Source organism: Aeribacillus sp. JST-2, from assembly GCF_056032925.1.
The window spans coordinates 57,672-115,342 of the sequence record NZ_JBVVUU010000002.1 but is presented as its reverse complement, the minus strand read 5'-3'; the positions used below and the strand labels follow the sequence as shown (position 1 = coordinate 115,342).

51 protein-coding genes and 3 pseudogenes (2 of these 54 cut by a window edge) are annotated in these 57,671 nt (G+C 40.7%); 20 read left to right on the top strand and 34 right to left on the bottom strand.

All coding sequences use genetic code 11. From position 1 onward, the window contains the following. Positions 1 to 1,169: the 3' portion of an N-acetylmuramoyl-L-alanine amidase gene (locus AC0KTX_RS01845; protein WP_474250530.1), read on the top strand. 277 nt of this gene lie to the left of the window's left edge; 1,169 of the gene's 1,446 nt are visible here — the last part of the coding sequence; the start codon falls outside the window, past its left edge; it ends in the stop codon at positions 1,167 to 1,169. Between the two features lie 82 nt (positions 1,170 to 1,251). On the opposite strand, the gene AC0KTX_RS01840 is transcribed toward AC0KTX_RS01845, so the two are convergent. Beyond that, positions 1,252 to 1,410, bottom strand: coding sequence for a DUF1540 domain-containing protein (locus tag AC0KTX_RS01840; RefSeq protein ID WP_311067118.1), 159 nt, complete (start codon positions 1,408 to 1,410; stop codon positions 1,252 to 1,254). A gap of 353 nt (positions 1,411 to 1,763) precedes the next feature. Then, positions 1,764 to 2,345, bottom strand: coding sequence for a cell wall hydrolase (locus AC0KTX_RS01835; protein WP_474250529.1), 582 nt, complete (start codon positions 2,343 to 2,345; stop codon positions 1,764 to 1,766). Between the two features lie 171 nt (positions 2,346 to 2,516). Here AC0KTX_RS01835 and AC0KTX_RS01830 point away from each other — a divergent pair, with 171 nt between their 5' ends. Continuing rightward, the gene (locus AC0KTX_RS01830; RefSeq protein ID WP_474250528.1) at positions 2,517 to 2,822 is read left to right on the top strand and encodes a TIGR04104 family putative zinc finger protein; all 306 of its coding nucleotides are present in this window, start codon (positions 2,517 to 2,519) and stop codon (positions 2,820 to 2,822) included. Positions 2,823 to 3,063: 241 nt separating this feature from the next. On the opposite strand, the gene AC0KTX_RS01825 is transcribed toward AC0KTX_RS01830, so the two are convergent. Continuing rightward, on the bottom strand, positions 3,064 to 3,630 hold the full coding sequence (locus AC0KTX_RS01825; protein ID WP_474250527.1) for an FAD-dependent oxidoreductase: 567 nt from the start codon (positions 3,628 to 3,630) through the stop codon (positions 3,064 to 3,066). Between the two features lie 239 nt (positions 3,631 to 3,869). Here AC0KTX_RS01825 and splB point away from each other — a divergent pair, with 239 nt between their 5' ends. After that, the gene (gene splB / locus AC0KTX_RS01820; RefSeq protein ID WP_474250526.1) at positions 3,870 to 4,886 is read left to right on the top strand and encodes a spore photoproduct lyase; all 1,017 of its coding nucleotides are present in this window, start codon (positions 3,870 to 3,872) and stop codon (positions 4,884 to 4,886) included. 139 nt (positions 4,887 to 5,025) lie between these two features. Then, positions 5,026 to 5,388, top strand: a complete 363-nt coding sequence (locus AC0KTX_RS01815) for a DUF4183 domain-containing protein (RefSeq protein WP_474250525.1) — start codon at positions 5,026 to 5,028, stop codon at positions 5,386 to 5,388. A gap of 74 nt (positions 5,389 to 5,462) precedes the next feature. On the opposite strand, the gene AC0KTX_RS01810 is transcribed toward AC0KTX_RS01815, so the two are convergent. After that, the gene (locus tag AC0KTX_RS01810) at positions 5,463 to 5,846 is read right to left on the bottom strand and encodes a DUF4183 domain-containing protein (RefSeq protein WP_474250524.1); all 384 of its coding nucleotides are present in this window, start codon (positions 5,844 to 5,846) and stop codon (positions 5,463 to 5,465) included. Between the two features lie 278 nt (positions 5,847 to 6,124). Between AC0KTX_RS01810 and AC0KTX_RS01805 the strand changes: the two genes are divergently transcribed. Beyond that, a complete protein-coding gene (locus tag AC0KTX_RS01805) occupies positions 6,125 to 6,664 on the top strand; it encodes a DUF420 domain-containing protein (protein WP_474250523.1) in 540 nt (179 codons plus the stop codon). Positions 6,665 to 6,990: 326 nt separating this feature from the next. Here the strand turns inward: AC0KTX_RS01805 and AC0KTX_RS01800 are convergent, their stop codons facing one another. From AC0KTX_RS01800 to dat, 9 genes are all read right to left on the bottom strand, one after another. Continuing rightward, on the bottom strand, positions 6,991 to 7,746 hold the full coding sequence (locus tag AC0KTX_RS01800) for a sugar phosphate isomerase/epimerase family protein (protein WP_474250522.1): 756 nt from the start codon (positions 7,744 to 7,746) through the stop codon (positions 6,991 to 6,993). A 16-nt stretch (positions 7,747 to 7,762) separates the two neighbouring features. Continuing rightward, positions 7,763 to 8,806 carry a Gfo/Idh/MocA family protein gene (locus tag AC0KTX_RS01795; protein ID WP_474250613.1) on the bottom strand — a complete coding sequence of 348 codons (1,044 nt, stop codon included), beginning with the start codon at positions 8,804 to 8,806 and terminating at the stop codon, positions 7,763 to 7,765. A gap of 50 nt (positions 8,807 to 8,856) precedes the next feature. After that, entirely contained in the window at positions 8,857 to 10,671 is a 1,815-nt protein-coding gene (locus AC0KTX_RS01790) for an ABC transporter ATP-binding protein (protein WP_474250521.1), read from the bottom strand. Positions 10,672 to 10,673: 2 nt separating this feature from the next. Next, positions 10,674 to 12,434, bottom strand: a complete 1,761-nt coding sequence (locus AC0KTX_RS01785; protein WP_474250520.1) for an ABC transporter ATP-binding protein — start codon at positions 12,432 to 12,434, stop codon at positions 10,674 to 10,676. Positions 12,435 to 12,647: 213 nt separating this feature from the next. Then, positions 12,648 to 13,529, bottom strand: coding sequence for an AraC family transcriptional regulator (locus AC0KTX_RS01780; protein ID WP_474250519.1), 882 nt, complete (start codon positions 13,527 to 13,529; stop codon positions 12,648 to 12,650). 46 nt (positions 13,530 to 13,575) lie between these two features. Further along, entirely contained in the window at positions 13,576 to 14,292 is a 717-nt protein-coding gene (locus AC0KTX_RS01775; RefSeq protein WP_474250518.1) for a YesL family protein, read from the bottom strand. Between the two features lie 236 nt (positions 14,293 to 14,528). Beyond that, positions 14,529 to 15,341, bottom strand: a complete 813-nt coding sequence (locus tag AC0KTX_RS01770; RefSeq protein ID WP_474250517.1) for an alpha/beta hydrolase family protein — start codon at positions 15,339 to 15,341, stop codon at positions 14,529 to 14,531. A 539-nt stretch (positions 15,342 to 15,880) separates the two neighbouring features. Beyond that, the gene (locus tag AC0KTX_RS01765; protein WP_474250516.1) at positions 15,881 to 16,813 is read right to left on the bottom strand and encodes a dipeptidase; all 933 of its coding nucleotides are present in this window, start codon (positions 16,811 to 16,813) and stop codon (positions 15,881 to 15,883) included. Between the two features lie 144 nt (positions 16,814 to 16,957). Next, positions 16,958 to 17,797 (bottom strand): D-amino-acid transaminase, encoded by an 840-nt coding sequence (dat, locus tag AC0KTX_RS01760; protein WP_474250515.1) that lies wholly within the window; start codon positions 17,795 to 17,797, stop codon positions 16,958 to 16,960. 158 nt (positions 17,798 to 17,955) lie between these two features. On the opposite strand from dat, the gene AC0KTX_RS01755 reads away from it, so the two are divergent. After that, positions 17,956 to 18,372, top strand: a complete 417-nt coding sequence (locus AC0KTX_RS01755; protein WP_474250514.1) for a DUF4395 domain-containing protein — start codon at positions 17,956 to 17,958, stop codon at positions 18,370 to 18,372. Between the two features lie 61 nt (positions 18,373 to 18,433). Here AC0KTX_RS01755 and AC0KTX_RS01750 read toward each other — a convergent pair whose 3' ends face one another. The 4 genes from AC0KTX_RS01750 to AC0KTX_RS01735 all read right to left on the bottom strand — a co-directional run bounded on the left by AC0KTX_RS01750 (position 18,434) and on the right by AC0KTX_RS01735 (position 21,690). Continuing rightward, positions 18,434 to 18,937 (bottom strand): RNA polymerase sigma factor, encoded by a 504-nt coding sequence (locus tag AC0KTX_RS01750; RefSeq protein ID WP_474250513.1) that lies wholly within the window; start codon positions 18,935 to 18,937, stop codon positions 18,434 to 18,436. Positions 18,938 to 19,428: 491 nt separating this feature from the next. After that, the gene (locus tag AC0KTX_RS01745) at positions 19,429 to 20,772 is read right to left on the bottom strand and encodes a hypothetical protein (RefSeq protein WP_474250512.1); all 1,344 of its coding nucleotides are present in this window, start codon (positions 20,770 to 20,772) and stop codon (positions 19,429 to 19,431) included. Continuing rightward, positions 20,769 to 21,269, bottom strand: a complete 501-nt coding sequence (locus AC0KTX_RS01740; protein WP_474250511.1) for a PulJ/GspJ family protein — start codon at positions 21,267 to 21,269, stop codon at positions 20,769 to 20,771. The genes AC0KTX_RS01745 and AC0KTX_RS01740 overlap by 4 nt, the downstream gene beginning before the upstream one ends. Continuing rightward, positions 21,262 to 21,690: a PulJ/GspJ family protein gene (locus AC0KTX_RS01735; protein WP_474250510.1), complete on the bottom strand. Its 429-nt coding sequence runs from the start codon at positions 21,688 to 21,690 to the stop codon at positions 21,262 to 21,264. The genes AC0KTX_RS01740 and AC0KTX_RS01735 overlap by 8 nt, the downstream gene beginning before the upstream one ends. A 147-nt stretch (positions 21,691 to 21,837) precedes the next feature. On the opposite strand from AC0KTX_RS01735, the gene AC0KTX_RS01730 reads away from it, so the two are divergent. The 9 genes from AC0KTX_RS01730 to pilO all read left to right on the top strand — a co-directional run bounded on the left by AC0KTX_RS01730 (position 21,838) and on the right by pilO (position 30,397). Further along, positions 21,838 to 22,893, top strand: coding sequence for a hypothetical protein (locus AC0KTX_RS01730; RefSeq protein ID WP_474250509.1), 1,056 nt, complete (start codon positions 21,838 to 21,840; stop codon positions 22,891 to 22,893). Further along, entirely contained in the window at positions 22,883 to 24,538 is a 1,656-nt protein-coding gene (locus AC0KTX_RS01725) for a GspE/PulE family protein (protein ID WP_474250508.1), read from the top strand. The genes AC0KTX_RS01730 and AC0KTX_RS01725 overlap by 11 nt, the downstream gene beginning before the upstream one ends. An 11-nt stretch (positions 24,539 to 24,549) precedes the next feature. Beyond that, the gene (locus AC0KTX_RS01720; protein WP_474250507.1) at positions 24,550 to 25,605 is read left to right on the top strand and encodes a type IV pilus twitching motility protein PilT; all 1,056 of its coding nucleotides are present in this window, start codon (positions 24,550 to 24,552) and stop codon (positions 25,603 to 25,605) included. Continuing rightward, positions 25,586 to 26,794, top strand: a complete 1,209-nt coding sequence (locus AC0KTX_RS01715; RefSeq protein WP_474250506.1) for a type II secretion system F family protein — start codon at positions 25,586 to 25,588, stop codon at positions 26,792 to 26,794. The genes AC0KTX_RS01720 and AC0KTX_RS01715 overlap by 20 nt, the downstream gene beginning before the upstream one ends. Positions 26,795 to 26,817: 23 nt before the next feature. Next, complete coding sequence (locus AC0KTX_RS01710; RefSeq protein ID WP_474250505.1) at positions 26,818 to 27,273, top strand: type IV pilin protein; 456 nt, start codon at positions 26,818 to 26,820, stop codon at positions 27,271 to 27,273. 73 nt (positions 27,274 to 27,346) lie between these two features. Continuing rightward, positions 27,347 to 28,102: a prepilin peptidase gene (locus AC0KTX_RS01705; RefSeq protein WP_474250504.1), complete on the top strand. Its 756-nt coding sequence runs from the start codon at positions 27,347 to 27,349 to the stop codon at positions 28,100 to 28,102. A 14-nt stretch (positions 28,103 to 28,116) separates the two neighbouring features. Then, entirely contained in the window at positions 28,117 to 29,109 is a 993-nt protein-coding gene (pilM, locus tag AC0KTX_RS01700) for a type IV pilus biogenesis protein PilM (RefSeq protein ID WP_474250503.1), read from the top strand. Continuing rightward, entirely contained in the window at positions 29,109 to 29,687 is a 579-nt protein-coding gene (locus AC0KTX_RS01695) for a PilN domain-containing protein (RefSeq protein WP_474250502.1), read from the top strand. The genes pilM and AC0KTX_RS01695 overlap by 1 nt, the downstream gene beginning before the upstream one ends. Next, on the top strand, positions 29,687 to 30,397 hold the full coding sequence (gene pilO / locus AC0KTX_RS01690; protein WP_474250501.1) for a type 4a pilus biogenesis protein PilO: 711 nt from the start codon (positions 29,687 to 29,689) through the stop codon (positions 30,395 to 30,397). Before AC0KTX_RS01695 ends, pilO begins: the two co-directional genes overlap by 1 nt. A gap of 183 nt (positions 30,398 to 30,580) precedes the next feature. Here the strand turns inward: pilO and AC0KTX_RS01685 are convergent, their stop codons facing one another. Continuing rightward, positions 30,581 to 31,441, bottom strand: coding sequence for a helix-turn-helix domain-containing protein (locus tag AC0KTX_RS01685; RefSeq protein ID WP_474250500.1), 861 nt, complete (start codon positions 31,439 to 31,441; stop codon positions 30,581 to 30,583). A gap of 113 nt (positions 31,442 to 31,554) precedes the next feature. On the opposite strand from AC0KTX_RS01685, the gene AC0KTX_RS01680 reads away from it, so the two are divergent. Beyond that, entirely contained in the window at positions 31,555 to 32,931 is a 1,377-nt protein-coding gene (locus AC0KTX_RS01680) for an MATE family efflux transporter (RefSeq protein WP_474250499.1), read from the top strand. Between the two features lie 362 nt (positions 32,932 to 33,293). Further along, the gene (locus tag AC0KTX_RS01675; RefSeq protein ID WP_474250498.1) at positions 33,294 to 34,013 is read left to right on the top strand and encodes an HAD family hydrolase; all 720 of its coding nucleotides are present in this window, start codon (positions 33,294 to 33,296) and stop codon (positions 34,011 to 34,013) included. A gap of 364 nt (positions 34,014 to 34,377) precedes the next feature. On the opposite strand, the pseudogene AC0KTX_RS01670 reads toward AC0KTX_RS01675, so the two are convergent. The 5 genes and pseudogenes from AC0KTX_RS01670 to chvE form a co-directional block, all read right to left on the bottom strand. After that, positions 34,378 to 35,167 (bottom strand): annotated as a pseudogene (locus AC0KTX_RS01670) (SDR family oxidoreductase); the annotation flags it as partial. A 7-nt stretch (positions 35,168 to 35,174) separates the two neighbouring features. Further along, positions 35,175 to 35,432: pseudogene (locus AC0KTX_RS01665) on the bottom strand (mannonate dehydratase); the annotation flags it as partial. Between the two features lie 67 nt (positions 35,433 to 35,499). Continuing rightward, the gene (gene mmsB / locus AC0KTX_RS01660; protein ID WP_474250497.1) at positions 35,500 to 36,684 is read right to left on the bottom strand and encodes a multiple monosaccharide ABC transporter permease; all 1,185 of its coding nucleotides are present in this window, start codon (positions 36,682 to 36,684) and stop codon (positions 35,500 to 35,502) included. A gap of 6 nt (positions 36,685 to 36,690) precedes the next feature. Beyond that, positions 36,691 to 38,229, bottom strand: a complete 1,539-nt coding sequence (gene mmsA / locus AC0KTX_RS01655; protein ID WP_474250496.1) for a multiple monosaccharide ABC transporter ATP-binding protein — start codon at positions 38,227 to 38,229, stop codon at positions 36,691 to 36,693. A 24-nt stretch (positions 38,230 to 38,253) separates the two neighbouring features. Next, the gene (gene chvE / locus AC0KTX_RS01650) at positions 38,254 to 39,342 is read right to left on the bottom strand and encodes a multiple monosaccharide ABC transporter substrate-binding protein (RefSeq protein WP_474250495.1); all 1,089 of its coding nucleotides are present in this window, start codon (positions 39,340 to 39,342) and stop codon (positions 38,254 to 38,256) included. Positions 39,343 to 39,855: 513 nt separating this feature from the next. On the opposite strand from chvE, the gene AC0KTX_RS01645 reads away from it, so the two are divergent. After that, the gene (locus AC0KTX_RS01645) at positions 39,856 to 40,335 is read left to right on the top strand and encodes a DinB family protein (RefSeq protein ID WP_474250494.1); all 480 of its coding nucleotides are present in this window, start codon (positions 39,856 to 39,858) and stop codon (positions 40,333 to 40,335) included. A gap of 63 nt (positions 40,336 to 40,398) precedes the next feature. Here AC0KTX_RS01645 and AC0KTX_RS01640 read toward each other — a convergent pair whose 3' ends face one another. From AC0KTX_RS01640 to AC0KTX_RS01620, 5 genes are all read right to left on the bottom strand, one after another. Then, positions 40,399 to 42,348 (bottom strand): glycoside hydrolase family 127 protein, encoded by a 1,950-nt coding sequence (locus AC0KTX_RS01640; RefSeq protein WP_474250493.1) that lies wholly within the window; start codon positions 42,346 to 42,348, stop codon positions 40,399 to 40,401. Positions 42,349 to 42,437: 89 nt separating this feature from the next. Then, positions 42,438 to 43,952, bottom strand: coding sequence for an arabinosylfuranosidase ArfA (gene arfA / locus AC0KTX_RS01635; protein WP_474250492.1), 1,515 nt, complete (start codon positions 43,950 to 43,952; stop codon positions 42,438 to 42,440). A 67-nt stretch (positions 43,953 to 44,019) separates the two neighbouring features. Continuing rightward, entirely contained in the window at positions 44,020 to 44,868 is an 849-nt protein-coding gene (locus AC0KTX_RS01630; RefSeq protein ID WP_474250491.1) for a carbohydrate ABC transporter permease, read from the bottom strand. A gap of 1 nt (position 44,869) precedes the next feature. Beyond that, positions 44,870 to 45,820, bottom strand: a complete 951-nt coding sequence (locus tag AC0KTX_RS01625) for a carbohydrate ABC transporter permease (protein WP_474250490.1) — start codon at positions 45,818 to 45,820, stop codon at positions 44,870 to 44,872. Positions 45,821 to 45,890: 70 nt separating this feature from the next. Then, positions 45,891 to 47,207 carry an ABC transporter substrate-binding protein gene (locus AC0KTX_RS01620; protein WP_474250489.1) on the bottom strand — a complete coding sequence of 439 codons (1,317 nt, stop codon included), beginning with the start codon at positions 47,205 to 47,207 and terminating at the stop codon, positions 45,891 to 45,893. A gap of 251 nt (positions 47,208 to 47,458) precedes the next feature. On the opposite strand from AC0KTX_RS01620, the gene AC0KTX_RS01615 reads away from it, so the two are divergent. After that, on the top strand, positions 47,459 to 48,376 hold the full coding sequence (locus AC0KTX_RS01615; RefSeq protein WP_474250488.1) for an ArsR/SmtB family transcription factor: 918 nt from the start codon (positions 47,459 to 47,461) through the stop codon (positions 48,374 to 48,376). A 497-nt stretch (positions 48,377 to 48,873) separates the two neighbouring features. Here the strand turns inward: AC0KTX_RS01615 and AC0KTX_RS01610 are convergent, their stop codons facing one another. From AC0KTX_RS01610 to araD, 6 genes are all read right to left on the bottom strand, one after another. Further along, positions 48,874 to 50,073 carry a sn-glycerol-1-phosphate dehydrogenase gene (locus tag AC0KTX_RS01610; protein WP_474250487.1) on the bottom strand — a complete coding sequence of 400 codons (1,200 nt, stop codon included), beginning with the start codon at positions 50,071 to 50,073 and terminating at the stop codon, positions 48,874 to 48,876. 25 nt (positions 50,074 to 50,098) lie between these two features. Further along, positions 50,099 to 50,344 (bottom strand): hypothetical protein, encoded by a 246-nt coding sequence (locus tag AC0KTX_RS01605; protein ID WP_474250486.1) that lies wholly within the window; start codon positions 50,342 to 50,344, stop codon positions 50,099 to 50,101. Between the two features lie 539 nt (positions 50,345 to 50,883). Further along, positions 50,884 to 51,999 carry a substrate-binding domain-containing protein gene (locus tag AC0KTX_RS01600; RefSeq protein WP_474250612.1) on the bottom strand — a complete coding sequence of 372 codons (1,116 nt, stop codon included), beginning with the start codon at positions 51,997 to 51,999 and terminating at the stop codon, positions 50,884 to 50,886. A gap of 402 nt (positions 52,000 to 52,401) precedes the next feature. After that, on the bottom strand, positions 52,402 to 53,892 hold the full coding sequence (gene araA / locus AC0KTX_RS01595) for an L-arabinose isomerase (protein WP_474250485.1): 1,491 nt from the start codon (positions 53,890 to 53,892) through the stop codon (positions 52,402 to 52,404). A gap of 15 nt (positions 53,893 to 53,907) precedes the next feature. Beyond that, positions 53,908 to 55,569: a ribulokinase gene (locus tag AC0KTX_RS01590; protein ID WP_474250484.1), complete on the bottom strand. Its 1,662-nt coding sequence runs from the start codon at positions 55,567 to 55,569 to the stop codon at positions 53,908 to 53,910. Positions 55,570 to 55,584: 15 nt separating this feature from the next. Beyond that, positions 55,585 to 56,286, bottom strand: coding sequence for an L-ribulose-5-phosphate 4-epimerase (gene araD, locus AC0KTX_RS01585; protein WP_474250483.1), 702 nt, complete (start codon positions 56,284 to 56,286; stop codon positions 55,585 to 55,587). Positions 56,287 to 56,685: 399 nt separating this feature from the next. Here araD and AC0KTX_RS01580 point away from each other — a divergent pair. Further along, positions 56,686 to 57,671 (top strand): annotated as a pseudogene (locus tag AC0KTX_RS01580) (alpha-N-arabinofuranosidase); it runs 499 nt beyond the window's last position.

The following is a 57,671-nucleotide window of genomic DNA, read 5'->3' as shown; positions in this document are numbered from 1 at the left end:
ACGGAGGGGCCTCTCCAAGAACGATCCAATACCGGTCCGTCATCCATGATCAAATTATGAGCGTCATCGGTCCGAAATATAGCGTAAAGGATCGGGGCAAAAAAAGCGCCAATTTTCACGTATTAAGAGAAACAAAAATGCCTGCGGTTCTTTTGGAAACATTGTTTATTGACCATTCAAATGACATCAAACTTTTAACATCGTCTGACTTTATGAGCGACTATGCAGCAAGCTTAGCCGATGGAATCGGAAAAGCGCTTAATTTGCCCAGAAAGTCGACACGCACCACCCCAACCCCGCAGCCATCGCCAGCTGCAGGCAGCAGGATGTACAAAGTCATTGCCGGTTCCTTTAAAAACCGAGAAAATGCAGAAAAGCTCATAAATGAACTGAAAGGAAAAAATGTTGATAGTTTCCTTTCCGCTGCGATGGTGGACGGAACAAGTTATTTCCGCGTTCAAACAGGGGCATTTAAAAATTTGCAAAATGCAAAAGACCAGTTGGCAAGGCTTGTTCAATTAGGATACAAGGATGCATTTATATTAACCCCTGCAGAACAAGGAACGGCACAATCAGGGCAAAAGACAGATTCATCCCGTTCATCAACACCTCAACCGGAAACCCCTTCTCCCGATTCAAGGGATATCCCTATTTTAGGGGAAACGCTCGTATCGGGAACAATCTTGGATTTATATGTAGAAAAAACAAATCCTAGCGCACCTCAGCTGGGCGATTTGTATGAACAATTAAGCAAATCCTACGGAATTCGCGGCGACATCGCATTTGCACAAGCAATTCATGAAACAAACTATTTCCGTTTTACGGGAGTAGTCAATCGCAATCAAAACAATTTTGCCGGAATCGGAGCTACCGGTCCAAATGTTACAGGAGCAAGCTTTTCCACTCCGAGAGAAGGCGTTCTTGCCCATCTCCAACATTTATATGCATACGCCACAACGAAGCCTCTTCCAGCCGGGTTTCCCCTCGTCGATCCCAGATTTATTTATGTGGAACGAGGTTCTGCCCAGACCTGGAAAGATTTAAATGGGAAGTGGGCCGTCCCCGGCAGCCGTTACGGAGAAACGATTTTATCCATTTACCTTTCCATTTTGCAGTTTGCGACACAACAATTGAACGCTGCTCAATCAGCCGTAAGCAAACAAATATAACCTGAATTCCAAAAAGATGTTGTATAAAAATGAAAAGATTATCAAAAATACAAAGAGAGCCAACTTCCGGCTCTCTATTTTATTAAAATGCTTCCGGTTCAAACGTCTTGCAATCAGTTTCCTTTTGATTTTTTGCCGTTTTTCCTGAATGACTTACGACATAAATGGCATCAGCTGCACATTTATTCCCCTCCGCCCAATATTTGCAGTTATTTACCTCACACAAAACGTCTTGCGCCATGTTTGTCACCTCCCAGTAATATATTTTCCTTTGGAAAGTGTTTTGATACTTGTTGCGTCGTGAAATGTCCATGGCAATATTTCGAACCGCAAAGGCAATCGTTTTTGCATGTTTTGTTGGCTGTTTAATGAATTGATGATTTTCATGTCATTTTTAAGCAAAATTTCGTTTACTTTGCCGATGGACAAGCAAGGTGATCTGCTCCATTCCAAAAGGAGCCTCAGAAAAAGAAAATGCAAACATTTGTAACGCCTCAGTCCTCCATTCGCAATGCAATTTCACTCCATCCGTAACATTCATCTAGCACAATCATGATTTGGATGACAAAAGCCGCCATTTGCGGCGGCTTTCTTTTATTTGGCAAAAATATGATTACCGATTACAGTCGTTATTGACTTGGAGCGCACCCATTGATCATCGGTTTTTTCAGGGTTATAAAAATAAAGGGATCCTCTTCCCAACCCTTGAAAAGCCAAGGCCTCATGTACAGCCATTTTAGATTCCTCACTGGCAGGCTTGTAAATTTCCCCGTTTTGCACAGGTGTAAATTGTCCGGGTTGATAAATAACCTCTGTAATTGTGTCCGGATAAAGGCTGCTTTCCACTCTGTTCAACACAACCGTAGCAACAGCAACTTTTCCTTTATAAGGCTCCCCTTTCGCTTCCGCTTCTACTAATCTTGCCAGCAAATCTTTTTCCTGTTCAGTGATGGTCTCTGGAATGATTAATTTTTCACCAACATATACATCATCTGAATATTTATTGTTGACAGCTTTTAACTGTTTAACTGGAACACCGTATTTCACGCCGATTTTCCAGAGGGAATCTCTTTTTTTTACGATATAAGCTGCTTTTGCTTCATGTATCCCGCCTGTGAAAAAAATGGCAGAAAGAGCAATCAATGAGGAAAAGAAAATTTTTTTCATTTTTTTCATTTAGAAAACCTCCTTTTTTTGCTCTCTATTACCCTACCATCTTCTAAACTATAATTCATTAAAAAATCTTTACCTTTTCATCCTAAATATTCCAGATGTTTTTATGTTAAAATAACAATAGTAATCAAAAGTCAGAAAATATCTTTCTTTTTTATGGAAAGGTGAAAAAGAATGAGACTTCCTACATGTTGTTTTTGCCGGAAAACGATTCCATTCGGCAAGATCCATAAAGCTTTATTATCTTTTCGACAATCCGTCTTCTGTCCATCATGCGGCAGAAAGCTCTATTTTTCAAGAAGATCAAGGCAAAAAACAGGTTTCATCAATATGGCGGTTGTGCCGTCTCCGCTTTTGCTGCAAGCATTCGGGCTCCCTTTTCAGTACACCATCGCCTTATTTCTACTGCTTTCCTTCGCCGGTTGGCTGATGTATCCATTTGTTTGTTCTTTTGCCGAAAAAGAAGAACCCCTTTGGTAAGCGAGTTCGCTTGCTCGAATTAAATAAAAAAGGACTAAGGCACTTGTTGGCCTTGTCCTTTGCGGGGGCTCGACAAGGTACATGTCGAGTTCGGAATTGTGGCGTTAGCCCACAATATACTGAAAGTTGCAGGGCATCCGCCAGCTGCTTTCAGGATACAAAAGCAAGTGGAAGAAAGACAAGATATTTTTTCTCCACTTGCTTCATTTTAGGGACTTATCAAACAGCACCTCATTCCTTTTTATTTATCTTTCAAAATGTCATGGTCGACGTAACGCTCGCCGTTCAGCTCACTAATAACATTGATCGCAACTTTGGCGCCATCGCCGGCAGTGATGATCGTATGTACGCTGACACCTGCAGCTGTACCCGCAGCCCAAATCCCGTCAACGTTTGTCTTCCCTTGTGCATCGACATCAAATATTGTTTTAATGCGGGGTTCTGTCCCGTCTTTTGTCTTTAGCCCGACTTTGTCAGCTAAATCAGTCAGCACTCCTGTAGCTAATATGACGTGTTTCGTTTCATAGGATCCTTTATCCGTCTTCACTACAAGCCCTTCCGCTAGCTTTTCAATTGTCTCCACATTTTCTGCCACAATCTCCGCGCCGAATTTTTCCGCTTGTTTTTTCCCTATATCAATTAAATCAGGCCCGGAAATTTCCATAACCCCATAATGGTTTTCAATCCAAGCTCGTTTCGTCATGGATTTATCGTTGTCTAACACCAGTGTTTTTTTACCAGCTTTTGCCGTGAACAAAGCGGCGCTTGCACCTGCAGGACCTGCCCCGACAATGACTACATCATACATTTACAATTCCCCCTTTGGAAAACTTTTGATAAGTCCATTGTAAGCGCAAATAAAACGAATTGTAAAGATTTTCATCCGGCTGTTACTTTGAAAGAGGAACTGTTTTTGCATTGGCCGTCCTCTAAAAATTTTTTCTCTTTTATTTCCACAAGCAGTTTGTGAGGAAGACGGGAAAAAAATCTCGTAAAAATCAGTAAAACGGCAGGGATATCGGCATAATAACATCGAGGTGATTGGTCATGAAACCGTTTATTCCACAACTCGTATACATTGAACCAAGAGCGCTGGAATACCCGCTTGGAGTGGAATGGAAAGAAAAGTTTGAAAAAATGGGGATTGACATCCGCTATACAACTTCCCACAATCAAGTGCGGAATATCCCTGGAGATACACCTTTTCAAAAATACCGCAATGCGAAGTCCACTTTAGTCATCGGCGTTCGAAAAACATTGAAATTTGATACGAGCAAGCCTTCTGCCGAATATGCCATTCCGCTGGCAACCGGGTGCATGGGACATTGCCATTACTGCTATTTGCAGACAACGTTAGGAAGCAAACCCTACATTCGCGTTTACGTAAATTTAGAGGAAATTTTTCAGCAGGCTAAACAGTATATAGAAGAGAGAGTTCCAGAAATAACCAGATTTGAAGCTTCGTGTACGTCTGATATCGTCGGGATAGATCATTTAACACATTCACTCAAAAAAACGATCGAATTTATTGGAGAAACAAAGCTGGGGAGATTGCGGTTTACAACGAAATATCATTATGTAGACCATTTATTGAATGCCAAACATAACGGCAACACCCGCTTCCGATTCAGCATCAACAGCGATTGGGTCATTCGTCATCTGGAGCCGGGAACATCAAGATTGGATGAAAGAATCAGCGCTGCTTTGAAAGTCGCAAAAGCTGGATATCCTATCGGTTTTGTAGTTGCTCCACTTTATCGCCATGAAGGCTGGAAAGAAGAATATGGAGAATTATTCAAAAAACTGGGTGAAGCAATTGAAGACGATAACTTAACATTTGAATTGATTCAACATCGTTTCACGAAACCTGCCAAAAAAGTTATCGAAGCAAGGTATCCAAACACGAAACTGGAAATGGATGAGAAAAAAAGAAAATACAAGTGGGGGCGGTATGGAATTGGCAAATATGTTTATCAAACAGAAGAGGAAAGGGAACTGAAAGAGACGATGGAACAATATATTCACTATTATTTTCCTAACGCCATCATCGAATACTTTACGTAAAACTGTAAGGAATACAAACCTTTTCAAAATCGACGGTCAGAAATGGTTAATTCACCAAAAACATTTTCTTTTGCTAGCTCACCTTTTCCCGAACGAACATATGATAAAACAAACAGTTTACGGTAAAGGTGATACAAAAATGAAGGAAAATCACACAATCGATGTTCCCGTTTTATATGATTGGTTCCGTTCCACCTCCCGCCTCCACATGAACGTTCGGCTTTATAGGAAACGAAAACCTTTAAAAGCGCAAACATTTTACTATTATGCTTTAGCTGATGGAAAAAAGACCGTGTATACGGACGCCGATCAAATCAAAGAATTTACGGATGAAGGGATTATGGATCCAAAAGATGTATCCTATATCCGGCTTTTCATTAACGGCGTCTTGCAGCCGCCGAACATTTATGAAGTGAAAAAAGGAATGTTACTATTAAAATCAAGCGATGTGCCGCAAAAAGGTGTTCCTATTATTTTGGAATTTATTTCCATCTATTTATAATTGACAAAATGAGGTGATACCTGCACAGGATAAAAAAACAGGATCCAAAAGAAGGACTTTTGGATCCTGTTTTGTTAAGCTGATACAACAGTTGTCGATTGAGGTGAATAATTGACCACTTCCAGTACAATTGGCGTATCTGTTAAAATCGGATCTCCACCTGCAGGAACATTGATCGTAAGCGAACCGACCGTCGTTGCTCCCGGCGTATACGTACTTAGGCCGCCCATTTGAAGCACTCCGTTCACATAAACATTATAATAACTGTTGTTAGCTGACAATGCCGGCAATTCGGTTACAGCTGATCCATCATCTTGAAAAAAGCTGGCTGCATCAATGGTGAGCGTACTTCCCGGAGCAGTCTCTGCAGTTGTAACGTAGAAAAATCTTTGATCTTGAGGAACGACATTCGTTGTTGTGGACGCAGTGACAACCAATTTCATTAATTGCAGAGCCAATCAAACCCCTCCCTTCATTCGATCTATTTCATAGTATGTGAAAATGCGGCGGAAGCATTAGACAAATACACAATTTGTACGTGCAGCCACCCTTTTTTTATGATTAATGGAACGTTCAACGGCTTTTTTGATGAGATTGATCACACTTGCACTATCAAAATGAAATGTTTTATTATAAAATGACAGAATATTGCATTTGCTTATTCTTCAAAACTTTGTCACTTTTTCCGAACTTTCTTCATGATAAAATAAAGAGTAAATGGGTAGGAGGAGGAAAAATGGACGTCACCAACCATCAAAAAAATTACACCAAAACAGTTGTCAGTTTGTCGATTGTCATAAATGCGATCATCTTATTGTTGTTTTTCTCGCCGATTGGTTATCGGGGGGATATAGACTTTGATTTGACGATTTTCCCAAGAATGAACGCCATTTTTAACAGTTTTACGTTTGTCTTTTTGCTTTCCGCTCTTTTTGCAATAAAAAAGAAAAACATTAAGGTGCATCGCAACTTTATCTTTGCCGCTTTTACGACAACAGGTTTGTTTTTTATTTCCTATTTAACCTATCATTATTTGCAGTCTGAACCAACTCATTACGGCGGAGAAGGCTTTATGAAATTTTTTTATTTCTTTATTTTAATTTCCCACAGTTTTCTGGCGGCTGTTATCGTTCCCTTGGCATTATTTGCTTTTTTTTGGGGCATATCCAATCAAGTGGAAAAACATCGGAAAATTGTCCGCTGGGCAATGCCAATTTGGCTGTATGTCGCCTTTACAGGAGTGCTCGTTTACCTGTTAATTTCTCCTTACTATTAAAATCCGCCGTCTGCCAAAATTGAGGTTGTCTCAAAAGCCTCTAAAACGAAAAGACCACAGATTGTCCATACTTTCTGTGGTCTTTTACAGTGTGAGAGAGAATTTTCCTGAAACTCCCCGCTTGGAAGGGGAAAAGTTTCCATAACCAAATTTTTTTGTAAAGATGTTAGCAAACGTGCAAGCAGCACTTTGAAAAAAATAAAAATTTCACTGGAATCGTTCTTTAGCTTACACCCAGAGCCAATCCTTTTGCTTTGGATGTAATGTCATTTATTTAATGAAAGTGGCAGCTGATATTTTCATGAATATCAGCCGATTAATTAATTTTATCGATCCAGCAGTTGTATTAAATAATCAGCATTTATTTTTGCACTAACCATCGGATCTTGATCATAATGCTCTTGCTCGACCGTAAACCACTTCACCCCGAATTTGTCTCCAATTTCCAACATTCCCTTGATATCAAGGGTTCCGTTTCCCAGTTCTGTGCTGATCTTTTTCCCTTCTTTCACCGTCATATCTTTTACATGCAAAGAGACGATGCGATTTTGATATTTTTCCATTAAATCTTCCGGAATCAATCCAGCATATGTCACCCAAAAACAATCCAACTCCATTTTCACTAGATCAGAATCCGTATTTTCAAACAATAACTCGAATCCGGTTGTGTCATGAAAACGTTCAAATTCAAAATGATGGTTATGATATCCGAACGTAAATCCTTCTTTTTTGCATATTTCTCCAATGCGATTAAATCGTTCGGCTGCCCGTTTATAACCATCGGCACTTCTATATTCTTCCGGCAAGGCGGGGCAAATAATGAAAAAATTTCCTATTTCTTCATTATATTGAAGCGTTTGAGCCAATTGTTTATCTTCTAACATATGAAACGGTATATGGGCGCCGGCAGCAGCAATCTTTTTTTCATCCATCACTTTTTTCAATTCGGAGCTTGGCGTATCAAAAAATCCCGCAAATTGGATGCCTTCATATCCCATATCAGCAATATCGCGAACGGTTTGCAAAAAGTTTTTGCTGGCTGCTTGACGTACAGAATATAATTGGATTCCGATTTTCCCCATTCCTTGATCCTCTCCCTTATAACTTGATCGTTTCTCCAGTTTCAGCAGATTGGTACAGGGCATTTATGATCTTTTGTAAAACAACCCCCTGTTCCGGCGTGCAGATCGGCTGCTTTCCATTTATACAGCAATCGACAAAACGCTCGATCTGCCATTGGTACGGATCTTTTTTCGGCAAGTAAACAGGTGTTATATCGACCAATGTATCATGTTTTTCTTGGTAAATTTTCAGCGGGAATACGTCCGCACCGCCTTTGTCTCCCATTAAAGACACGTTCATTTCTTCGTCTTTTTCAACATTTGCCGCAAATGATGTTTCCAACAGGATAGAAGCACCGTTTTTAAAGAGGATCATCCCTCTTGCCATATCCTCAATCGAAAAGTTTTGCCAATCCCAATCTCCGAAAAGTCCGACCCCTTTTTTTGTTCCTAATTTCTGATAGGTCACTCCAAGTACTTGAGCAGGTTCAGGGTATCCCATTAAATAAAGCGCTGTATCGAGCATATGAACCCCGATATCAATCAACGGTCCGCCGCCTTGCAATTCTTTGTTAGTAAACACTCCCCATCCTGGAATTCCTCTTCTCCGGACAGCGGTTACTTTTACTGCGTAAATATTGCCTAGTTCACCGGCATGAATAAAGCGCTTTAATGCTTCCACTTCTTGTGTATGTCGATAATGAAGACCGTATGTCAATATTTTTCTATTTTTTCTGGCCGCTTCAGCCATTTCCTCCGCCTCCGCCGGATTCATTGCAGGCGGCTTTTCGCATAGAACATGAAGGCCCGCATTCAATGCACTGATCGCCACTGGTGCATGGAATTTATTCGGAACGCAGATGCTGACGGCATCCAATTCCATCTCTGCAAACATTTTCTGATAATCTGTGAAAACGTGAGGCACTTTAAAATCTTCAGCAAATTTTTGAGCGCTTTCTTTGACAATATCGCATACCGCTACAACTTCCGCTTTGTCGCTTACTTTTTGATAGCTCGGCAGATGGGCGTGGCGGGCAATCCCACCTGTACCAACAATTCCGATTCGCAATTTTTTCACTATTTTGTACCTCCTTGCATTGGATTGGTGATCGATTAATAGCCTCGTTTTTTCTACACATCCAGCATTTTGTATTGTGCTTTTACTAAATGATAATAAACACCGCCTTTTCTCATCAGTTGGTCATGATTTCCTTGTTCGAGCAGATTCCCATGGTCAAGAACAAAGATGTTGTCTGCTTCGCGGATCGTTGAAAGCCTGTGGGCGATGATGATCGACGTTCTGCCTTTCAAGAGCGTTTTCAAAGCCTCTTGAATGACAATTTCCGTTTCGGTATCAATACTGGCTGTTGCTTCGTCTAAAATTAATATTCTTGGATCCGCCAAAAGCGCTCTTGCAAACGAAATAAGCTGCCTTTGCCCTGTGGACAGCACATTTCCGCGTTCTTCGACTTCCGTATGGTACGCGTTGGCAAGCTTTTGGATAAAGTCGTGAGCTCCCACCGCCTTTGCCGCATTGATGACAGCTTCATCACTTGCAGCCGGGTTGCCGAAACGGATGTTTTCCAAAATGGTTCCGGAAAAAATGAATGTATCTTGCAACACAATGCTGATTTGCGAACGAAGGTGATGAAGCGATAAATCTTGAATTGGATAACCATCCACTTTCACACATCCACTCGTTGCATCGTAAAAACGGCTGATCAAATTGGCAATCGTTGTTTTGCCAGAGCCAGTATGCCCCACAAGCGCCACGGTTTCCCCTTCATGAATCGTAAACGAAACGCCGTGCAAAGCTTTTCGTTTTTCATCATATGAAAATTCTACGTTTTCAAAATCAATCCTTCCCCGAATGGAAATTTTTTTGGCTGAAGGAGATTCTGCAACGATCGGTTTTTCATCTAAAAATTCAAAAATACGTTCAGACGAAGCCATTCCCATAAGAAGCTGGTTATACACTTGACCGAGACGGGAAATCGGCTCCCAAAACATTCCTAAATAAAAGGAAAAGGAAACAAATTCGCCAATCGTACACTCGCCGTTTTGAATCAACATTGAACCGAACCAAATCAAAATGACCGTTCCGACAGCAGTCGTCACTTCCACAAACGGGCCGAACATCGCATTTTTTCTGACAGCTTCCTTCCACGTTTCAAAATTTTCCTTGTTTAATTGTCTAAAATATTCATTGTTTTCTTCCTCTTGCGTAAAAGATTGGGTGATGCGTATCCCTTGCAAGCTTTCATTTAAATGTGAATTTAGTTTTGATTGCTTCATGCGTACCATTTGCCAAGATCGTCTTATTTTTTTCCGCAAACTCGTCGAAATGAAAAACATGAACGGCAAAATCACCATAATCGCAATCGTCAATTTTAGATTTAATGAAGATAAAATGGCGATGATGCCGATTAATAATAAAAAATCAGTTAACAGATTGATAACACCATTTGTAAACAAATCCTGTAATGAAGTTGTATCATTCATGATGCGGACGAGGATCGACCCCGCGGATCTTTGGTCAAAAAAACGGTGCGACAATGTTTGAACATGGTTGAACAAATGTTTCCGCAAATCATAAATGACATATTGCCCCAGCTTATTCATCCAGCGTATGCGCAGCGTGTTGGACAAATATAGCAAAAAATAAAGCCCGGCAGTCAGCAAAACTAAGACGGTCAACAGCCTCGTATCCTTTTCAATAATCGCCCGGTCAAACAAATAAACGCCGATGATGATCGGCAATAGAAGCCTGACACCTGTCGAAATCATTACGGTAAAAAAAGAAAGCGGGAGCAAATTGGCGGCGTATGGCTTTAAATAACTTAAGAGCCGCCACATTTGCTGCCAGTTAAAAGGTTTATCAATGACAACATCTTGCGAATAATGGAATCGCTCCAAAATTTGCTTCCTTTTCTCTGTTTGCTCCATTGCTAACACCTCCCTGCAGCCTGTTCCAGCACTATGTCCCGATCTTTATACTGAATGTCAAAAATTCGTTTATAAGCTCCGTTTCGCTGAATCAATTCATGATGTTTGCCTCTTTCGATAATTTTTCCGTTTTCTAAAACAAGAATCTCATCGGCATGTTTAATGGAGGATATACGGTGGGCAATAATAAAAGTTGTTCTCCCCCGCATGACTTCTTTTAGCGCTTGTTGGATTTGAAATTCCGTTTCCATGTCGACAGCACTTGTCGCATCATCCAAAATTAAAATGCTCGGATTTTTGCATATAGCACGGGCAATGGCGATCCGCTGCTTTTGACCGCCGGAAAGTCCCAGCCCCCGCTCGCCGAGAATCGTATCGTATTTCTCTGGAAGTTCCATGATAAAGTCATGGGCTTGCGCCCGTTTTGCCGCATCGATGATCTCCTCCATTGCCGCATCTGGTCTGCCATATGCGATATTGGCGCGGATGGTGGAGGAAAAGAGGAAAGATTCCTGCGGAACGACGCCGACATGCGAACGCAGCACTTTTAAATCAAATTGGCGGATCGGGCGGCCGTCAATGAAAATTTCCCCTTCTGTCACATCATAAAAACGGGAAATCAGCTGCGTAATGCTTGTTTTTCCAGATCCAGTTGCTCCAATCAGCCCGATTGTTTTCCCCGGAAAAGCCGTAAAACTAATATTATTTAAAGCGGGAGTCTTTTCACTGCGATAGAAAAATGTCACATTTTTAAATTCTACGTCCCCTTTTATCGATTCCACTTCGGCAATCGTTTCTTCATTGCGGATCGTTTCCTCCGCCTCCAAGATTTCTAATAACCGTTCACCAGACGCTTTTGCCTGTGAAAACATATTGATCGTAAAACCAAGCTGCATGATTGGCCCCATCATATACCAAATTAAACTGTAAAAGGCGACAAGTTCTCCCGGCTCGAGTTTCCCATTCGTTACCATGAATCCGCCGAATGCCAACAAGGCGACAACACAGATGTTTCCAATCGCCTCCATGAGCGGAAAATATTTTGACCAGACACCGGCTGTACGAAGATGGGCTGCTTTTAACTTTTCATTTTTTTCAGTAAACCGTTCAATTTCCATACCTTCTTTTGACAACGCTTTCACAGTGTGGATTCCGGATATGTTTTCTTGCACCTTTGTATTCAATTTCGCAAAAGAAATGCGGACTCCACGAAAAGCAGGATGAACCCTTTTATCAAATTTATAAGTAACAATTGCTAAAAACGGCAGCGCTGCAATCGTCACGAATGTCAGTTGGACAGAATAATATAGCATCACACAAAAGCTGGATGTAACCATCACAATAAACCTGAGGACTTCTGTAAATCCAAACGCAACAAACATCCGAATACCTTCAACATCTGCTGTTAACCTCGACATTAAATCCCCTGTTTTCGCATTGTCGTAATAGCTAAACGGCAGCCTTTGCAGCTTTTCATATAATTGATCCCGCAAGCGGCGGACGGTTTTAATCCCGAACATATCTGCCAAATAATGCTGAGTAAACGCCGACAAGGCTTTCAAAAACATGATTGCCAAAAAACCCGCTGAAATCCACGGAACGAGATGATACTTTCCTCCTAAAACCACTTCATCAATCGTGAGCTGTAAAATCATCGGATACACTACGGTGATTCCTGTTAATAATAATAGAAACAGCAACGACAAAATAAAGTCTTTTTTATATGGCAAATAAACATCCTTCAATTTTTTAAAAACAAACATCTTTTCCCTTCTTTCCAAAGAAAGTTTTGTTCTGAATGGAAAAGTTGATTTTACATTATATAAACCCTCCACCTTTGTATATTCTTTTTAAACTTAATATAGTATTTTACTGTCCGCTTCCAGAAAGTAACATACCAGATTGAAACATATATTTGCATAATCGTAACAACAACCGGAACACAGTCAATAAAAAAGACCGGAACGGACGCCGGGTCAATATTTTGAATTTTGGTAAAATTTAATGCCGAATTGCTTCCGGAATTCATTCGGAGTAATTCCTTCTTGTATTTTAAAATATCGGCTGAAATAAGCTAATTGCGAAAAGCCGCATTGTTCAGCGATTTCTTCAATGCTTAAATCGGTTGAAGCTAGCAAAAACCTTGCCTGTTCAAAACGGATTTTATTCAAATATTCGATAGGCGTATAGCCCAACACTTTCCGCATGCAGCGGGCAATGTGGTTCGGATGGAAGGAAAGGGCTTCCCCCAGCTCTTGATAGCTGATTTTTTTACGGTAATTTTTCCTTAAATATTCTGCCGCTTTCTCGGCAATCATCACGGAAGGAAGCGAAGTATCCACTTGCATATAAATCGACATTTCTTGCAAAAGCTGTTGAAACAACAGCTGCCGTTGCCATTCCAGGAAGTAAGTCGTTTGATGATAGGAAGATAGAAGCTGCCTGCTGAGCCTTTCTACACCATCCCAGTTTCTAATTGAGCAAAACTTCGGAAGCCTGATCGTAAACGGCTGTTCTGCAAATAGCCGTTTGCTTTTAATAATTTCCGGCTTTCTTGAAGACCGTTCGGAAGCATGGAACCATTCATTAGCCGTTTTAAAGTGAATCCAATAAAAACGGGTAATCGTTTGGCAAGGGGCAATCGGATAATGGTGTTTGTCGGGGTCCAAAATAATTGATTGCCTTTTTCCTATTTTATAATTCCTGCCGTTTTCTCCGATGAATAACTCCCCATCCTTTACAATGAGTAAATCAAACACCCCCAACCCTTGACGATCCGGATGAGAATGCCCGGGTTTTAAAACAGCTTCACCGCCCGCAATAAACACCGGAAGAGGAGGCGCTAAGATTTCAAGCATATACCGGTCACCTGCTTAATCATAAATTTCTTTAGGCACTTTCCATTCAGGATTCATTCAAATTTCCATTTTTCTTTTGCCGAATGGCTTCTACTTGCAAAATCGCCCGATAATAGAAAACAAAGGAAAGATAAGCACATAAGCTTCCCATAAAAAACGGAATAAGGAATGTGGCCACCTGAAAACTAAAAACGACAATTGCCGCATTCGTTGCAAACGTCAACAACGTATTAAAAGGTCTTGCGATTGAAAGCAAGATAGCATTTTTAACTGAAGCCAAAAACGGCGTGTGGAAATGCACCGTATTGGAAAAGAAATTTAGCACTATTACAAACAGAAATACAGAAAGGAAAATAAAAAAATAAAAAAGAACCGGCTGCTTTTGGGTTGAGAAAAAAATGAGATCCACGATGCAAATCACTGACAGAACCATAAAAAGCAGCCCCCCGCACATGCTTCTGACATAATTCTCCTTATAATACTGCCAAAATGAACGAAAAAGCGGAATATCCTGCTCACCAAGAACCCATTTGCGGACGACACCAAACATCGCGGTTGTAGCAGGGAAAAAAATGAATGGCGCTAAAATGGCCATTGTCGTTAAAATCGTCATCATTTCATTCATATTTTCGACAAAAAGCAATGTCAATCCCAGATAAACAACAGGGAGATTAAACAAGAGCCAAAGTACATTGGTCACTGAAAACCGCATGACCCATTCACAAATGCGATATAACCCTCCCATGAAACCGCCTGTATTCACCCATCAATCCTCCATTTCTAAATTTATATAATAAACAATAAAAAAATGCCTTTTCATCCAAAAGCATATGAAAATCTTTTTAACATGATCGAAAGCAGGCACGCTTGAAATACAAGGAAATGAATGCCCTTTCATAAGTTAATTGATATATTACCAGAATGAAAGCGTTTGTCAAGCTGACGACGAAAAAAACACCTTCCGTTTGCGTGAAAGCTGGGAAGGTGTTTGCAGCCATTTCAAATAATCTTTCTTGCAGGCCGGGCGGCGGTTTTTCTTTGCTCTACGAACCAGTCGCCTGTAATGCGGAACAGCTCTGTTGAATGTTCGATCGATGTAAACGTATGATTGCCCCCGGCAATCAAGTTCTTTTCAACGCTTTTCGCACTTTTTTGGAAGCTTTTTTCGTAAATGTGGGCATAAGAGCAAGCAATCTCTTTATCTTCCGTTCCGTGGGCAATGAAAACATCACCTGTAAATTTTTTTGCTTCCTGCAAGGGGGCATATTCGGATAAAGATTGGAAAAATGTCTTCACCAATGTATAGCCTTCAAAATCAATAAAAGAGTCGTATTCTAAAGCTTCCACTTTCTCTTCCCCTACAATCGCAGCAATATCTTCAAAAGGCCGGCCAACGGCAGACCAAATTGCCAGTTTGCGAATTTTTTCATTCCGCACCGCTGTCAATGTTGCAACTGCTCCTCCTAAACTATGGCCGAGCAAATAAATTTCTTTCTCGTCAACGGACGGAAGATTGGCGGCAAATTTGATTACATCTTCTGTCTGTTCGATAAAACGTTCCATTCCGTAAGTGCCGTAAATGCCGCTGCTTTCCCCGCAGCCTTCATAGTCAAAGCGCAAAACGGCGAATCCGAGTGATGAAAAATATCTGGCTGCTTTGACAAACAACCGATTCACGCCAACCCTGCTGCCGATAAAACCGTGGCATATAATGACGATCGGAAATTCCGCATTTTTCTCCCTGTTTTCCGGAAGATGCAACGTCCCGGCGAGCTTCTCCGTCCCACTCGACATAATGATTGCCTGCTCCATCTGAATCCCTCCTGACGACATTCATCTTAGCCTTGATTATAATACATACAATTCCGATAAGTCAAGTGTGTTTTATCAACATAAATGGTTTTGTTGAAAATGTCAAACAGTTCGGGTTGGCTGAAAATGCCAACCCGCTGCTCATTTTATCATTGATATAATGACTACATCAGGATCAAAACAACTGCTTCTTCTGTCACCACAACGTTGAACTCGTTCAATTTGAAAACTGTTCGGTCACTGCGGGGAAAGTATTCAAGGACAAATAGCATATGACAAAAGCTTAATCGACGAAGGTGCAGTTAAAAAGAGAATTGGGTATTGTTAAAGATAAAAAAATATTAGCCTATTGGCCGTTTGTTATAATCGATTGTGAAGGTTTTTATTTCATCACAGTGGAGAAATTTGCTCAATTGTTGAAATTTTATGTATGGCGCATAGAAAAGCCGGTGATCTTTGCGTTTTTATCACTTTGCTCAATCGTCGGCTTCATGGCAGTATGCATTTTTTTCCACTTCAACAGGCATTCTTTCCGGTTTTCATCCCTTTTTCGGCAAATGCCGTAAAAAATTTTCATAGGCGAAACCGCGGACTTCCTCTTCTTTGTAATGCTTCAGCAATTCATTTATGAGATTTTGCGTTTTCGATGCATCTTCTAAACCAACCACTTTTTCCTCAATGCCGTCAAAGTCTGATCCGAACCCGATTTGCTTCAGTCCTCCCAATGAACAAAAATGATCGATATGCTTGATGACTTCAGCGATTTGCGCCCGATCATTTTCCGTGACAAATTGGGGGGCGTACACGACATGAATCATCCCGCCCTTTTGAAACAGCGCCTTCGCCTGTTCATCCGTTAAATTGCGAGGATGGTCGCAAAGGAAGCGGGAGTTGGAATGGCTGGCAATCGGATATTCGGCCAACTCCATCACATCCCAGAAAGCCCGTTCACATAAATGTGACACATCAGTAAAAACGAGATGGTCATTATTCAGTTTAACGATTTCTTTTCCGAAATCAGTCAGTCCTGCCCCTCTCGTTTCCAAAGCGCCGTCCGCTGCCAAGTTGGCGTAGTTCCATGTCAAACCGACAGAACGAACCCCTAGTTGATAAAGGATCCGCCATTTTGCAATGTCATTTCCGATCGGATCAACACCTTCCAATGTCAATAAGGCGCCGATTTCATGTTCCTTCAATGAAAAAATTTCCTTCCATTTGCGGATATGTTTCATTTCCAGATTTTTTCCGAGCACTTCATCGTAAAAATAGCCGATCTGCTCAAGAGCAGCTTGGAATTTGTTTTCCGTTTTCACTTCAGGTTCAACAAAAACAGCAAAACATTGCAGCTTCACGTTTCCTTTCATTAAGCGCTGTTTGTTCGCATCGAGCTCCTTGGAATCGGAAAACGACAATCTGCCCTTTGCTGCCGCCAGCTTCATCAAAACATCACAGTGGAGATCAATAATATACATATCTTCCCCCTACACTATGTTGAAAAGGTTTTCTATTCAAAACAATTCAATATGTTAAAACTTTTTTATTCATGACAGTGTATCAAAAAAAGCCTGCAATCATCTCTACAGGCTTTATATCTTCGATCATCATTATCTATCACTCTATAAATTTGCGATTTTTTGTTGAAATTTTGCGTACAATTTTTTGGTCACATCGCCAGGTTTTCCTGTGCCGATCGCCTTGCCCTCGACAGCAACAACAGGCAATACTTCAGAAGTAGTGCTTGTAATAAAGACCTCATCGCTTGCCAAAACATCGTCTTTTGTAAAATTTTCTTCGGCCAATGGCAATTCAAGCGATTCAATAATTGATTTAACCGCCATTCTCGTGATGCCTGGCAAAATATGTTTGGAAAGAGGGGTTGTATAAATCGTTCCATTTTTTACAATAAAAACATTGGAGCTTGTTCCTTCTGTAACATATCCGTCCCGCACCAAAATTGCTTCATAACAGCCTTGATCGTGCGCAGACTGTTTTGCCAAAATATTGGGGAGAAGGTTGAGGGTTTTAATATAGCAATTTTGCCAGCGTTCATCATCGTGAAAAATAGCGGAAACTCCGTTTTCCCTTAATTGGCTGTCTAATTTTTTGGATGGCCGCACCGTCATCGTGGTTGAAACAGGAACATCCGGAAATAAATGATTGCGGATGCTGATCCCGCGGGTAATTTGCAAATACACATCGCAGTCGGACAACTGTGATTTTTCCACCGCTTCCTTTATTAACCGTTCATATTCCTCCAAAGTTTTATCAAGTTTCAGCTTGATCGCTTCCGCACTGTTGAAAAGCCGCTCTAAATGCTCTTTAAGCATAAACGGTTTCCCGTTATATACCCGAATGACCTCATATATTCCGTCGCCAAATTGGTGTCCTCTTTCGTCAATCGGTATTACCGGTTCATGGATGTTGACAAAACGCCCATTTGCATAGCCAATACTCATCATCAGTCCCCCTATTCATATAACTATCCAACTATCATCATTTTATCATAAACAAATGAGGAAATAGCGATTTTTCTCATTTCACAATCAAAAAAGATGCAATGAATGAAGATTTCCTTTAAAATATCATTAAAACTATCAGGAAAGAGGGTTTTTTTATGCAAGGCATTCCACGTCCAATGGTCAGAACAAACCAATGGACAATTGTACTATCTGTTCTCATCACATGGATGACAAATCAGCCGTTTTTTCTCTTCATTCCGCTGATCCCCGGCCTGATTGGCCTCATCTTTGGAGTAAATCCGATAATGGCAGCCGCCAAAGCTTTTTTGCGAAAACCGCTTTCCTCCTATTATTTAGAGGACAAGAGCGACCAGCAATTTAATCAAAAAATTGCCTGCACCTGTTTGATGCTGGCATTTATCGGTTTTTACTTTCATATTCCGATCTTAGGTTACGTGTTTTCCGTTTTGGTCTTTTTAGCCGCTCTGATAGCCATATTAGGATTTTGCATCGGCTGTTTTATTCGTTTTCAATGGAAGCAATATCAGTATCGAAAAGCGCAAAAATCATAAAAGCAGCCATGCTTTCAAAGGCTGATTTTTTTAGGAGTGTCCATAAGCGGGCGCTCCAATATTACATTGCTTTTAATAACGATTCTTTTAATGCCCGTCTTGCTCGATGCAATCTTGTTTTCACCGCCCCTTTCGAAATGTTTAATTGTTCCATCAATTCATTTTCCTTCAACCCATAATTCCATTTCAACTCCAAAATTTCACGGTATTCAGGTTTCAATTTTTGAATTTCTCGGGAAATGATTTCTTTCGTTAGTTCATATTCTGCTGTTATCTCCACGCACTCCTTTTCTTGAATGAAAAGATCTTCAAGAGGACACGGCATTTTTTGTTCCTTCCGAAGAAAATCAATGGCTGTTCTTTTCGCAACAGTGCTGAGCCAAGATCCGATCTTTCCGCTATTTTCTAATTGCCCCGAACGTTGAAAGGCTTTTAAAAACGTTTCTTGCAAAACATCCTCTGCTAAATGGACATCTTTGGTCACAGAGAAAGCAATTCGATAAATTTTTTGATAAAACTGATGATAAATGGTTTCAAACTGATCAAATGCCATCATATGATCCATCTTTAATCAACCCTTTTGTCTCCTTCCTTTTATCCTTTGAATCAATATTCGCGAAAAAGCAAAAACCGTTTATGTTCCCGCCTTCCGGAAATAAGCCTTTTTAATCAACGGTTTCATTTCATTTTTACAAAAATTGTAAATTAATTCCCTAAATATCCCTTGAGATTTCGGTCCTCGATTTTGAAAATCTCAGACAAGCATATTTCCCGGAATAATCTTATGTATTAATTGTACTATTATAAATAATACAGTTAATACATCAAAAACGCAACATTGAAAATAGGAAAACCGGGCGTCAATTTTGTGACGCCCGGTTCTTGTTAGATCCTATTATGAAATTTTGAATTTCGTCCACAACTTGAAATATTTTTTGATATCCTCTGGTCAGCTTCCGCATTTGCTTGGCAAAAGATTGTTTTCATCCATCGACCGCACCGCCGTTTTAAAGGAAAGCAAATTGATCTTTTGTTCAAAACCGCAAAATCGAGCGGTTATTTATATTTTGCTTCAACCAGCTTTATTTGGGGATCAATCGGTTCTTCCGGAAGATCAATGTCAGAGCACCGGCCAATGTCAAAGCGCAAGTTGCTCGGCCATCCGTAAAAAATGGAACTTGATTTATTTTGCATATGATACGGAGCGATTCCGAACTTAGCAGGATTGATTTCCGGATCATGTTCTCCTTTATAATAAATCAACACATCGCCAGCAACATATATGTCGCTTTTCAATGTTTGAAACAAACTTGAATCTCGACGATCCACTTCTTTCAATATCAGGTTTCCCCCAACTTTAATGGTTTTTCCTTCTATCGACGATTTTCCTTTCCTAACGTCCAAAATAAGGTCTTGACCGATCTCCATTTCGTTGCTTCCCTTGCCAATGATGAGCGGTCCTTGGAAAACGGCTGTTCCTTTTACTTTTACGGAAGCGTTCCGAAAATAAACTGCGTTTTTCACGATCAAATGCCTTCCAATTTCCAACTCCCCATTCATGTCAAGACCTGTAAAAACAGCGCTGCCGCAGACGCGGACGAGCGGATTGCCATTCGAGTTGGTCAACTGTTTGCCGTAACAATTGCCGTATACTTCAAACAAACTGTTGTTGTCAATAGAGAGATTTTCCAGCTTTGCGAAGCCGTTGGCAATGAACGTTGTATGATTTTGCATCGAAAAATCCCCGTCGCTGTAAACATTATTGGCTGAAACCGTGCTGTTGGTGGACAGCCTTCCCCCCTGTTCTAAAACAAGGTGATCGTCGTAATGCGTTGTCGTATTTTTCGACCAAACAATTTCCGTCTGAAATGTATATTTTGTCGTCGGCTTTTGGGGAACCGTTTCCGCCACATCGCGCCAGTCTTCCTCTTCATCTTGATTGGATCCTTTTCCTAAGCCGGTAATTTCAATATCCGCTTCAACCACTCTTGTTTTTCTGCCATCCATTCCTTCAACCCGAAACGTCACCTTTGTTTTTGTATTGGATGGTGTAACATAAATGGTGTCTTGCAAATGAAACTTTCGGTTTGGATGATCAGGATCAATGACTACTTTCTCCATTTTCGTTTGAACAAAGCGGAACATTTCCGTCAAATGCTTTTCCAATTCTTCCTCTTTCTCAAGAGGATGATCTTTCATATATTGATTTGCCTCTTCTATCGCATAAGTCACACCCATTTCCGCAATATCAACGGCGCGATCCTCCGCTTCTCTGTCTTTCTGCTGTTTTGCAGCGGAAATGGCGCCGGCAGCAAGAAGAGGACCAAGCGTTAAAATAACGGCTGCGATTAATAACACAACGACCAGCGCGGCTCCGCTATCATTTTGTATTCTTTTCATTCCTCCTCCTCCTTGTCTGCCGCGGTCATTCTAGAAACGGTTGTGGCGACTATCACTTCATTTTCCGGATAATGTTTCGGTTTTAACGTTAACAAAACTTGAATGCTTTTATTTTCTTCCTCCTTCAAGTCAATAAAGACCGGCTTTTCTTTCGTCACTTGAACGTTATTGATCCTCACATCGATAAAATAATCGTCACGGCCGATCTCTGTTGTTTTCTCAGTTAAACCATTTTCATACGTCAACTCAAGTTTGCCTTCAGGATTGAATTGAATTACATAGGATTGGCTTTTTCGATGGACTTCCGTTAAAATGGTAGTAATATAAGCTGCTTGCTCAGACAGCTCGTTGCGGTCTTTGAGTCGTTGAAAATGGCCGGCGGTTTGCACTAATATACCATACAGCGATCCTGCCAAAACAACGAATATCGATAATGCGGCGAGTACTTCAACGATCGTCATTCCGCTTTCGCCATGTGTGAAACGAGCTTTATTCATGAGTGATTCCCCCAATATATCCGTAAGTGACCGCCAGTTCCTTCCCATTTTCGTTCATGACGCGAACGGTAATTTTCCATAAATTTGCATTTTGCTCTTTTTCGACGTCAAGCTTTAGGCGCAAGCCTTTATTTTCTTTAAATGTGCCGTCCTTTTCAACAGCGGAAACTTGCGGAGCGTTGAGATCATTAAAAGTTTCATAACTTTTGTTTTGTTTCGGCACTTGATCCGGATTGTTTTTCAATTCTGTTAAAACTATTTTTCCATAGTGGGTTGCCTTGAACGACTCTTCGTTTTGTTTTTCAAAGTGCGACGTCTGTCCGAAGAGCACATAAAAGAAAGTTAATACCAATGACAAAATGGAAATCGAAACAAGCAATTCGATCAACGTTAAGCCTTTTTCCTGGCGGATCCAAACCATGGATAAAACCCCGTTTCAAATTTTTTCGCTTTCCTATTTCTAACAAGTATTATAAAATGAAAAAGGAATATTTTCATATATGTGCAACAGGACTATTTTATTATTTTTTAAAAAATTGCCCTTTGCTACAGAAAAGGAGCGGACAGAATGAAGCAAATTTTTTTCAAATGGTTCATCGTTTTCTGCTTCGTTGTGATTGCGGGCTTTTCCAGCAGCTTTGCTCCGCAACGTTTTTTTCAGCATTTTTCTTCCAACCATCAAACGGCCGCCCAAACTGCCGAAAAAAAACTGCTAGCCCGTGAGGAGAAAAACCAATCTTATATAAGCGCCATCGTTTCATCTGTGCAAACCGATATTCCGGCAGAGTTCCAAACATTTATCACAAATTGGATCAATAAACATGATGAAATTGAAATTCACCCTAACAGCTTATTTTCGCTCCGTGACTATATGAATGATATTGATGGCGGGGATGAGCAATGGAGTTTTCTCGCTTCCCGCATCTTTCAAACGATTCTCCCGTCTAATTTTCAAATTTTAGAGCGGACAACAAGCAGATACCTGCCTTGGTATACTGAAATTGGATATGATGTGCGGGTTGAAGACGGAAAGATCAATTTTTCTTTTTTAAATCCGAATGATTCAACCTATCGTTTTCAATTTTTTCAAGAAGGTGGAAAACTTCATATACACCTTCTAGGCGTTCCTTTTCAAAATGGCTATGCCGTTCAAATCGAAAACGTCAAATATTATGAACCGCAAGTGGCAGCAGAATATACAGATGCAATGAGCAAAGGGGTTTATTATACGAAAAAACAAGGTCAAAAAGGTGTTTCAGCAGATATTTTTCGCATCACCCTTGCAGAAGACGGAAGCGCCATAAAAAAAGAGAAATTGTTTGAGGATTTTTATCCTTCGATCCCGCAACTTGAAGTGCGCGGGACAAATCAAGAAGAAGCAGATTCGGACAATCAAGAGGCAGACAAAAGTGCAGCCGGCGAAGGGGATGGCGAACAAAATCAGGAAAATTCCCCAGAATCTTCTGCAGAGGAAACAAAAACAACAGAACCGCAGGAAAATAGTGAAACACAAGAAAACGAAGAAGAGAACAATTCGCTTCAGCAAACAAACGACACTTCCAATCAACAAGCTGCCAATTCTTGTACATGCGCCAATGTGGAGGAACAAAAAAATGATCAATAAACGAATGAGATTAGGAGATTTGCTGGTTAATAGCGGCATTATCACTGAAAAACAGCTGGAAGAGGCATTACAAGAAAAAGACCCTAATCAAAAACTCGGAGATGTGCTACTGCAAAAAGGCTTGATTACGGAACATCAATTAATTGAAGTTTTAGAATTTCAACTTGGCATTCCTCACGTAAGCTTGTATAATTATCCTTTCGACCAATCTTTAATCAAACTTGTTCCGGAGGATTTTTCCAAACGGCATCTTGTCATTCCGCTTAAAAAAGAAGGAAGCAAATTGTACGTAGCAATGGCCGATCCTCTTGATTATTTCGCAATTAATGATTTGCAATTGACAACAGGCTTTTCTATTGAACCCGTCATCGCAACAAAGGATGATATTATTCAAAGCATCCCAAAGCTCTACAACTCGGATGAATTATTGACCAGTTTTCGGACATCCGAAACGGAAAGTGAAGCAGAAGAGACCGTTGACGATGAAAGTTCCCCGATCGTTTTGCTTGTCAAACAAATCATTGAAGAGGCAGTAGCATTGCGTGCGAGCGATATTCATATCGACCCGCATGGCCAAAAATTGGTTATCCGCTATCGCATCGACGGAACGATTAAAACGGCAAAAACGCTGCCAAAACAAGCCCAAGGTCCATTGATTACTAGAATAAAAGTGCTTGCCCAATTGGATATTACCGAACAGCGTATTCCACAAGATGGACGCATTCAAATCGATGTCGATTTTCACAAAGTGGATCTGAGGGTCAGCACTGTTCCAACCATTCACGGCGAAAAAGTAGTCATTCGCATTCTTGACCTGAGCAAAGCGATCAATAACTTAAATCAGCTGGGCTTCCACGATCATCATTTGCTTTTAATCAAGGAACTGATTCATAAACCGTACGGAATGATTCTTGTCACAGGCCCCACAGGCAGCGGCAAATCCTCCACCATGTATGCAGCATTAAATTCATTAAATCGTGAGGATGTCAATATCATTACTGTAGAAGACCCTGTCGAATATCAAATCGAAGGGATTAACCAAATACAAGTAAATCCGAACGTCGGGCTTACTTTTGCTGCCGGATTGAGGGCGATTTTGCGGCAGGATCCGAACATTATCATGGTCGGAGAAATTCGAGATCGGGAAACGGCGGAAATGGCTGTTCGAGCATCCATCACAGGCCATCTCGTGCTAAGCACTCTTCATACGAATGATGCGGCGGGTGCCATCGTTCGTTTAAAAGATATAGGGGTCGAACCATTTTTAATTGCCTCTTCCTTAAGGGGCGTCATTTCCCAGCGCTTGATCAGAAAAACTTGCAAAGATTGTTTGCAAGTGGAAAAAGCGACAGATCGGGAAAAAGAAATTTTTGCCAAATATGGCCTTACGATTGATACCGTCCACCGAGGGAAAGGTTGTCCGACATGCAGCATGACCGGTTATCGCGGGCGAACGGCCATTTGTGAAGTATTAACCATTGATGATGAGCTTCGAAAATGGATCTTGAAGCAAGACCAATCAGCAAGAAAATTGCAGGAAAAAGCCGTTGCCAACGGCATGGAACCCATTATCAAGAACGGGCTGCGCAAGGTGCAGGAAGGAATTACAACAACCGAAGAAATTTTGCGAGTTGTAATGGATTAGAGGGGATGAAAATGAAAAAGACGTTGGATGAAATTTTAACAGCGGCCTATTTTAAACAAGCTTCCGATGTCCACTTGACGGCGGAGCTGCCTCCTATTTTCCGCATATACGGAAAACTGAAAAATCATGAAGGCTCCCCCTTAACAGCTAAGCAAATTGAACAGTATGTCAGGGCAGTCATGGATGAAAAGATTTGGCAAGTTTTTACATCAAAAGGGGAAATCGATTTTTCTTATGAAATCGAAGGAGTCAGCCGATTCCGTGTAAACGTCTTTAAACAAAGAGGAAAAATTGCTGCCGCCTTTCGCCTCATCCCTGCAAAAATTCCGACGATTGATGAGTTGAAGCTGCCGGAAATATTAAAAAAGATCGCAACTAAACCTCAAGGGCTTGTGCTAGTGACTGGACCGACGGGAAGCGGAAAAACAACAACGCTTGCTTCCATGATCCAGTACATCAATCAGGTGGAACGGCGGCATATTATTACATTGGAAGACCCAATTGAATATATTTACGAGCATCAACAATCAATCATTGACCAGCGGGAAATCGGGAAAGATACCGAACAGTTTTCAACCGGTCTTCGCGCCGCACTCCGCCAAGATCCCGATGTCATATTGGTCGGGGAAATGAGAGATTTAGACACGATCTCAACCGCCATCCAAGCTGCGGAAACCGGCCATTTAGTGTTGGCAACTTTACATACGTTCAACGCTCCAGCAACGATTGAGCGCATTGTCGATGTATTTCCGGCAGAACAGCAAACGCAAATTCGCTATCAGCTGGCAACGGTACTGCTTGCTGTCATTTCCCAACGGCTCTTTCCGCTTAAAACAGGAAGAGGGCGTTTGGCAGCGATGGAAATCTTAATCAATAACCATGGCGTCAGCAATTTAATACGAAATCAAAAACTCCATCAAATTCCAAACATCATGCAAACTTCAAAGGAATTCGGAATGCAAACGATGCAAATGCACATAAAGGAATTATTGCAAAAACAGCTGATCGCCTATGAATCGGTATCAGGATATTTAGAGGAGAATGGGTATGGCTCAGTTTCGCTATGAAGCGCGCGATCGCTCGGGCAAAATCAAAAAAGGCCTCATCCATGCGGAAACCGTGCACGAAGTCCATCGGAAACTGCGGGAGCGCGGTTTAAGAACCATATCCCTAGAAGAAAAAAAAGAAACGTTGTGGACTAAGGAAATCAAACTGTCCAAAAAAGTAAAATTAATAGACTTAAACGTTTTTTTGCGGCAGTTTTCCACCTTAATCAAGGCTGGTGTAACAATCGTTGAAGCGATCAAAACGTTGGCTGCGCAATCAACCTGCAAAACGCTCAGAAAAACGCTGCACCAAGTGGAGAAAGACTTGCGGGAGGGCACCTCTCTCGCCTCCAGTTTGAAAAAGCATCCGAACATTTTTCCTTCCCTTCTTGTCAATATGGTGCAGGCCGGGGAAATCAGCGGAAGTTTGGATGAAGCGCTGGAAAAAATGGCGGATTATTATGACAAACAATACCGGACAAGGCAAAAAATGAAATCGGCTTTAACCTACCCCATTGTCGTTGCGGTTATATCAGTGATCGTTGTAGCTTTTTTGTTGCTGTTTGTCATTCCGACGTATGTTCAATTGTTTGCGCAAATGGGTGGAGAATTGCCGTTGATCACAAAAATCGTAGTTGGCAGCAGCAAATGGCTGACAGAGCATTTCGTCTTATTGATGATTCTGACTTCTTTGTTATTTTTTGCTGTTTATTGTATAAAAAACATAAAATCTATGAAAATATACCTAGATTATGCTATACTCAAATTGCCTTTGATAGGAAAATTATATCATAAGGCGGTGCTTGCCAGGTTTGCCAGAACGTTGAGTTCCTTGCTGGCCAACTCCGTTCCCATCTTGCAAGCAGTCGCTTTAACCGAAAACATTGTCGAAAATGAAGTCGTCGCCAAAATATTGGCACGCAGCCGCCACGCTTTGGAACAGGGTGCTTCGATGACGGAGCCGATGGCAAAGCATTGGGTGTTTCCGATTTTTGTCATTCAAATGATGGCAATCGGCGAAAAAACAGGATCTTTGGACTACATGCTGGGAAAAATTGCCGACTATTATGAATCGGAGGTGGAAACGGCATCTGACCAACTGAAATCAATTATCGAGCCGCTTTTAATTCTCATTATTGCCGTTATTGTCGGCATCATCGTACTGTCGGTGATCGTTCCAATGTTTCAGCTGTTCAACAATATCCAATAAATTAAATTTCAGGAGGGAAAAACATGTTTAAAAAACGTTTGTCTGTCATTAAAAATGAACGGGGTCTCACCTTGATCGAACTGCTCGCCGTCATTGTCATCTTGGGAATCATTGCGGCAATTGCCGTGCCGTCTATCGGAGGCATCATCCAAAAATCACGCGAAGACGGCGTGAAAGCCGATGCCATTCAATATTTAAACGCTGCAAAAATGTATTACGCCGCCCAAACGACTTCAGGAACGAACGATCTGGATTTGGATAGTGCAAATGAAATTGAATCGAAACTTGGTGAATATATTGAAAAAACAAGCAGCAATTTAACCGTTACGAGTATTACATTTGATAACGGCACTCCTCAATTAACAGGAACGGGGACTGCCGGAAACAAAACGATTACGTTTACCAATGCGACTATTAGAGACATTAATAACGATACAAGCGGCGACGACACTGTAACAATACCAAATCCTGCTGATTAAAGATCGACAAAAGCGTGGTTTTAAGCCACGCTTTTTGATAAGAATTCATGTATAATTCAAAAGGATGAGGATGATGGTTTTTCTTTCGCTATATTTTTTTGCGGCCGGCCTTTGTTTTGGATCTTTTTTTCTTGTCGTCGGCATCAGGAAAGCAAATAAGCAGTCGATTGTTTTTCCAAGATCGTCCTGCCCGCATTGTCATCATTCCCTTTCGTGGCGGGAGTTGATTCCCGTAATATCGTTTCTTGCGCAAAAAGGGAAATGCCGCCACTGCCAAAACGCCATTTCCCCGCTCTATCCGATTATGGAGCTTGCGACTGGTTGTTTGTTTTTATTCGCGTTTTTGCAGGTTGGACTAACAGCGGAGCTGTTTGTCGCCCTAACGTTCATTTCTTTGCTTATGATTGTGACAGCGAGCGATATCGCCTACATGCTCATTCCGAATTCTGTTCTTTTCTTTTTTGCTGTTCTTTTGATCATCGAAAGGGCGTTCATCCCCCTCTCTCCCTGGTATGATTCCGTTATAGGGGCTGCTTTAGGATTTGGGCTTCTTTATCTCATTGCCATTATTTCCAATGGCGGAATGGGCGGCGGCGATATTAAACTTTATGGTGTGATTGGCTACGTGCTAGGAGTCAAAGGATTTTTTCTCTCATTTATTCTCGCTTCCTTATTTGGTGCGTTGTTCGGCTTATTCGCCATGATCCTCGGGAAAATGAAGCGGAAAACGCCCATTCCGTTTGCGCCCTTTGTAACGATCGGAGCGCTGCTGGCTTATTTTTTTGAACAAACAATTACATCGTTTTATTGGCAATTGATTATTTCATAATGCAGGTGAAAGGGATGCTAAAAGCTATTTTCAAATCTTCCAAATATGTCAACGTAGAAATAAAAGATTACGTGATTCGCTTTGCCGAAGTGAAAAACAAACGCCCTTTTATCGTTCAACAATGCGGTGAGCATTATTTGCCAAAAGGGATTATCGAAAACGGACGGATTTTAAATAAAGAATTGTTCCAGACCGTTTTGCGCCGCTTTTTTCAAAAATGGAATTTAAAAGAGAAGCCTGTTCGTTTCATCGTACCGGACTCAGCCATTGTCATTCGCAAAATCAACGTACCGGCTGATGTGCCCGATGATGAAATCAACGGTTATCTCTATTTTGAACTGGATCATACCATTCATCTTCCTTTTGAACATCCTGTCATTGACCATGCCATCATCGGGAAAAAGGAAGACAGCAAGGAAATATTGCTAATTGCTTCTCCTGAAGAAATCGTCAACAGTTATGCCGATCTTTTGAAGGAACAAAAAACACGCCCTGTTGCTGCGGATATTTCTCCGCTTTGCCAATATCGTCTGTTTGATCACCTCGGGCTGACCGAGGATGAAGAAAGCATCCTGTTAATTCAAACAGATACAGAAACGGCAACCATTAGCATTTTTGAAAAACATATTCCGATTTTCATGCAGCAATTTGCGATCTCTTATCCGAATGTCGGATGGGATCCCGTCATCGACAGCGAAAGTGGAACGATTTCCTTTGACCGCTGCGACAAAGAGCAGTCCATCCTTGCCTTTCAAGATTTGTATTTAGAGGTTGAACGAATTTTAAGATTTTATCAATATTCTCTTCATAGTGGAGCGAAAGAAATTTCCAAATTTTTTTTAACCGGAGATCATCCGTTTTTTCAGGACATAGCCGATCAAATCGGATCGCAGTTTTCCATTCGGGTTTCAACGATTCCTTTGCATTTTATTCACAATCTCCATAACGAACCAGTCGAGTCTAAATATTTTGCTGTTTTAGGGCTCGGGATAAGAGAGGGAGAATAATGCAAGTCAATATTAACCTGCTGCAAAGAAAAGAACGTTCAAACCGCTTCTTTTATTTTTTGCTTGCCGCCTTTTGTTTATTCGGGCTCATATTTGCTGCGTTTCTTTTTCATACGCTGCAAAAAACAACGAAAAACATCCAAGCTGTTGAAAGACAACTGAATGCAATAGAACAAAAAAACAATGACTTAAAAAAGCAAATAAAAATTTCAGACCGCAGTTCATCCATTGATAAACTGGAAAAAATCGTACAAAGCGCTGAAAAACTGCCGACGAATACGGTCGATTTGCTGACCAAGTTGACGGCTCTATTGCCGGAAAAAGCAAGCTTTCAATCGCTTCAATATAAAGGAAATAATATTTTATTAGAAATAAACGTTGCGGATGATATCGATGCCGCTTTTTACTATAAACATTTGGCGGATGCAAAATGGACAAAAAATGTTAAGCTGGACAGCGTGACGGCAAATCGGGGAGAAGTTTCGGAATTTGATACGGTTCCGATCTCCTACACCGCAAAATATGAAATCGAAATCGATCGCAGCCAACTGAAAAATGAAAGGACGGGGGGAGATTGATGAAATTTTCTTTATCAAAACAGCAAAAAGTTATCATCGTCATCCTCGTCCTTTTGATGATTTTCAGTGGTATCAGCTTCTATTTCTGGATCTTGAAACCTGAATTTGAAAAAGAAAAGCAAATACGCCTTACTTTAAGAACCGAAGAAAAATTAAATAAACAATATTTGCAGTCTCTGCAGCAAAAAACAGCTGTCAAGACGTCGCATCAATTGCAAAGAAAACTACCGGTTCTTCCCCTGCTCGAGCAAGTGTTTTTAACATTGGAAAAAGCTGAGATTGTCTCAAACAGCGTGATTGAAAGTTATACACTTCAGGATAAGGATGATGCAAGCGGAAGCGAATCGGGAGAAACGACGGAAATCAATTTGGCGGAAACAAACAATCAAGATGCCGGACAAACTGCGTCGGACAAGGAAAAGAATAATGTGCTGCCTGATCATTTAAAGTCAGTAACAATCGATTTGACGGTCAACACAAAATCATATCAAAATCTGCTCACCTTTCTGGAAACAATCGAAAAAAATGAAAGAATCATGACGATTGATCAAATATCCATTCAGCAGCCGGAAGAGGATGAAACAGATGTCATCACATATCAAGTAACTTTGTCCGCCTACTATGCAGAAGGATTTCAAGAGCTCGAAGGAGAAGCCCCTAAAGCCGCGGTGCCGGAAGCGAGCGGATCTAACAACCCGCTCGGCCGCTAAATGGACGTTGAAACTTGAAGAGCCGTCCCCAAACTGGTTATTCATTCATTGAACGCGGTCGCGGCTGACTTTTCCAGAAACAGCAAAAACATAAAGCCCGCAAAATTCTTCAACGAGTTCAGCGGGCTTTTTACAGCTATAGACCGTCTATTGGAAAGCGGCGAGGCAAAAGCTCTTTTCCGTCTAACCATTTCTCCTCACCATTTTTCGGTACTCGGCCGGAGTAAACCCTTCCATTTTTTTAAACAGCTTTGAGAAATAAGTCGGATCCTGGATTCCAATTTCTTTCGCAATGCTTGAAATCGTATCATCGGTTACCGAAAGGAGGCGCTTTGCTTTGTTTATTCTGTAAAGATTTACATATTGCCTCGGCGTCATCCCGTGCGTTTTTTGCATGCACCTTGTTAAATAATCCGGATGAAAATGCAAGTCCCTCGCCATATCTTCCATCGTAAACGGTTTTTTATAATTTTTAGATATATATTCCAAGATTTGATCAACAACTTTTTCAGTTGCCGTCGGTATGTTTAACGCTTCCTTCTGCAGCTGTATGAGCAGCTCCTCAAAAGACATTTGCTGTCTTAATGGAAATTCGACAATTCTGCTGTTCAACTCCACAAGGTGATTTAAGATCGTTTCAAAACGGGCGGCTTGCTGAATGTGATGAAACTTTGGAATTCGAAACAAAAATTCGCTCGGTTCTTCAAAATCACCGTCTTTTACTAAAATATCCCCGAACCGGCGGTGTTTTTCTTTCACCAGTTCATAACCATGGTCAATGGAAAAATGAATCCAGATGACGTCGGTATCTTCTTCACATTCCTTGTAACCGTAATGTTCAAAGCCCGGAAAAAGAATAAGATATTGAAAAGGGCGGATCTCAAAGTTCACCCCGTTTTCCGTTATATATAAACCACCTTTTTTGACATAGATGAAATCAAATACATTAAAAATCCGGCGGAAATGCTTGCTTCCAGTTTTAAATGTTCCTTCTCCCCCTTTTATAAAAGTCGGGAAAGGCGGAACCCTAAATTCAACAAGCATTAAGGTTCACCTCCTTGGTCGGATTTTTCCAAAAAAGATCGAGATTATGTCTTTCTATTATACTTGAAAACCACTAAAATTGTATTGGCATTGACGACAACGGAGGTAAAAAAATGGATCACCAAATGAATAAGAAGAAAATGACGTTATTTGCGATCACATGGCCGATCTTTATTGAGCTGTTGCTTCACATGCTCATGGGGAATATTGACACTTTGATGCTCAGTCAATATTCGGACGATTCCGTCGCCTCTGTTGGTGTAGCGAACCAAATATTATCTTTGTTTATTGTCATCTTCGGTTTTGTTGCGACAGGCACGGCCGTTTTGGTTGCGCAGCATTTGGGGGCAAAACAACAGAAAGAAGCGATGGATGTTTCCGCCGTATCGCTTCTTGCCAACCTCGCCGTTGGCTTAATGATTAGTGCCGGTCTTTTTATTTTTAGCGGACATTTGCTGAAAATGATGGATCTGCCAAATCGCTTATTGGCAGAAGGAAACCAATATTTAAAATTAGTCGGGCTTTTCATCTTTTTGGAAGGATTGATCATGACGGCCGGTGCAATCCTGCGCAGCAGCGGCTTTACAAAAGATTCAATGTATGTGACTGTTGCCATGAACATCTTAAATATCGTTGGCAACTACTGTTTTATATTCGGACCGTTTGCCATTCCGGTATTAGGAGTTCAGGGGGTGGCAATTTCAACCGTTGCCTCCCGGATGATCGGTTTGCTGCTCATAGGATATGCACTTGTCCATCGTTTATCTTTCCATAAGCACTGGACAAACTTCAGCAAAAACTCGTTTCGGCATTTGAAACATTTAATGAGAATCGGGATTCCAACTGCCGGCGAACATCTTTCCTATAACGGTTCACAAATGGTGCTCACTTATTTTGCCGCCACTCTCGGCGCCGAAGCTTTAACGACAAAAGTTTATGCGCAAAATTTAATGATGCTGATCTTTCTGTTCAGCGCAGCAATCAGCCAAGGAACACAAATATTGGTAGGACATTTCATCGGTGCTAAGCAATTCGAAGCCGCTTATAAGCGGTGCATGAGAACGTTATCGATTGCCGTCGTCATTTCTACTTTGGGAGCCGTTGTATTTTTCGCTTTTTCCGATGCGCTCTTCGGATTGTTTACAAACAACCCTTCAATCATTGCCGAAGGGAAACATTTGCTATTGTTAACCATTATTTTGGAACCTGGAAGAGCATTTAATATGGTGATTATCAGTTCCTTGATTGCTTCAAGCGATGCCAAATTTCCTGTATATATGGCGATCATTTCAATGTGGGGAGTCGGAATTTCAGTTGCCTACATTTTTACCATTTTGCTTGGTTGGGGGTTGGCAGGCATTTGGATTTCGTTCATCGTTGACGAATGGCTCAGAGGCATTTTAATGCTTTTCCGCTGGAAATCACGCATTTGGGTGAAAAAAAGCTTTATTCACCAGCAGGCAACAAACGAAGTATCGTTCACTTCTTAACCACATGGCCCAGGCAAAAAAACTGCTTGGGTTTTTTGTAGAAATGAATGGAAAGTCTATTTTCGCCGTTTTTCAACATTCCAACTCCTCCCTCCTGCTTCCTGCTATGTGAAAAATATATCTCGGGGTGTTCATCCGAGCTTAATTGGAAGATTTTCCGATGGGTGGAATGGATCCCTTTCGGAAGGTGCAAAACTGGACGAAAATGTGGAGGCTTCTTCATAAATTGGCGAATACATTTTAGACAAAGGCCTTCTTAAGGATAAGATTATATGATAACTTTAATCTACAAAATAATAATAAGCCCCTTTTTTCAAAGTCTGCACACTTTTTGCTATAATAGAAGAATCGGAGGGAAGGAAATGACTTGGAAAGCTGTTTTCTTTGATTTAGATGATACTTTGCATGATTCGATGAAACCGTTTCAACAAGCGTTAGTCAATCTGTTTCCCGACAAAGCAAAAACGCTTCCGGTTGAACAGTTTTATCAATCAACGAGACATTATAGCGATCTCTTATGGGAAGAGTATGAGAATAATCGGATCACCTTGAAAGAGTTAAGAATGAAGAGAATCCAGTTGGCCGGAAAAGATTTCGGCCTTAACATTTCGAATGACGAAGCCCTCTGTTTTCAACAAGAATACGAGCAAAGGCAGCAATCGCTCACACTGTTTCCGGATGCTGCAAACATGTTGACAGCATTAAAATCGAACAACTACATTATCGGCATCATCACAAACGGTCCCGTTAATCATCAATGGAAGAAAATTGAATCGTTGCAATTAACAAAATGGTTCGACAAGGAACTCATTTTCATTTCTGACGCAGTCGGATTTGCCAAACCAAATGCAAATATTTTTCAGACAGCTGCTAAAAAGGTCAAGCTGCCGCCTAAAAACATTTTATATATTGGCGATTCATGGGCCAATGATGTCGTTGGCGCCCTTTCAGCAGGCTGGCATGCTATCTGGATGAATCATCGAAACAGACAGGCGGAAACGGATCACAAACCTCTTGCTGTGATCAATCGGCACTGCGAACTATATTCTATCTTGAACATTGAACGCTCCCGCTACACCTGATTGGCGGGAGGCTTCCCCAATTCGACTTTTTTAACGGAAAACACTTGCTCTGGCAAACAGCCTGTTATTCCTATTCAGCCCCTAAGACACATATGATCCGTGTTGGCTTTGTTCTAGCGGTAAATTACTGCCGGGTTCCATTGACTAAGGTTTTGATAGCTGCTTTCACTCGTTTCCGAAACTTCAAAAAGCCCCTAAACCGATGTACACATTTTGCCTAGGCGGCCTCGCCATTTCGACCTCAAAACCACCGCTTTTTCCAAAAAAACCTAATTTAAACTAAAATGCACCGATTGGTGAATGAAGAGGATGGTACAAAGATGGTTTGCGGCATTGTTTCCCCTCTTTTATCTCAAGTCCTTACTCAAACACCTGAATATGCTGAAAACCCTCCGTCTACCGGTATGGTTGCGCCTGTGACAAAGCCGCTCATGTTTTCATCCAAGAGCAACAGCAAAGTGCCCAGCAAGTCCTTGGCTTCGCCTAATCTGCGCATCGGCGTATGGGCGATAATTTTTTGCCCCCGTTCTGAAAATGAGCCGTTTTGATTCAAAAGAAGTTTTCTGTTTTGTTCTGTTAAAAAAAATCCCGGTGCAATCGCATTGACGCGAATGCCGGCTTCGGCGAAGTGCACGGCAAGCCACTTCGTAAAATTCTCGATTCCCGCTTTTGCCGCACTGTATGCCGGAACCTTTGTCATCGGATTGGAAGCGCTCATCGACGAAATGTTGATAACGCTGCCTCCTTTTTGTTCGATCATTCGTTTGGCAAAAAACTGCGTCGGTATAAGCGATCCTATCAAATTTAAATGGAAAACATACTGAAACCCTTCTTTCGTCAAGTCGAAAAAGGTTGTTGTTTCTTCCGATTGAAGATCGCCATATTCAAAAATTTCCTTTGTCGTGGTGCCTTCCGGATGGTTCCTTCCCGCACCGTTGATCAAAACGTGGACTCCCCCCATTTTCCAAAAATGATTTCATCCGCTTTTTTTAGCTTTCGACGTTTAACACATCACATTCAATGGCAATCGCTTCACCGCCTTCAGCGATGATTTCATCAGCGATCTTTTTCCCTTTTTCAAACGTTCGATTTAAAATCGCAACTTTCATTCCTTGCCTTCCAAATTCACGAGCCATTTCCCCGCAAAGAACTCCGCCCCTTTCAACTGTTCAATGACCATGAATCCATCTCCCTTTCTGCTTGCTTTGCCAAACTGTCCCAAATTCCAAGCAAATACATGATGCCAAGAGCACGATCGTACAAGCCATAGCCCGGTCTTGCTTGCTCCCCCCAAATCATCCGCCCGTGATCAGGCCTGATATATCCATTAAAATTCATCTCATAAAGCGCTCTCAAAATTTCGTACATGTCGAGCGACCCGTCAGAACTTCGATGGGACGTTTCATAGAAATCGCCGTTTTCAGCAACCAAAAAAACATCGAGGGCTTCCATTCGATAGAAAACCCTCGATCAATTTCTTTAATCTTTAAGCTGCTTTATTTTTATTATAAATGTCAAAGGCAACAGCCACCAGCAAAACTAACCCTTTTATCGCCTGCTGCCAGTCGACGCCCAACCCCATGAGCGACATGCCGTTGTTCATCACACCCATCACAAGCGCACCGATGATCGCGCCCGGAACAGTTCCGACACCTCCGTAGGCTGAGGCTCCGCCGATGAAGCATGCGGCAATGGCGTCAAGTTCGAACAAGTTCCCCGCTTTTGGCGTTGCCGCATTTAAACGGGCCGCAAAGATCAAGCCGGAAATGGCAGATAAAACACCCATGTTGACAAAAACCCAAAATGTTACACGCTTCGTTTTGACACCTGAAAGCAAAGCAGCTTTCTCATTCCCTCCGATTGCGTAAATGTGTCTGCCTGCCACTGTTTTTCTCATCACGAAGGTATAGGCGACAACGAACACTGCCAAAATGGCTAAAATGTTCGGGATCCCTTCATAGATGGCAAGCACATAAGAGAAAAGATTAATAACAGCAACGATGACAACGAGCTTTGTGAAAAAGATTTGATTGTTTTCCAATTCAAGCTGATATTTCTTTTTCTGGGCGCGGCTTCTTACTTCCATTGCTACATATATGACCGATAAAACAATGCCGATCAGAATCGTTGCAATATGAATAGAACCGTCTGAAAAATCAGGAAGGAATCCTGAACTTATTTTTTGGAAGGCTTCCGGAAAAGGTGCGATTGACTGTCCCTCCAGAACAATCATGGTAAGCCCGCGGAATAAAAGCATGCCCGCCAGCGTGACAATAAACGCAGGGATTCTGACGTAAGCGATCCAAAAGCCTTGCCAAGCACCGATGAAAGCGCCGATGAACAGGCAAAGGATGACCGCTAGAAACGTAGGCATGTTATATTGAACCATAAAGATGGCCGCCAAAGCCCCGACAAATGCTGCAACGGAACCGACAGATAAGTCAATATGGCCAGTGATAATGACGAGCATCATGCCGATTGCCAATATCAAAATATAACTGTTTTGCAAAATCAAGTTCGTGATATTTAACGGTTTTAACAATAGTCCGCTTGTCAATATTTGAAAAAGAAGAACGATAAACAGAAGTGCAATAATCATGCTATATTGTCTAATATTATTTTGAAACATTTGCAACAAGGTTGATTTTCCATTTGTTTGGGTTGATTGCATTTTCCGCTACCCCCTGACTTTTGTATTCGTCATATATTTCATGATGTTTTCCTGTGTAGCTTCACTTCGCATCAATTCACCGGTTATTCTTCCTTCACTCATGACATAAATGCGGTCGCACATGCCAAGAATTTCCGGCAATTCAGATGAGATCATGAGAATGCCTTTTCCCTCTCTTGCCAGTTCATCAATGATCGTATAAATTTCGTATTTCGCTCCGACATCAATTCCTCTTGTCGGTTCATCCAAAATAAGGATGTCCGGCTCTGAAAAAATCCATTTGCTTAAAACAACTTTTTGTTGATTTCCCCCGCTTAAATTGCCTACCTTTTGCGAAATGCTCGGGGTTTTAATGCGCAGTTTTTTTCTAAATTCTTCGGCAACATTTGTTTCTTTTTTTTCATCAATGACATTTCGTCTCGATATTTTCATTAAGTTTGGCAAAGAAATATTTTGTTTAACGGAATCCATCAAAATTAAGCCCGTTTCTTTTCGATCTTCGGAAACGTAGGCAAGTCCATGCTTCATCGCACTGTTGACATCATGGATTTCAATTTTCTTTCCATTTTTGTATAATTGGCCGCTGATTTTTTTGCCGTATGTTTTGCCAAAAATGCTCATCGCAAGCTCCGTCCGCCCGGCTCCCATCAGCCCCGCAATACCGACGATTTCCCCGCGCCGTATATGGATATTTACATTGTCAATCACTTTTCGATCCGGCTGCAGTGGATGGTAGACATTCCAATTTTCCACTTGGAAAATCGTCTCACCGATGTTCGGGTGCCGCTCCGGATAACGGTTGGTCAAATCGCGGCCGACCATTCCGCGAATGATTCGATCTTCCGTCACATCATCTTTTTTCATATCCAACGTTTCAATCGTTTTCCCGTCACGCAAAATTGTGATCGAATCGGCAACTTTGGAAATCTCATTTAATTTGTGCGAAATGATGATGGCGGACATCCCTTTTTTCTTAAATTCAAGGAGCAGATTAAGCAAATTCTCGCTGTCGTCTTCATTTAACGAAGCTGTCGGTTCATCAAGGATCAATAGCTTCACATTTTTTGACAGCGCTTTCGCAATTTCGACAAGCTGTTGTTTTCCTACCCCTAAATTGGAAACAATGGTTTCAGGTGATTCATGCAATCCGACCTGCGCCAGCAGTTCTCTCGTTTTGACGATCGTTTCATTCCAGTTAATCATTCCATTTTTTGCAAGCTCATTGCCTAAAAAAATGTTTTCGGCAATCGATAAATTCGGAATTAACGCAAGCTCTTGATGAATGATCACAATGCCCAGTTCTTCACTTTGTTTAATATTTTTGAATTGGCAAACTTCCCCTTTAAAAATAATGTCACCTGTATACGAGCCGTACGGATAAACGCCGCTCAAAACTTTCATTAACGTTGATTTTCCTGCTCCATTTTCCCCGCATAAGGCGTGAATTTCGCCTTCCTTTACTTTTAAATTGACATCATCAAGCGCTTTCACACCGGGAAATTCTTTCGTGATATGGCGCATTTCCAATATATAACTTCTTTCCATGTTATCACCACTCTTTCGATTGCTCTATTGTCCAAGCTGTTCTTCTGTATAGTAACCGCTGTCAACTAAAACGGATTGATAATTCGTTTTGTCAACTGATATCGGTTTTAGCAAATAGGCAGGGACTATTTTTTCCCCGTTGTCATACGATTTTGTATCATTGACTTCCACTTTTTCTCCTTTTAGCAGGGCATCTGTCATTTGTACGGCTTTTTCCGCCAGTTTTCTCGTATCTTTAAAAACAGTCTGCGTCTGCTCTCCTTTAATAATTGATTTTATGGAAGCCAATTCCGCATCTTGGCCGGTTATGACAGGCATCGGTTTATTTTTTGTGCCGTAGCCGACACCTTTCAGCGAGGAAATCACACCAATGCTGATGCCGTCATACGGTGAAAGAACAGCATCTACATGATCGTTGGAATAGTGGGCGCTCAGCAAGTTATCCATTCTTGCTTGCGCGACCGCGCCGTCCCATCTTAAAGTGGCGCCTTGGTTAAATTTTGTTTGGCCGCTTTTGACAACAAGCTGCCCCGAATCAATGTACGGTTTTAACACAGACATCGCTCCGTCAAAAAACATGTAAGCATTGTTGTCATCAGGTGATCCGGCAAAAATCTCAAGATTGAATGGCCCTTTTCCTTCTTTTAATTGAAGCTTTTCTTCGATATACTGGCCTTGTAAAACCCCGACCTTAAAGTTGTCAAACGTTACATAGTAATCTACATATTTACTATTTTGAATCAGCCTGTCGTACGAGATGACTTTTATTCCTAGTTTATGCGCCCTCTCGATCACATTGGTTAATCCGGCCCGGCCGTCAATCGGTGCAATTACTAGTACATCAACACCTTTTGTAATCATGTTTTCTATTTGTGCTGCCTGGTTTTCAATGACATCTTCCGCATATTGCAAATCTGTCTGATACCCTTTTGCTTTAAACAGTTTGACCATGTTTTGGCCATCATTGACCCATCGTTCTGAAGATTTTGTCGGCATCGAAATGCCAATGAATTTTTTCCCATCCTTTTCAACGTTTTTAACAGCTTGACTGCTGCACGCCGTTAACAAAATGAGCAACAAGACGAGGAAACAGGCAAATAGCCGTTTTTTCATCAGATGTCCTCCCTTCGCAGTGTTCATATGTTTCATTGATTTCTATTTCTTTCAAGCAAATCAACAACTTCATACTTAATGATATGCTAGCGGTTTCAAAATAAATGCAAACAGGCCTGTTAAAACGAAAGAAAGAAAAAAGATTGATCAATAAATCGAAAATTTGCAAACATTCAATTTATCCGTACAAATTTAATAGTGTATGATGATTATTCTGATTAGCGGTACACTTTATTTTTAAAATTAAAAAATAAAGCGGTTTCATTGTATAGAAAAATAAAAAAATCGGAATCATATCGTTTGACGAATTGAATTTTAATTAGAAAGCGCTTTATTTATTTTTTATATTAATAAACTTATTCGTACATGTCAACAGGGAATTTTTATCCTGTCCTATCAACTTTATGCGCACCTATTTAAGATTAAATACAGCTTATTTCAATTTTAATAGCAGGAGTTTTGGCGCAAATATAGAAATTTGTAAATGAGCTTTTTCATGAGGGGGAAAAGGTTTTGAGTGAAAGACTGTTGCGCTTGTTTGATTATCATGGATGGGACAATGAAAAACTTCTACACCATTTAAAAAACCTTCCGGAAGAAATTTATTGGAAAAGAATCAACAGTGTTTTTCCGACAATTGCGGAAACGTTTGCCCATATCATTGCCGTTGACGAACTTTGGTATTCGCGAATTCAAGGGCGCCATATACCGTACATTCAAACAGAGACGTGCAAAACGATTGGGGAAACCATCACAAAATGCAGCGATCTGCATGAAGAAATCAAACAATTTTTCATCGAAATCGGCCATCTGGAACATCCGGTCGTATATCAGAATACAAAGGGTGAACCATTCAGCAACAAAATTTCCGAAATCATTGAACATATGGTGAACCACGGCACTTATCACAGAGGCAACATTGCCGCGATGATCAGGCAAATGGGATATGAAGGGACAACAACGGATTATATTTGTTATTTACGGGAAGTATAAAATGAAAAGCCGGCTTTGACAGCCGGCTTGACCATGAAAGTCAATGCAATATTCAAGAGACCGTTACTTTGTTTCATTCACCCAGACGATCATTTCGCCTGGCTGGCGGTTGCACCATGAGTAATAAGGAATAGCAGTAAAAGTTGTCGGCACCATTTTCGGTTCTTGCGCTTTGTACAGTTCATGACCCCAAGTCGATTCATCGATCCTTTCGGCTTGGCCGGTAATCACTGTCACTCCGTTTAAAAGGTCAGGTTTATGAATTGCTTGCAACTTTGCGTTTCTAGGGATGAAAATGTTATGCAAATTTGCGCCATTGTCTTGTTCCTCGAGGCAGTATACAACCGGTCCCCGCTGAAGCGCTACTTTCCCGACATTTTCTTTTACATTTGGATGGGCTTTGATTCTTTCCACCGGCATCGCGAATCTTAAATAGATGCGATCCCCTTTCTTCCATTTGCATTGAATATATAAATATCCCTTTTGATTGACCGTCTTTAGATCGATCTGTTCGTCATTGACAGCGAGCGTTGCGTTTCTGCACCAGCCGGGCAAACGAAGGGCAACGGTAAATTGCGATTCCGTTTCCGGATCAACGGATAGTTCGATGTCGCCATCCCAAGGATAATTCGCCTTAAGACGAAACTGTGTCCGGTTTCCATTGATCTCAACTTCGTGCTCATTGGCAATATATAAGTGAACAAAAACCGTATCTTCTTTTTGTGAATAAATATAGCGGCCGATGGAAGCAATCAGTCTTGCCAGATTGGGAGGACAGCAGGCGCAGCCAAACCATTTTTGCCGTACAGGTTTTACATGCTGCTTTTCTCTTCGCTCGCATTTTTTGGGCGATACTTCCAACGGGTTTACGTAAAAGAATCTTTTTCCATCTAAATCCATGCCGCTGATAGTGCCGTTATACAAAGCACGTTCCATCACATCGGCAAATTGAGCATCGGCTTCCAACTCCAGCATCCGTTTCGCCCAAAATACCAAGCCGATCGACGCACACGTTTCACTGTAAGCAAGGTCATTCGGCAAATCATAGTCAAAGGAAAAGGACTCGCCATCGACATTCGACCCTATTCCTGCTGTAATATACATTTGTTTTTGCACAACATTTTCCCACAATGTGTAGCAAGCTTTGATAAGAGATTCATCACCGGTATGACAGGCAAGATCCGCCATTGCCGCATACATATACACAGCTCTGACAGCATGCCCGACCGCCTCCGTTTGTTCTCTTACAGGTTTATGGGATTGGTTGTATTTCTTCATTTTTTCATGTCCCGGGTAAAATTGCTCAAAGACACCTGCTTTATTTTTTTCTCTCTCCACTACGAAGTAATTCGGCTCTTTGCCGCGTTCATCAATGAAATATCGGCTTAAGTTTAAATAACGTTCTTCCCCTGTTGCCTGATACAATTTGACAAGCGCCAATTCAATTTCTTGATGTCCTGGATAACCATGCAATTTGCCGTCCTCTTTCCCAAAAACGGAATCGATATAATCGGCAAACCGGCACATAATGTCCAAAAATTTTCTTTTGCCGGTTGCGTGATAATAAGCGACAGCAGCTTCGATGAAATGCCCAGCACAATATAGTTCATGGTTATCCCTTAAACTCGCCCATCTTTTTTCAGGCTCTTTAATCGTAAAATACGTGTTTAAATAGCCATCTTCTTGTTGAGCCTTTTCGAGCAGATCAATGACCTCATCAGTGATTTTTTCCAGTTCAGGATTCGGATCGGTTTCTAAACTGTACGTGACAGCTTCCAGCCACTTTGCCACATCGCTGTCCTGAAAAACCATGCCGTAAAATTCCCCTTGTTCTTCACCCGCCGCAATTTTAAAATTTTTCATAGCATGGCTTAGGGGCGCATCCGGAACCCTGTCATTCAACGCTTCCCATTGAAACGGAATCATTCCATCACGGACGATCTTCATATATTTCCGCCAAAAAGAATCCGTTACGTTGACACGTGTTTGTTTTTTTGCTTTTATTTCTCCCATCTAAATCCCCCATTAAAATTGCTTTGGCTCCATTGAATGGAAGAGCCTTTCATATAAGGCTCTTTCAAGGCGCTTCGGATTGTTCGTGATCAATGTTGTTTGGCGAGGCGAATGACATTCCATGATGTTTTCGGCAACATCGCTTCCAACATGCCGTCTGAAACTTTTGCATTGCCGCCTTTGTGCGGTTTGACGTTTTCTTCTTCTTTCGTATTGACTGCTTTTAAATCATCATGCTCAAGGACAATATGTTCAACCACTTGATATCCCTCAAAGCTGCGGATGTCACAGTTTAACGCAAGCTTTTCCTGCAAATGGCGGTTGACCGCAAAAATGGTCAGTTCTTCTTTTTCTTCGTTATAAACAGCCGCTGCCTCCAAATAAGGGACGTCTGTAAAATCGGCGCTGTCGTATTTCGGCGAGGAAATAATCGGCAAAAGCGATGTGCCCCTTCCGTATCGGGAAGCATGCATGTATGGGTAAAAAATCGTTTGTCTCCATGCTTTGCCGCCGTTTTCTGTCATAATCGGCGCAATGACGTTTACAAGCTGAGCCAAACAGGCCATTTTGACGCGGTCAGCATGCTTTAGAAACGTTATTAACATGCAGCCAACTAAAAGCGCATCTTCAAAATTATAAATATCTTCCAATTGTGGAGGAGCGATTGTCCACGGATCAATTTTCTTGTCTTGTTCATTGGAGTGATACCAAACATTCCATTCATCGAAGCTCAAATGAATGGTTTTTTTGCTGCGTTTTTTCGCTTTCACATAATCCGCCGTTGAAATAACCGTTTTGATAAAATGATCCATATCAAGCGATTTGGCTAAAAAGTTGGCCGGATCATTTTCGCGATTGCCGTAGTATTGATGAAGAGAAATATAGTCGACCGCTTCATACGTATGCTCAAGCGTTATTCTCTCCCATTCCGGGAAAGTCGGCATCTTCGTATTGGAACTTCCGCAAGCCACCAGTTCGATCGTCGGGTCGACAAGCTTCATCACTTTTGCGGTTTCCAGTGCCAGCCTTCCGTATTCATCAGCTGTTTTATGCCCAATTTGCCACGGTCCGTCCATTTCATTACCAAGGCACCAAGTTTTAATGTTATGGGGCTCTTTATATCCATGTTGTTTGCGCAAATCGCTCCAATACGTCCCTCCCGGATGATTGCAATACTCAATAAAATTGCGGGCTGCATCAATCCCCCGAGTTCCAAGATTCACCGCCATCATCACTTCGGCATTTACTTTTTTCGACCAATCAACAAATTCGTTTGTCCCCACTTCGTTTGGTTCGATCGTACGCCAAGCAAGTTCAAGCCGCCGCGGCCGCTGTTCCTTCGGTCCGACCCCATCCTCCCAATTGTAGCCGGATACCATATTCCCGCCCGGGTAGCGGACGATTGGGACATTGATTTCCCTCACAAGCTCCATCACATCTTTGCGAAACCCTTGTTCATCGGCGTTCGGGTGACTCGGCTCATAAATCCCCCCATAAACCGCTCTCCCTAAATGCTCAATAAAAGAACCGTAAATACGATGATCAATACTGGAAATTTTATACTCCTTATCAATCACCATTTTTGCTTTTAATTGTTGTTTCATCTGAATGCTCCTTCCTTAAAGTTGATTTTATGTTAATGTTGTTAAAAAATAAGAACTGTTTCTTTCATTATCCTTTTACTCCACCTGCAGTCATTCCTTCGATAAAATATCTTTGGAAGAAAATGTATACAATTAATATAGGAATGATTGCCAAAACAGAACCTGCAATTAAAACATCGTAGTTATTTCCATAAGGTGTCAAAAGTGTCGACAATCCAATCGGAAGCGTCAATTTTTCACTGGATCTTAAAACGATTAGTGGCCATAAAAAGTTATTCCAACTATTCAATGCTTGCAAAATAGCCATAGATGCAAAAGCAGGAGCCATCAAAGGCATCATAATTTTGAAATAAATACCTATTTCTGTACAACCATCTACCCTTGCAGCATCGAGAAGATCCTTCGGCAAACCACTTGCATACTGCCTAAAGAAAAAGATAGGTACAGGAGCAACAATAAATGGTAAAAAAGCACCTGTGATGGTATCCATAAGTCCTAAATTAGTCGTTAATTGATAAAGAGGGAGCATGATGATTTCAATTGGGATCATCATGACGATAAGTACTAATGTAAAAATAAAAGTTTTTAATTTGAAATGATAAACTGCCAAGCCATATCCAACTAAACTGGAAAAAAACAACGAAAGAATGGTTGAAACAACAGTAATCAATACGCTATTTTTAAACCATGTAAAATAATTTGAATCCCCTGAGAAAATGAAAAAATAGTTTTTGAGTGTTAAAACTTCAGGCTGCAATTTTAAATTAAGTCCAAATCTCATGATTTCCTGTGACGGTTTGAAGGATCCAAGAACAATCGAAATAATGGGAAATAAAGCAAATATCGATATAGCAATGAAAAAAATAAGCAGCACCAACGATGGTAAACCAAATTTTTTCCTTGATTCAGCCCCCATATTAAGAATCCTCCCTTTTAAACATGCCGAAAAACTTTAACTGTATGATTGTAATAACAAATGTTATCAGCAAAAGTGTAATCCCTATTGCAGAACCTAGCCCTAAATTATTTTGTTCAATGCCATTGCGATACAGGTAACCGACAATTGTCAGGCCAATATCATTAGGGGAACGGTTGCTTCCATATAACATATAGCTTTCAGCAAACATGGAATAACCGCCATAGATACTAATGGTAAAAACGTAAATAATGATTGGCTTTAGCAGTGGAACCGTAATATAAAAGAATTTTTGAATTGTAGAAGCTCCATCTATTTCCGCAGATTCATAAAGCTCTTTCGGTATATTTTGCAAACCGGCTAAATAATAAAGCAAGTTTACTCCCATCCATCTCCACGTAGCTAAAATAACTAGCGCAAACATACTGGTTCCTGCATAGTTTAACCATGCTTTTGGCTCCATCCCGAAAACACCTACAATGGAGTTCAATAAAGCTCCTTCTTGACTACCAAAAATAAGCCTGAAAATAATTCCTGCTACCACAACTGATGTTAATGCCGGTATAAAAGTGATGGAACGAAACAGGTTTTTAGCAATCATCAGCTTTGAATTTAAAAAGACAGCCAAAAGAAGAGGAAACGGAATTAGCACTAATAAGGTTAATGCTGTATAAACTGTACTATTCCAAATAGCTTTTAAAAAAGTTGGATTCCATAGGTTCTTATAGTTTTCAAAGCCTATAAATGTGACCTGACCCGGGAGTACTTCTTGAAAGCTCATCACAATCGTCGAATAAACTGGATAAGCAAAAAAAATAGCGAATGAGAAAATAAAGGGCAAAACAAATAGATAAGGCGCAATTTTTTGGGAATAGAAAATATTCTTAAAACCTCTTCCTTGTTTACTTGGATATTCCGGCTTATTTTTCAAACTTATTTCACTGCCAGCCATGTCAATCCTCCTTTATTCAAGTATCACTAGTTGACATTCAACTAGTGATACTCATAAAATTAAGCTGTTTTTACTTAATCTCTTTCTCTGCTTCTTTGAGCACTTTTTCCGGGTCTTCTTTTTCTACAAGAGTTCTGTAAAGAATCGTTGTTTTTAAAGCATCTGAAATTTGGGGAGTTTTTTCAGTGATATGAACTCCTTCAATTTCATCTTTTATTTCTAAAAGCACATCAAAAATATTGTCCCCAAAATATTCTGTAAATTTATTTGCTTCTCTTAACTCAGGAGAATCCCAAACATCAGAGCGAATCGGATCGAATCCAAGTTGCTTCCAAATTTCAATATTTCCTTCTTTTGATAGCTTTGCATATGCCAAAAATTCTTTTGCCAATTCAGGATGTTTCGATTGATTTGTAACAGCTGTACCAGTCCCGCCCATTCCAGCAGACCGAGGGCTGCCTTCTTTCCATGCCGGCATCGGTTTAATAACAATTTTTCCTTTTAAATCTGGCATATAATCTACAAAGCGCCCCATGTACCACATTGGCATCCAAACTGAAGCTGCACCACCATTGTTCATAAATCCATAATATTCTTCCTTATGGTGGCCATTCCCCGGCGCAGCAACCGCTATTCCTTCATTAATTAAATCTTGCTCATATTTTAAAACGTTAACGATCTGAGGATCGCTCAAATTTACTTCGCCGTTTTCATCAATGAAATCAACCGGACCTTCTAATTGTGCTACTTGCGGCCATATTGACCATTGGTCAGAGGTTTCAAGTGTTGTCATTGGCACTCCGGTTTTCTCCAAAACTTGTTTTCCTGCTTTTTTATAATCTTCCCAAGTTTTAATATCATCAGGATTTACTCCTGCTTTATCTAAAATTTCCTTATTATAGTATATTACTGAAGCACCTACATGGAAATCTATCCCATATACTTTTCCGTCTTTTGAATAAATGTCAAGTCTGGATTGCACTACATTTGATTTTTCAGGATCCACCACGTCGTTTAATGGCAATAGTTGAGGTTTACCTTTTAGGAAATTGGCAAACTTACTAATTTCAATATCTGATATATCAGGAGCCCCTTTTCCGGATTGAAGCGCAACCAATAGTTTGTTGTGCAAATCGTCGTATGGCAATACACTAATCACCAGTTTTATTTTCTTATCTTGATGTAATTCATTCCATTTTTTAACCATTGTTTCATAGTATTTGCCGTGCAATTCATTAAATGTCCAAAGTTCTATTTCTGTTCCTTCTCCCACACTTGTCGTGTTGTTTGAGCTATTGGAACTCCCCTTGTTGTTCGAACAACCTGAAAAAACGATACAAACAACAAAAACTAATACTAAAAACAAATTTCTTTTTTTCATATACATTACCCCCTTGAAAAATTTTGCTTATCCTAAAAAGGATGAAGCCGTTTTCAAAATCAATTAAAAAAAATTAATTTTAAACAAACCTAAAAATATTTAAAAAGTTTTAAAACTTTTTATATTTTTATTTTAAATACATGATTTATGCTTGTCAACATAAAATTGTATGCGTTTTCTAAAATGTTTTTTGACATTTATCGCTCGATAGTCTATCTTTATTTTATAATTATTTAAAATATTAAGGGGGTATTTATGTGGTTTATATAAAAGATTTGCATTCCGGACTAAAAATATTTAAAGCTTTAAGCTCTGAAATTCGCATTGAAATTTTAAACTTACTTGCGAAATATAACAGTTTATATTTAAACGAGATTGCCGAGAAACTTCATTTAACAAATGGTGCGGTTACAATGCATATAAAGAAATTAGAAGAAAGCGGGCTGATTGAAATTATTACAAGTCCAGGGAAGCATGGGATTCAAAAGGTTTGTTACCTCTGTGAAGATCAATTAACAGTTGAATTTCGTCCAAAAGCAGAAGAGAATCTATACGAGTGCCAAATTAAAGTTGGACATTACACAAATTATCATGTGGAGCCTACGTGCGGTTTGGCAACAAAAGAAAGCATTATTGGTGAGTTTGATGATCCGAGATATTTTGCAGATCCACAAAGAATCAATGCAGGCATCATTTGGTTTTCCGAAGGATTTATTGAATACAGAATTCCTAATTATTTAAAAAGAAATGAAATTTTTAAAGAACTGCAATTCATTATGGAATTAGGTTCTGAAGCGCCAAGTTATAATAATAACTGGCCATCCGATATTTACTTTTATTTAAATGACATTGAATTGGGGTATTGGACTTCCCCTGGTGACTTTGGCGACAAAATCGGTAAATATAATCCTCATTGGTGGCCACACCATCTTAATCAATATGGAATGTTAAAACTATTGAGAATTAATGAAGAAGGAACTTTCATTGACGGTTGCAGAATATCCAATGTAACCATGTCGGATATAGGCTTAAATGCAAAATCCAACATAAATTTTAAACTAGCGGTATCATCCAATCAAAACGGCGGTGGTATAACAATCTTTGGAAAAGACTTTGGCAATTATCATCAAGATATTGTTGTCAGAGTTTTGTATGATGTTGTAAATAAATCATAAAACTCAAAAATAAATCATCTCTTTTTCAAGTCTTCTTTTGAGTTTTAAATATGCGTACATCTGAAAAAACATTTAAAAACAACTTGTAATGACCATTCAAAAATAAGCAACCTTTGAAAAATGAAATGTTTTAAGGTTGCTTATTTCATGTTTGATCTGAAACGTGCCGTTCACGATTCAAAATGGCAGACAAAACGGTTTTCGTCAACTTCTTGTTTGTTGTGCAGATGACGTTTAATTTTCAATATTTTATAAATCGCAAGGCCGACCAAAATCTCTCATGAAAAACCATTGTAAAATGATTAACAGTGATGGACACTACTTTACAGCATTACTAGAACCTTGGATGCAACCTTGAAAAAGCTTTCAGAATAATACATGTTTTAAAAGTAAGTACAATAAATTGCTTCCAATGCAAACTGTTTTTTCTTTTTAACTGTTCTTGTTTTTTGTCAGTTTAAAAACAAATTTTTTTCCATTCGCCATTTCCGTGACTTTTATGAGAACGGGTATGGAAGCTCTGACTCTTTTATTTGATTGATTAATAATAATCCTGTACAGCGGTCGCGCAAATGGTATGCTTCATTTAAGCTTTGTTTGACTAATTCTTGGGCAATGCCTAGTTCTTCAATTGTGGACGGTCCCTTAATTTTCTTTAACAGTGAACGCAATTGATTGGAAGAAGGCAAGTCGTCAATCAATTTTTGAATCTCATCTAAATGGCTGCGAATGGCATCTTGATATTTCGTATCTTTATCCAACAATTTCTCTAACTCAAGTTTCTTTTGTTTATATAAATCCGAAATGATCGTTGTGGCAACTCCGACTTTTGCACCGTGAAGCAGCTGCTTTTGATTCGTTTTCAATAAATGCATTTCCCAATAATGCGACAAATGATGCTCAGCCCCCGACGCAGGTCTTGAATGATTGAGCAGCTGCATAACTAGACCTGATAGAAGTAAAGCTTCCATAAGGATTTTTATCCCTTCTTGGTCGGCTTTTTGAATCTTCTCTACATGGTTGACGCATAATTCGAGAGCTTGTTTTGTTAGATTTGCTGCTGTTTCATTGTATGGTTCGTTTCCTATTAAACCGGAAATTTTCCAGTCAAGCAGTGAAGTGTACTTTCCCAAAATATCTCCAAAACCCGCTGCAGTCATTTCTTTCGGTGCTGCCTGCAAAATATGCAGATCAGCAAACACAGCGATAGGTGATACGGTTTGTACGGTCTTTTTTACTTTCCGCACAATAATTGGCGCTCCCTTGGATGTGAACCCATCGACTGAAGCTGCAGTTGGAAAAGAGATAAACGGTATTTGCAAATGGTAAGAAGCAAAACGGACAATATCATGAATTGTTCCGGAACCTACCGCAATCAACACATCATCTGTTTTCGGCACATCAACTAATAACTGCACTAAAGCCTCCTCATTGGCGATTACTTGGTTATGCTCATCGGCAGGAAGCAAATGCCCATGAGTGAGAAAACCTGCTTCCTTTAATACCTGCTGAACATGTTTTCCGGCAGCTTCAAACGTATTCTTATCATAAACGATCGACACCTTTTTCCATCCGTTTTGCGCAAGGTAGTCTGCAATGTTGTGAATCGCTCCAGCCTTTACAAACAGATCCGGAAACTTGTAATCTGTTAATTTTAATTCTTGGGCAAGTTCCTGCAATTGTTTTTCAATGTTCATTTTCTTTTTAAACCTCCTGTTCCGTTTAGTCAGCGGCTTCTGTTAATTTCAGCAATACCGACTGACGAGGTTCTAACTCAAATGCTATTTGATGTTCAACAACACCTAAATCTTCTTTAGCCCATAAATCTCTCAGACTCATAGGATTCCGGCAATTTAAGTCTTCTAGTTGTACGGATACAACCCCACGTTCTTCGCCAATATTGAACAAGGCGACAAAACGATTGCCGTTAAGATCTTGCGATGTCCATACAATGCGGCTGCATTTCACGGTACAGTTGGCGGGCGCTAAAAACTTTTTTCGATTCAATGCATTCTACAATCAATGATGCATGCAATATCAAGGTAAAACAATAAAACTAAATTTATTACTTCTCTGTCGCTTCAATCAACGGTGTTTTCATGTGTTTCAAAAATCCATTCCTTAAAAACGTTTTCAATTATTTTAAACATTTTTTAAAATAATCCTTCACTTGTTTTTAAAATTTCAATTTGTACGTACAATAAAAGAATAAACAATTTTAAAAATATTGTCAATTATTATTCAAATCAGTAAGACTTTTGTATGTCCGTATATGATATTAGATTTAAAAAATACTGAAAAAGATTTGTTCCTATTTTTCTGCCAAAAAAAGGGCGTTGATCCCTTCATGTTAAAATCCTATTGTCAGATTGGCGATAAACATATAAAAAACATTAAACTGCTTGTAAATCTTTAATAAAAAACCTATGCCGAAATTGTTCATCATCCTTTTAATTTGTGGAAGGGACCATGATTAAAAAGAAAAAGATTTTTCGGGAACAAGCCATTCATGCCTTTTCTTGATCGTTGTCGGTTAATCCTTTTGTTGAACTCCTTACAATCAGCTCCGGTTCAAAGATGAGCGATTCTACTTTGTTGTTTTTTTCCTTTTTGCTTTTCCCTTTTTGGATCATTTCCACAATTAATTTGGCTGCGGCTTTTCCTAGCTCACTTTTCGGATGTTTTATGGTTGTCAGTTTTACTTCCGAGATTTCGGCCAAAAATGAATCGTCATAGCCAACAATCGAGATGTCATCTGGGACAGACATGTTTTTCTCTCTGACGACATCCAAAAGCTTCATCACTAATTCGTCATTGTAGCAGACGATTGCTGTCGGCTTTTCCGGCAACGTTTCGAGCAAGGTTTTGAATACTTCACTTGGTTTGGTAAACTTCTCAGCTGTTGTGTAGGTAACGATATTTTGCGGATTAATTTTCACGCCGTATTCGCGATGGGCTTTCAAATATCCTTTCATGCGTTTTGTTCCCTGTAAATCGTCTGTTTTAAAGAAACCTGCGATGTTTTTGTGGCCAAGTTGGATGAGGTGCTCCGTTTGCAAAAAACCGCCCTTTTCATCATCCAACAACACGCTGACCGGTTCGAGCTCATTGTAATAGGCATTGATCATGATATAAGGAATTTCTAACGATTCCAAATTTAAATAATAATTGATGTTTGGATTTGCCGCCGCACTTTTGGTAGGTTCCACGATTATGCCATCGAATCGCTGCGATAGAATTGTTTCTAAAATGCGCTTTTCATTTTCATAATCGTTGTTCGTGCTGAATAAGCTGACTTGATAGCCTTCATTGCTTAAATAGGCTTCCGCTCCGCGGATGATCGACGGAAAAATATAATCGGAAATATAAGTGGTGATCATTGCTATTTTCTTTTGTTCCCCTTCAACCGCCTCATTTTGCCCGGCAGGCAGCCGTTCTGCACAAAAAGTTCCGGCGCCTTGCTCCCGGTACAGCCATCCCTCGTTGACAAGCTCTCCTATTGCAAGCCGTACTGTATGCCGGCTGACGTTAAATTGTTTCATCAGTTCGCTTTCTGAATAAATTTTTTGGTTCGGCAGAAATGTTCCGTCTAAAATTTTTGATTTAATCCAGCGTTTCACCATGTTATATTTCGTTTCAGCCACTCGTAAACACCCTTTGTCAATCATTTTTTCAAAAAATATCCGTACATGTAAGCATACCATATTTTCTAACATTTTGAAATCTCAACAAACTTGGCTTTTTCCCGATAGGTCACATGTTTATCCAATTTTTCCTTATCGCCTTGAAGAAATCAGGAGGAAATAATGCGTCTTTTATCAGCAGCACTGGCCAAAACGGCAGCTATGAAGCCTTGAATTTTTCTCACTTTGGAAAAAAACCGGGCTTATCCCAAATAAGGAATGCCATTAAATTAAAAAAACGAAAACATTGATACATCAACGTTATTGCATGAAAAAGGGGTCTGCTCTAAGTCGAAAAATCGACTTATGAGACAGCCCCAGTTTCCCGATGATTATTTTTGGCTATCTTAGCTTCCATATTACATCGCTGATTTTAAGTTCATTCCGAAGCTGATGCAATTTTGTATTTTGATCGATGATGACGCACTCAATATCCATCATATCTGCAAAATCATACAATTGCTCTTTTGTGACAGCCAGTGAGAAGACGGTATGATGCGCCCCGCCAGCATAAATCCACGCTTCCGTTGCTTCGCTTAAGGAAGGAAGAGGCTTCCACAGCACTTTTGCAACCGGAAGATTCGGTGTATCCATTGTCGGCTGAACGGCTTTTACATCATTGACAATTAAGCGGTAACGGCCGCCCATCTCCACTAATGAAGCAACAATTCCATCTCCCGCTTTCCCGTCAAAAACAAGCCGGGCTGGATCCTCTTTTCCACCGATGCTTAATGGACGGACGATTATTTTCGGTTTTGTGGCGGCAACCGTCGGGCAAATTTCCAGCATATGAGAACCGAGAATCATTTCATTTCCTGGTTCCAAGTGGTACGTATAATCTTCCATAAAGCTTGTATCCTGATTATCGGCAACAATTTTCATATAACGAAGCAATGCCGCTGTTTTCCAATCTCCTTCCCCGGCAAATCCATATCCTTCTGCCATCAACCGCTGAGCAGCAAGACCCGGCAATTGCTTCATGCCATGCAAATCTTCAAAGTTGGTTGAAAATGCCGTATAATTTCCTTCTTGCAAAAACGCTTTTAAAGCAAGTTCAATGCGGGCTTGTTCCTTAATAGCCTCTTGAACCGGGCCCGGTTTCAATCCCTCTGGTTCAATTTCGTAAAGCTCTTGATATTCGGCAAATAATGCGTCTACTTCCCCATCGGAAATTTCTTTCATTTTTTGCACGAGATCGCCGATGCCATAGTAATCAACTGTCCAGCCAAATTTGATTTGCGCTTGAATTTTATCTCCATCTGTAACTGCAACATTTCTCATATTATCGCCAAATCGAGCAACGCGAATGTTGCGGCTTTCGCTTACTGCAACAGCTGTTTTCATCCAACCGCGGATCTTCTCTTGGACATCTTCATGTTTCCAATAGCCGACCACGACTTTGCGCGGTGCTCTTAAACGGGTTACCGTAAAGCCGTATTCGCGGTCGCCGTGAGCTGATTGATGCAAGTTCATATAATCCATGTCGATTGCATCCCATGGGATATCGCGGTTAAATTGCGTATGAAGATGCAATAAAGGCCTTTGCAATGCTTTTAAACCGGAAATCCACAGCTTGCCCGGCGAGAAGGTGTGCATCCAAGTAATCAACCCTGCACATTCTTCATCCGAATTAGCCTCTAAAACCAATTTATAAACATCATCTGCCGTTGTTAAAACTGCTTTAAATACAATTTCATTCGGGAAATTTCCTTCACGATTTAATGATTCGACAACTTGTTTGGAGTTTGCTTCCACTTCTTTTAATGCCTCTTCTCCGTAAAGATGCTGGCTTCCGGTTACAAACCAGAATTTGTAAGGTTTAACAGTCAACATTGAATATTCCCCCTATTATTGGCTTCGTAATGCTTTTAATCTCTTCATGACATCATTTGTTCCTCTGCCAAAATAATCATGAAGCAGACTATATTCTTGATACAGTTTTTCATAAATGGCAACGTTTTCTGGAATTGGCTTAATGGCATGTTCTTTAATGCGAGCCATGTTTTTGGCGGCATCTAAAATTGTGTCATAGCCGCCGGCTTTACCGCCTGCTGCTACAGCGGCAAACATCGCTGCCCCGAGAGCGGGTGTATGTTTTGAATCGGCGATCCGAATCGGCAGATTTGTCACATCCGCATAAATTTGCATCAACAGTTGATTCTTTTGCGGTAATCCGCCGCAAGCATATAATTCATTCACTTCAACTCCGTTTTGTTTGAAGGCATCCACAATCTTTCTTGTGCCGAATGCCGTCGCTTCCAGCAACGCCCGGTATATTTCTTCAGGTTTTGTTTGCAGCGTCATCCCGATGATTAAACCGCTTAATTCGGTGTCGACTAGAACAGAGCGGTTGCCGTTCCACCAGTCCAATGCCAATAAACCGCTTTCACCAGGTTTATATTTGGAAGCTAACTTTTCTAGATAGCTGTGAACATTCAATCCTTCTTTCTCAGCAGCCTCTTTCACGTAAGCAGGAACCGCTTGATCGACATACCAAGCAAAAATATCGCCTACCGCAGATTGGCCTGCTTCATATCCGTAAAATCCCGGGATAATGCCGTCCTCTACAACACCGCACATTCCTTCAACCGCTTTTTCTTCCGTACCAAGCAGCATATGGCAAATCGATGTTCCCATCGCCATCACCATTTTTCCCGGCTCCACTACTCCCATTGCCGGGACAGCCGCATGGGCATCAACGTTGCCGACAGCAACAGCAATCCCTTTTGGCAAGCCTGTCAGCTTGGCCATCTCCTCCGTTAAAGCGCCTGCCTTCGTCCCGAGCGGAACCACTTCACCGCGAAGCTTCGTATCCGTTAAGTTTTCCAGGCGAGGATCCAACGCTTTGAAAAATTCTTTGCTCGGATATCCCTCTTGCTTATGCCAAATGGCCTTATAACCTGCTGTACAGCTGTTGCGGACAAGGTTGCCTGTTAATTGTGAAATGACCCAATCCGTTGCTTCGACAAATTGGTCTGCTGCTTCATAAACTTCGGGAGCTTCATCTAATATTTGCCATATCTTTGCGATCATCCATTCAGAAGAAATTTTCCCGCCATATCTTGCTAAAAATTTTTCTCCGCGTTGTTCGGCAATTTGATTGAGTTTATTTGCTTCCGGTTGTGCTGCATGATGCTTCCACAGCTTCACCCAGCTGTGAGGATTGTTTTTCCACTCATCTTTCAAGCAAAGCGGAACAAAATGTTCGTCAATCGGCAACATCGTACAAGCAGTAAAGTCTATGCCAATGCCGATGACATCATTCGGATCAACCTTTGACTCTTGCAAAACGGCTGGCACTGAGTTTTTAATGACTTCCATATAATCATTCGGATGCTGCAATGCCCATTCATGATCAAGCTTGATATTTGTTTCCGGGAGCGTTTGATCGATCACGCCATGCCGATAAGGAGTCACATGGTCCGCAATTTCCCTGCCATCCTCAAGAGAAACCAAAACAGCTCGTCCTGATAACGTTCCATAATCAATCCCAATCGTGTATTTCCCCATGATTCATCTTCCTTTCTATTTTTTTGTCTGTCCATAATAAGCGTTTGCCCCATGTTTGCGGTAATAATGTTTTTCCAACAGCACGCGATCCATAGAACCCAATTCTGGATTGATTTGAAAAGAGTGAAGCGCAAGTTTGGCCACTTCCTCCAATACAACCGCATTATGAACAGCCTCTAACGCATCTTTTCCCCAATTAAACGGCGCATGACTATGAACTAGTACACTTGGAATTTCATTTGGATCAATGCCATTGCTTTGGAACGTTTCAACAATTACATTCCCTGTCTCGAGTTCATATTCACCTTCGATTTCTTCTTTTGTCATCGGTCTTGTACATGGTATCGTTCCATTAAAATAATCGGCATGGGTAGTTCCTAATGCAGGAATTGCTTTTCCTGCTTGCGCCCAACTTGTCGCCCATGGCGAGTGAGTGTGAACAATTCCGCCAATGTCGTGAAAATGTTTGTATAAAACCAAATGAGTAGGTGTATCCGAAGAAGGTTTTAAATTTCCTTCCACTATATTTCCCTCTAAATCTACTACAACTAAATCTTCTAATTTTAACGTTTCATACGGGACGCCGCTAGGTTTTATGATAACAAGTCCATCCTCCCTACTGATACCGCTTACATTGCCCCACGTAAAAGTAACCAATCCGTATTTTGGAAGAGATAAGTTCGCTTCAAGCACCTGCTCTTTTAATTTTTCCAGCACAAGCCTTCATCACCTTTCTGAAAATGTACGTTTTTCACTTATCCTAATTCATATATTATTACAAATTGTACGTACAATCAATGAATTTTTTCCGCTTTCACAAATTTGTCTATTTCTTTATTGATAAGAAATGTTGAGACCGCTTGTTTTATCCAACTCCCATCTATACAATATTATCATATATATAAAACATGCCGATCATAACTGAAATTTTTTAACAAATTGATTGGTTTCAGACATGTTTCCAAGAGAGAAAACTGTAAACAAATTTAAAATATGCAATTGACATGTACGAACAACCATAATAATATGGAAACAGCGGTATAAATTTACTTTATGCTGCTGAACATGTTAACCGCTTTCATTTGATTGCAAGATTGCTGGACACTTTCCTTTTTAATGGAGGTATTTTTGAGGAACCACATTATCATTCAGACGGATGTTGAAAAATCGACCATTCACCGCAATCTTACGGCCATTTTGCCGAACACCTTGGAAGAGGCATTTTGAAGTCATCTGGGTGGGAGAAAATTCACCGATTCCGAACACAAACGGCATTCGCAGCGATGTGCTGGAAGCTTTGAAAAAAATTAAAGTACCCGTTCTTCGATGGCCTGGAGGATGTTTTGCCGACGAATATCATTGGAAAGACGGAATCGGGCCACGTGAAAAAAGGAAAAAAATGATTAACACGCATTGGGGCGGTGTTGTTGAAAACAATCACTTCGGCACCCATGAGTTTATGATGCTTTGCGAAATGCTCGGATGTGAACCCTATATTTGCGGAAATGTGGCAGCGGCACTGTTCAGGAGATGTCCGAATGGGTTGAATATATGACATTTGACGGTGAATCGCCAATGGCTAACTTGCGGAAAGAAAACGGGCGCGAAAAACCTTGCTAGTTGAAATATTTTGGTGTCGGCAATGAAAACTGGGGTTGAGGCGGCAACATGAGGCCTGAATATTATGCAGATCTTTATCGCCGCTACCAAACGTTCGTCCGTCAATACAGCGATCAAAAAATATACAAGATTGCTGGGGGAGCAAATGTCGATGATTACAATTGGATCGAAGTGCTGATGAAAAATGCTTCCAGATTTATGGACGGGCTTAGCCTTCACTATTATACAATTCCCGGTGATTTTTGTAGAGGCAAAGGATCCGCAACGGTCTTTGACGAAGATGAATGGTTCATCACAATGAAAAAAGCTTTCTATATGGATGAACTCATCACCCGCCACAGCCATCTCATGGATCAATACGACCCGGAAAAACGAGTGGGATTAAGCATTGACGAGTTGGGAACGTGGTTTGATCCGGAAACTGGTACGAATCCAGGATTTTTGTATCAGCAAAATACAATACGCGATGCACTGGTGGCTGC

What these genes read in the sequence shown, in the direction of transcription:
- AC0KTX_RS01830 (WP_474250528.1), top strand. Translation starts at nt 2,517, where the DNA reads ATGAGACTTCCTACATGTTGTTTTTGCCGGAAAACGATTCCATTCGGC.
- AC0KTX_RS01790 (WP_474250521.1), bottom strand. Translation starts at nt 10,671, where the DNA reads ATGGAGCAAACAGAGAAAAGGAAGCAAATTTTGGAGCGATTCCATTAT.
- AC0KTX_RS01695 (WP_474250502.1), top strand. Translation starts at nt 29,109, where the DNA reads ATGCAAGTCAATATTAACCTGCTGCAAAGAAAAGAACGTTCAAACCGC.
- AC0KTX_RS01835 (WP_474250529.1), bottom strand. Translation starts at nt 2,345, where the DNA reads ATGAAAAAAATGAAAAAAATTTTCTTTTCCTCATTGATTGCTCTTTCT.
- AC0KTX_RS01825 (WP_474250527.1), bottom strand. Translation starts at nt 3,630, where the DNA reads ATGTATGATGTAGTCATTGTCGGGGCAGGTCCTGCAGGTGCAAGCGCC.
- AC0KTX_RS01735 (WP_474250510.1), bottom strand. Translation starts at nt 21,690, where the DNA reads ATGGTTTGGATCCGCCAGGAAAAAGGCTTAACGTTGATCGAATTGCTT.
- AC0KTX_RS01630 (WP_474250491.1), bottom strand. Translation starts at nt 44,868, where the DNA reads ATGGGGGCTGAATCAAGGAAAAAATTTGGTTTACCATCGTTGGTGCTG.
- AC0KTX_RS01710 (WP_474250505.1), top strand. Translation starts at nt 26,818, where the DNA reads ATGTTTAAAAAACGTTTGTCTGTCATTAAAAATGAACGGGGTCTCACC.
- mmsA (WP_474250496.1), bottom strand. Translation starts at nt 38,229, where the DNA reads ATGGAAAGAAGTTATATATTGGAAATGCGCCATATCACGAAAGAATTT.
- AC0KTX_RS01640 (WP_474250493.1), bottom strand. Translation starts at nt 42,348, where the DNA reads ATGGGAGAAATAAAAGCAAAAAAACAAACACGTGTCAACGTAACGGAT.
- arfA (WP_474250492.1), bottom strand. Translation starts at nt 43,952, where the DNA reads ATGAAACAACAATTAAAAGCAAAAATGGTGATTGATAAGGAGTATAAA.
- AC0KTX_RS01745 (WP_474250512.1), bottom strand. Translation starts at nt 20,772, where the DNA reads ATGAAAAGAATACAAAATGATAGCGGAGCCGCGCTGGTCGTTGTGTTA.
- AC0KTX_RS01765 (WP_474250516.1), bottom strand. Translation starts at nt 16,813, where the DNA reads ATGTATATTATTGATCTCCACTGTGATGTTTTGATGAAGCTGGCGGCA.
- AC0KTX_RS01705 (WP_474250504.1), top strand. Translation starts at nt 27,347, where the DNA reads ATGGTTTTTCTTTCGCTATATTTTTTTGCGGCCGGCCTTTGTTTTGGA.
- AC0KTX_RS01740 (WP_474250511.1), bottom strand. Translation starts at nt 21,269, where the DNA reads ATGAATAAAGCTCGTTTCACACATGGCGAAAGCGGAATGACGATCGTT.
- AC0KTX_RS01720 (WP_474250507.1), top strand. Translation starts at nt 24,550, where the DNA reads ATGAAAAAGACGTTGGATGAAATTTTAACAGCGGCCTATTTTAAACAA.
- AC0KTX_RS01750 (WP_474250513.1), bottom strand. Translation starts at nt 18,937, where the DNA reads ATGGATCATATGATGGCATTTGATCAGTTTGAAACCATTTATCATCAG.
- AC0KTX_RS01840 (WP_311067118.1), bottom strand. Translation starts at nt 1,410, where the DNA reads ATGGCGCAAGACGTTTTGTGTGAGGTAAATAACTGCAAATATTGGGCG.
- AC0KTX_RS01770 (WP_474250517.1), bottom strand. Translation starts at nt 15,341, where the DNA reads ATGGAGCAGGCAATCATTATGTCGAGTGGGACGGAGAAGCTCGCCGGG.
- AC0KTX_RS01805 (WP_474250523.1), top strand. Translation starts at nt 6,125, where the DNA reads ATGGACGTCACCAACCATCAAAAAAATTACACCAAAACAGTTGTCAGT.
- chvE (WP_474250495.1), bottom strand. Translation starts at nt 39,342, where the DNA reads ATGAAAAAACGGCTATTTGCCTGTTTCCTCGTCTTGTTGCTCATTTTG.
- pilM (WP_474250503.1), top strand. Translation starts at nt 28,117, where the DNA reads ATGCTAAAAGCTATTTTCAAATCTTCCAAATATGTCAACGTAGAAATA.
- AC0KTX_RS01815 (WP_474250525.1), top strand. Translation starts at nt 5,026, where the DNA reads ATGAAGGAAAATCACACAATCGATGTTCCCGTTTTATATGATTGGTTC.
- dat (WP_474250515.1), bottom strand. Translation starts at nt 17,797, where the DNA reads ATGAGTATTGGCTATGCAAATGGGCGTTTTGTCAACATCCATGAACCG.
- AC0KTX_RS01715 (WP_474250506.1), top strand. Translation starts at nt 25,586, where the DNA reads ATGGCTCAGTTTCGCTATGAAGCGCGCGATCGCTCGGGCAAAATCAAA.
- pilO (WP_474250501.1), top strand. Translation starts at nt 29,687, where the DNA reads ATGAAATTTTCTTTATCAAAACAGCAAAAAGTTATCATCGTCATCCTC.
- AC0KTX_RS01620 (WP_474250489.1), bottom strand. Translation starts at nt 47,207, where the DNA reads ATGTATATGAAAAAAAGAAATTTGTTTTTAGTATTAGTTTTTGTTGTT.
- AC0KTX_RS01675 (WP_474250498.1), top strand. Translation starts at nt 33,294, where the DNA reads ATGACTTGGAAAGCTGTTTTCTTTGATTTAGATGATACTTTGCATGAT.
- AC0KTX_RS01755 (WP_474250514.1), top strand. Translation starts at nt 17,956, where the DNA reads ATGCAAGGCATTCCACGTCCAATGGTCAGAACAAACCAATGGACAATT.
- AC0KTX_RS01610 (WP_474250487.1), bottom strand. Translation starts at nt 50,073, where the DNA reads ATGAACATTGAAAAACAATTGCAGGAACTTGCCCAAGAATTAAAATTA.
- AC0KTX_RS01600 (WP_474250612.1), bottom strand. Translation starts at nt 51,999, where the DNA reads ATGGTGAAACGCTGGATTAAATCAAAAATTTTAGACGGAACATTTCTG.
- AC0KTX_RS01680 (WP_474250499.1), top strand. Translation starts at nt 31,555, where the DNA reads ATGGATCACCAAATGAATAAGAAGAAAATGACGTTATTTGCGATCACA.
- araA (WP_474250485.1), bottom strand. Translation starts at nt 53,892, where the DNA reads ATGTTGACTGTTAAACCTTACAAATTCTGGTTTGTAACCGGAAGCCAG.
- AC0KTX_RS01685 (WP_474250500.1), bottom strand. Translation starts at nt 31,441, where the DNA reads ATGCTTGTTGAATTTAGGGTTCCGCCTTTCCCGACTTTTATAAAAGGG.
- AC0KTX_RS01780 (WP_474250519.1), bottom strand. Translation starts at nt 13,529, where the DNA reads ATGCTTGAAATCTTAGCGCCTCCTCTTCCGGTGTTTATTGCGGGCGGT.
- AC0KTX_RS01590 (WP_474250484.1), bottom strand. Translation starts at nt 55,569, where the DNA reads ATGGGGAAATACACGATTGGGATTGATTATGGAACGTTATCAGGACGA.
- mmsB (WP_474250497.1), bottom strand. Translation starts at nt 36,684, where the DNA reads ATGCAATCAACCCAAACAAATGGAAAATCAACCTTGTTGCAAATGTTT.
- AC0KTX_RS01625 (WP_474250490.1), bottom strand. Translation starts at nt 45,820, where the DNA reads ATGGCTGGCAGTGAAATAAGTTTGAAAAATAAGCCGGAATATCCAAGT.
- AC0KTX_RS01725 (WP_474250508.1), top strand. Translation starts at nt 22,883, where the DNA reads ATGATCAATAAACGAATGAGATTAGGAGATTTGCTGGTTAATAGCGGC.
- AC0KTX_RS01800 (WP_474250522.1), bottom strand. Translation starts at nt 7,746, where the DNA reads ATGGGGAAAATCGGAATCCAATTATATTCTGTACGTCAAGCAGCCAGC.
- AC0KTX_RS01730 (WP_474250509.1), top strand. Translation starts at nt 21,838, where the DNA reads ATGAAGCAAATTTTTTTCAAATGGTTCATCGTTTTCTGCTTCGTTGTG.
- AC0KTX_RS01785 (WP_474250520.1), bottom strand. Translation starts at nt 12,434, where the DNA reads ATGTTTGTTTTTAAAAAATTGAAGGATGTTTATTTGCCATATAAAAAA.
- splB (WP_474250526.1), top strand. Translation starts at nt 3,870, where the DNA reads ATGAAACCGTTTATTCCACAACTCGTATACATTGAACCAAGAGCGCTG.